General features: G+C 68.3%; 32 protein-coding genes. 10 read left to right on the forward strand and 22 right to left on the reverse strand.

Annotated elements, in window-relative coordinates:
• Positions 1 to 46: 46 nt before the first annotated feature.
• From VGP60_RS15560 to VGP60_RS15575, 4 genes are read right to left on the reverse strand one after another with little or no spacing between them, the layout of a single operon-like run.
• On the reverse strand, positions 47 to 2,122 hold the full coding sequence (locus VGP60_RS15560; protein WP_327548709.1) for an alpha-galactosidase: 2,076 nt from the start codon (positions 2,120 to 2,122) through the stop codon (positions 47 to 49).
• The gene (locus VGP60_RS15565; RefSeq protein WP_327548710.1) at positions 2,119 to 2,958 is read right to left on the reverse strand and encodes a carbohydrate ABC transporter permease; all 840 of its coding nucleotides are present in this window, start codon (positions 2,956 to 2,958) and stop codon (positions 2,119 to 2,121) included. Before VGP60_RS15565 ends, VGP60_RS15560 begins: the two co-directional genes overlap by 4 nt.
• Positions 2,955 to 3,863 (reverse strand): sugar ABC transporter permease, encoded by a 909-nt coding sequence (locus tag VGP60_RS15570; protein WP_327548711.1) that lies wholly within the window; start codon positions 3,861 to 3,863, stop codon positions 2,955 to 2,957. Before VGP60_RS15570 ends, VGP60_RS15565 begins: the two co-directional genes overlap by 4 nt.
• 1 nt (position 3,864) lies before the next feature.
• Entirely contained in the window at positions 3,865 to 5,172 is a 1,308-nt protein-coding gene (locus VGP60_RS15575) for a substrate-binding domain-containing protein (protein ID WP_327548712.1), read from the reverse strand.
• 162 nt (positions 5,173 to 5,334) lie between these two features.
• On the opposite strand from VGP60_RS15575, the gene VGP60_RS15580 reads away from it, so the two are divergent.
• Positions 5,335 to 6,045, forward strand: coding sequence for a FadR/GntR family transcriptional regulator (locus VGP60_RS15580; protein WP_327548713.1), 711 nt, complete (start codon positions 5,335 to 5,337; stop codon positions 6,043 to 6,045).
• A 51-nt stretch (positions 6,046 to 6,096) separates the two neighbouring features.
• Here VGP60_RS15580 and VGP60_RS15585 read toward each other — a convergent pair whose 3' ends face one another.
• From VGP60_RS15585 to VGP60_RS15595, 3 genes are all read right to left on the reverse strand, one after another.
• Complete coding sequence (locus VGP60_RS15585; protein WP_327548714.1) at positions 6,097 to 7,080, reverse strand: ribose-phosphate diphosphokinase; 984 nt, start codon at positions 7,078 to 7,080, stop codon at positions 6,097 to 6,099.
• Between the two features lie 77 nt (positions 7,081 to 7,157).
• Positions 7,158 to 7,604 carry a YdeI/OmpD-associated family protein gene (locus VGP60_RS15590; protein ID WP_327548715.1) on the reverse strand — a complete coding sequence of 149 codons (447 nt, stop codon included), beginning with the start codon at positions 7,602 to 7,604 and terminating at the stop codon, positions 7,158 to 7,160.
• A gap of 130 nt (positions 7,605 to 7,734) precedes the next feature.
• Positions 7,735 to 8,139: an Lsr2 family protein gene (locus tag VGP60_RS15595; RefSeq protein ID WP_327548716.1), complete on the reverse strand. Its 405-nt coding sequence runs from the start codon at positions 8,137 to 8,139 to the stop codon at positions 7,735 to 7,737.
• Between the two features lie 183 nt (positions 8,140 to 8,322).
• Here VGP60_RS15595 and VGP60_RS15600 point away from each other — a divergent pair, with 183 nt between their 5' ends.
• Complete coding sequence (locus VGP60_RS15600) at positions 8,323 to 9,153, forward strand: hypothetical protein (protein WP_327548717.1); 831 nt, start codon at positions 8,323 to 8,325, stop codon at positions 9,151 to 9,153.
• 22 nt (positions 9,154 to 9,175) lie between these two features.
• Here VGP60_RS15600 and VGP60_RS15605 read toward each other — a convergent pair whose 3' ends face one another.
• Genes VGP60_RS15605 through VGP60_RS15630 form a run of 6 tightly spaced genes read right to left on the reverse strand, consistent with a single transcriptional unit; the run spans position 9,176 to position 14,827 of the window.
• Positions 9,176 to 10,276 carry a Gfo/Idh/MocA family oxidoreductase gene (locus VGP60_RS15605; RefSeq protein WP_327548718.1) on the reverse strand — a complete coding sequence of 367 codons (1,101 nt, stop codon included), beginning with the start codon at positions 10,274 to 10,276 and terminating at the stop codon, positions 9,176 to 9,178.
• Positions 10,261 to 10,872 carry a ThuA domain-containing protein gene (locus VGP60_RS15610; RefSeq protein WP_327548719.1) on the reverse strand — a complete coding sequence of 204 codons (612 nt, stop codon included), beginning with the start codon at positions 10,870 to 10,872 and terminating at the stop codon, positions 10,261 to 10,263. Before VGP60_RS15610 ends, VGP60_RS15605 begins: the two co-directional genes overlap by 16 nt.
• Positions 10,869 to 11,705, reverse strand: coding sequence for an NAD(P)-dependent oxidoreductase (locus tag VGP60_RS15615; RefSeq protein WP_327548720.1), 837 nt, complete (start codon positions 11,703 to 11,705; stop codon positions 10,869 to 10,871). The genes VGP60_RS15610 and VGP60_RS15615 overlap by 4 nt, the downstream gene beginning before the upstream one ends.
• 25 nt (positions 11,706 to 11,730) lie before the next feature.
• Positions 11,731 to 12,543 carry a carbohydrate ABC transporter permease gene (locus tag VGP60_RS15620; protein ID WP_327548721.1) on the reverse strand — a complete coding sequence of 271 codons (813 nt, stop codon included), beginning with the start codon at positions 12,541 to 12,543 and terminating at the stop codon, positions 11,731 to 11,733.
• Entirely contained in the window at positions 12,540 to 13,460 is a 921-nt protein-coding gene (locus VGP60_RS15625) for a sugar ABC transporter permease (protein ID WP_327548722.1), read from the reverse strand. The genes VGP60_RS15620 and VGP60_RS15625 overlap by 4 nt, the downstream gene beginning before the upstream one ends.
• Positions 13,451 to 14,827: an ABC transporter substrate-binding protein gene (locus tag VGP60_RS15630; RefSeq protein ID WP_327548723.1), complete on the reverse strand. Its 1,377-nt coding sequence runs from the start codon at positions 14,825 to 14,827 to the stop codon at positions 13,451 to 13,453. The genes VGP60_RS15625 and VGP60_RS15630 overlap by 10 nt, the downstream gene beginning before the upstream one ends.
• Positions 14,828 to 14,992: 165 nt before the next feature.
• On the opposite strand from VGP60_RS15630, the gene VGP60_RS15635 reads away from it, so the two are divergent.
• Positions 14,993 to 16,111, forward strand: a complete 1,119-nt coding sequence (locus tag VGP60_RS15635) for a GntR family transcriptional regulator (protein ID WP_327548724.1) — start codon at positions 14,993 to 14,995, stop codon at positions 16,109 to 16,111.
• The gene (locus tag VGP60_RS15640; protein WP_327548725.1) at positions 16,108 to 17,361 is read left to right on the forward strand and encodes an enolase C-terminal domain-like protein; all 1,254 of its coding nucleotides are present in this window, start codon (positions 16,108 to 16,110) and stop codon (positions 17,359 to 17,361) included. Before VGP60_RS15635 ends, VGP60_RS15640 begins: the two co-directional genes overlap by 4 nt.
• Before the next feature lie 165 nt (positions 17,362 to 17,526).
• Here VGP60_RS15640 and VGP60_RS15645 read toward each other — a convergent pair whose 3' ends face one another.
• Entirely contained in the window at positions 17,527 to 18,186 is a 660-nt protein-coding gene (locus VGP60_RS15645; protein WP_327548726.1) for a DUF4383 domain-containing protein, read from the reverse strand.
• Positions 18,187 to 18,360: 174 nt separating this feature from the next.
• Here VGP60_RS15645 and VGP60_RS15650 point away from each other — a divergent pair, with 174 nt between their 5' ends.
• A complete protein-coding gene (locus VGP60_RS15650; protein WP_327548727.1) occupies positions 18,361 to 19,722 on the forward strand; it encodes a PI-PLC domain-containing protein in 1,362 nt (453 codons plus the stop codon).
• 1 nt (position 19,723) lies between these two features.
• On the opposite strand, the gene VGP60_RS15655 is transcribed toward VGP60_RS15650, so the two are convergent.
• From VGP60_RS15655 to VGP60_RS15680, 6 genes are all read right to left on the reverse strand, one after another.
• Complete coding sequence (locus VGP60_RS15655) at positions 19,724 to 20,884, reverse strand: glycosyltransferase (protein WP_327548728.1); 1,161 nt, start codon at positions 20,882 to 20,884, stop codon at positions 19,724 to 19,726.
• Complete coding sequence (locus VGP60_RS15660) at positions 20,885 to 21,688, reverse strand: alpha/beta hydrolase (protein ID WP_327548729.1); 804 nt, start codon at positions 21,686 to 21,688, stop codon at positions 20,885 to 20,887. It lies immediately after the preceding gene.
• Between the two features lie 3 nt (positions 21,689 to 21,691).
• A complete protein-coding gene (locus VGP60_RS15665; protein ID WP_327548730.1) occupies positions 21,692 to 21,994 on the reverse strand; it encodes an acyl carrier protein in 303 nt (100 codons plus the stop codon).
• Positions 21,991 to 26,331, reverse strand: coding sequence for a beta-ketoacyl synthase N-terminal-like domain-containing protein (locus VGP60_RS15670; RefSeq protein ID WP_327548731.1), 4,341 nt, complete (start codon positions 26,329 to 26,331; stop codon positions 21,991 to 21,993). Before VGP60_RS15670 ends, VGP60_RS15665 begins: the two co-directional genes overlap by 4 nt.
• A 5-nt stretch (positions 26,332 to 26,336) precedes the next feature.
• The gene (locus VGP60_RS15675) at positions 26,337 to 33,272 is read right to left on the reverse strand and encodes an SDR family oxidoreductase (RefSeq protein ID WP_327548739.1); all 6,936 of its coding nucleotides are present in this window, start codon (positions 33,270 to 33,272) and stop codon (positions 26,337 to 26,339) included.
• A 676-nt stretch (positions 33,273 to 33,948) separates the two neighbouring features.
• Positions 33,949 to 34,668: a DJ-1/PfpI family protein gene (locus VGP60_RS15680; RefSeq protein WP_327548732.1), complete on the reverse strand. Its 720-nt coding sequence runs from the start codon at positions 34,666 to 34,668 to the stop codon at positions 33,949 to 33,951.
• A 98-nt stretch (positions 34,669 to 34,766) separates the two neighbouring features.
• Here VGP60_RS15680 and VGP60_RS15685 point away from each other — a divergent pair, with 98 nt between their 5' ends.
• From VGP60_RS15685 to VGP60_RS15700, 4 genes are read left to right on the forward strand one after another with little or no spacing between them, the layout of a single operon-like run.
• Positions 34,767 to 35,744: a GlxA family transcriptional regulator gene (locus tag VGP60_RS15685; protein WP_327548733.1), complete on the forward strand. Its 978-nt coding sequence runs from the start codon at positions 34,767 to 34,769 to the stop codon at positions 35,742 to 35,744.
• 44 nt (positions 35,745 to 35,788) lie between these two features.
• Positions 35,789 to 36,292 carry a SigE family RNA polymerase sigma factor gene (locus VGP60_RS15690; protein WP_327548734.1) on the forward strand — a complete coding sequence of 168 codons (504 nt, stop codon included), beginning with the start codon at positions 35,789 to 35,791 and terminating at the stop codon, positions 36,290 to 36,292.
• Positions 36,289 to 37,251: a hypothetical protein gene (locus VGP60_RS15695; RefSeq protein ID WP_327548735.1), complete on the forward strand. Its 963-nt coding sequence runs from the start codon at positions 36,289 to 36,291 to the stop codon at positions 37,249 to 37,251. The genes VGP60_RS15690 and VGP60_RS15695 overlap by 4 nt, the downstream gene beginning before the upstream one ends.
• Before the next feature lie 50 nt (positions 37,252 to 37,301).
• Entirely contained in the window at positions 37,302 to 38,720 is a 1,419-nt protein-coding gene (locus VGP60_RS15700; RefSeq protein ID WP_327548736.1) for a YibE/F family protein, read from the forward strand.
• Positions 38,721 to 38,817: 97 nt separating this feature from the next.
• Here the strand turns inward: VGP60_RS15700 and VGP60_RS15705 are convergent, their stop codons facing one another.
• Both VGP60_RS15705 and VGP60_RS15710 read right to left on the reverse strand, forming a co-directional pair.
• The gene (locus tag VGP60_RS15705; RefSeq protein WP_327548737.1) at positions 38,818 to 39,483 is read right to left on the reverse strand and encodes a hypothetical protein; all 666 of its coding nucleotides are present in this window, start codon (positions 39,481 to 39,483) and stop codon (positions 38,818 to 38,820) included.
• On the reverse strand, positions 39,483 to 40,079 hold the full coding sequence (locus VGP60_RS15710; RefSeq protein WP_327548740.1) for an MBL fold metallo-hydrolase: 597 nt from the start codon (positions 40,077 to 40,079) through the stop codon (positions 39,483 to 39,485). The genes VGP60_RS15705 and VGP60_RS15710 overlap by 1 nt, the downstream gene beginning before the upstream one ends.
• Positions 40,080 to 40,250: 171 nt before the next feature.
• Between VGP60_RS15710 and VGP60_RS15715 the strand changes: the two genes are divergently transcribed.
• Positions 40,251 to 41,123: a peptidylprolyl isomerase gene (locus VGP60_RS15715; RefSeq protein ID WP_327548738.1), complete on the forward strand. Its 873-nt coding sequence runs from the start codon at positions 40,251 to 40,253 to the stop codon at positions 41,121 to 41,123.
• Positions 41,124 to 41,231 lie beyond the last annotated feature (108 nt).

The raw sequence follows: 41,231 nt of genomic DNA on the forward strand, positions 1-41,231 counted from the left end.
CGTGCGCGACTACCGCCATCTGTCGACAGATGGCGGTAGTCGCGCGCTAGCGCTGCACGTCCAGGACGAAGACCTCGGCGTCGGAATCGCGCGTCCAGTCGACGGGGAGCCCGACATGGGTCAGGTGTGCCGCCGAGTAGACCGCGCGAGTGGAACGATCTACATAGGACACGCCAGGCTCGAGTCCCTGTAACGGAATCCGGGACGAACGACCGGGCACCAGGGGCGCACCGTCGAGCACGCCGGTACTCCACGCCAGTACCACGACAGTGCCGTCCCCGACGTACTCCACCGCGGCCGTCGCCTCGTGAGCGCCCGCGAGCCGGTACGCCTCAGCGGTGTGGATGATGTGCCGAATCCCCTTGTAGACCCCCACCAAATCAGCCGCTTCACTCAGCTGATCGACGTCCCAGCGCGACAGGTCCGCCCCGATCCCGAGTACACCCGCCATCGCCGTCACGAACCGGAACTTCAGCGACCGAGGCCGCGGATCGAACACGCCCGGCGAGTCCGTCACCCAGGAACTGAGCAGATGCGGGGCGTGCGCCAGCAGGAAGCCGTCCTGGATCGCCAGCCGGTCCAGCGGCCCGGTGTTGTCGCTGGGCCACACCAGATCCGTGCGCGCGATGGTCGCGAGATCCGCCCGCCCCCCACCGCCTGAACACGCTTCGACCGTGACGTCAGGATGCTTCGCCCGCAGGAAGTCCAGCAGCCGGTGATAGTTCGCCACATGGGCGCCGTCGAGATCGACCGCGCCGGCGCCCGGCCGTCCCCGCTCGGTCACGGGCCGGTTCATGTCCCATTTGAGATAGCTGATCGGATACTCCGTCAGCAGCCCGTCGAGCATGTCCCGCAGGAACTCGTAGACGTCCTCGCGGCCGAGGTCGAGCAGCAGTTGGTTCCGGATCAACGTCGAGGGCCGCCCGTCGAGGTGGTAGACCCAGTCCGGATGCTCGGCGTACAGCCGGGATTTCGGGCTCACCGACTCCGGTTCCACCCACAGCCCGAAGTCGAGCCCGAGTTTCCGCACCTCGTCGACGAACGCGCCGAAGCCACCCTCGAAAGACGAGTGCTCCGGCGTCCAGTCCCCGAGGCCGCCCGTGTCGTCGTCGCGGCCGATGAACCAGCCGTCGTCGACCACGAACAGTTCGACACCGAGCTCCGCCGCGATCGACGCCAATTCCAGCTGGCGCCGGCTGTCGACGGAGAATTCCGTTGCTTCCCAGGAGTTGTAGAGCACCGGACGCGGCCTCGAAAACCGCTCCCCCGCCAGCAACCGGTCGTAGCCGTGCCACACCCTGGCCAGTCCGTCCAATCCGGACACACTGGACGCCAGCGCCACCTCGGGCGTGGAAATCCGCCCGCCCGGCTCCAGCACCAGCGGACCGGGATGCGGCAGCCGACCGGCCCGGACCCGGGTGATCCCGCTTGGCTCGATCTCGGCGTCGATCCGCCAGGAACCCGACCACGCCAGCGAAACACCCCACGCGGGACCATCCGCGGCAGCGGCGTCCTGCACCGCGAGCCAAGGAACATAGGCATGGCCCGGTACGCCCAGCCTGCTCTCGAGCTCGAGCCGACCAGCCCGCAGCAACACCTCGCGCCGCTGGAACTCCTGCGCCCACTGGCCGGTCAGATACGTCAGCCGGGCACCGGAAAGCCCGGTCGGGACACAGACTCCCGCGGAATCCAGCCGCTCGATCTCCAACGCCGAGCTGCCGCCGTTGGTGAGTTCGACCCATCGCGCCAGCACATCCGTGCCCGGCTCCGCGCGGTAACACAGCACCGCCCGCAGCCCGGTCACCTCGTCGAGGAACGCCAGCCGCAGATCACCGGCGCCGGGGTCCTCGCCGTCGAATTTCCACCAGGACTCCCGAGCTTCACCCGCCGGGCCGACGACGAGGTCGGCACCGCTGAACGGCCGTAGCCCGCGCGGTGCGTACTCCACCGGCGCGGCGTCGGCCGCGGTGATGAAGTGCTCCTTTCCGGTGTTCGCCACCGGAGACGGGCCGTCCTCGACTCCGTGCGGGCCCCACGCCACGAGTTCCAGCCAGCGTTCGCCGGGCCCGAGCGCGACCGTGTACGAGGTCGTCGCCATCTTCACGGTCCACCGTGTCGTCATTTCACCGCGCCGATCGCCAGTCCGGAGATAAAGTGCTTCTGGAACCGCAGGAACACCGCCACGGTCGGGATGGCCGCGATGACCGAGCCCGCCGCGATGATGTTCCAAGTGGACACATACTGCCCCTGCAAACCGAGCAGCGCCGGGGTCACCGGCATGGTGGTCCCGGTGCGCAGCACGGTGATCGCCCACAGCAGATCGTTGAACGTCCAGGTGAACGCCAGCGCGCCGAGCGCGGCCATCGCGGGCCGGGCCAGCGGCAGGATGATGGTCCAGAAGATCCGGACCGGGCCCGCGCCGTCGATGACCGCCGCCTGCTGGATCTCGTCCGGGATCGTGCGCATGAACCCCTGCAGTACGAAGGTGTAGAAGCCGAGCCCGAACCCGACCTGCACGATGACCAGCGCGGGCAGGGTGTCGTAGATGCCAAGCAGCTCGGTCAGTTTCGCGACCGGCACGAGCAGGATCTGGGGCGGCAGCAGGTTTCCCGCCAGCATCAGCAGGATGATCGTGCGACGGCCCGGGATCTCGAACCGGCTCAGCGCGAAGGCCGCGGCAGCGCTCAGCGCCAGCGCGAGCAACACGGTGGGGATGGTGACGAGCATGCTGTTCAGCATCGCCCGCGCTTCCCCGCCTTCGTTCCACGCCTGGCCGAACCCGTCGAGGGTGAACGACTTCGGGAAGCTGCCGAGGCCGTTGCTCGCGATGTCGTCGAACGACCGGACACTCGTCACCAGCACCAGCACGATCGGCAGCAGCCACAACACCGACAGCCCGCCGGCACCGGCGTGGAACAGGAACGTCTTGGCCTTCCTGGCCCGGAAGGAATGACTCACTGGTTGTCCTCCCGGAACACGCGGACGAGATAGGTCACGATGACACCGAAGGCGAGCAGGAAGATGATCACGGCCAGCGCCGAGGCGTATCCGAGCCGCAGTGACTGGAACGCCTCGGCGTACATGTACGTGCTCAGCAGCTCCGACGAGTGGTACGGGCCGCCCTTCGTCATCGCCCACACGACGTCGAACGACCGCAGCGAGTCGATGACGATCACCGACAGGACCACGGAGTTGACGCTGCGCAGCTGCGGCCAGGTGACGAACCGGAACTGCTGCGTCATCGACGCACCGTCCAGTTTGGCCGCTTCGTACAGGGTCGGGTCGATTCCCTTGAGACCGGCCAGATAGAGCACCATCACGTAGCCGATTTGTCGCCACAGCGCGGGAATCAGCACGGCGTAGAGCGCGGTGTTCGAGTCGGCGAGCCAGGAATGCTGCCAGCTCTCGAGCCCGATCGCGCCCAGGAACTTGTTGACCAGGCCGTCCGGCTGGTAAAGCACCTGCCACATCAGGGAAGTGGCGACGAGCGAGAAGACGACCGGGGTGAACAGGGCCGCCCGATAGAAGCCGATTCCCTTGCGCTCACGCTGCAGCAGCATCGCCAGGCCGAGCCCTCCGGCGGCCGAGAGGCCACCGAAGAGCACGAGCCAGATGAGCGTATTGAGCGCCGCGGTCTGGAAGATGGAGTCGGAGAACATCTCGGCGTAGTTGCCGAAACCGGCCCACTCCGGCGCGGACACCCCGTCCCATCTGGTCAGGGACAGGTAGAACCCCTGCAACGCGGGCCAGAAGACCCAGAAGCCTTCGAGAACCAGCGGCACCAGGATGAAGGCGATCAGGACGGGCGGCACCCGGCGCGTGCGGCGCCGCTTCGTCCTGACCGGGACGGAAAGGGTTGTCATATCAGGAAGACCACACCTTTTGGGCGGCGGTCTGCCAGTCGGAAAGGATCGAGGTGAGCTCGTTCGGCTTCTGGATGAACCGGACCAGCGCCGCGTCGGCCGACGGCTGCAGCGCGTCACTGGAGTCGCGGTTGAAGAACTGGGTCAGCTCCTTGGCGTCCTGCAACAGCTTGCGGCCCTTGAGGACCAGCGGGGTGCCGGAGTCCTTCGCGTCGGGATGCGTCGGCAGCACGGTGCCCGAGGAGTTCTTGATGTAGATCTCCTGCGCCTCGGCGGTGGCCACGTACTTCAGCCAGTCCTTGGTTTCGGCGACATGAGCCGTCTTGGCGCTGGCGAAGAACCCGTCCGTCGGGCCCTCTTCGGCGACCGGCACGGCCGGGTCCAGGATCGGGAACTGGAAGAAGTCGAGGTCGTCGAGGACGTCCTTCGGCGCGGCGTCGGCGAAGAACGTGCCGGTCAGGCACATGCCGGTGCGTCCCTGCAGCAACGAGGTCGTCGCGTCCTGGAACGGGATCGCGGTGCCGCGCGGGTCGAAGTACGGCAGCACGGTCTTCCACTGGTCGAAGACCTTGACGACCTTCGGGTCGTCGAAGCGGCCCTTGCCCGCCAGAAGATCCCGGTGGTACTGGGCGCCGTTGATCCGGATGTTGAGATAGTCGAACCAGCTCGACGCGATCCACGGCGTGTTGCCGCCGGCGCCGAGGCCGATCGGCTCGATTCCCTTGCCCTTCAACGTTTCGCACAGCGCGACGAACTCGCTCCAGTTCGACGGCGGCGTGACGCCCCACTTGGTGAAGTTCGATTTGCGGTAGAAGAACCCCCACCAGTAGTAGGTCGTGGGCACGAAGACCTGCTTGCCTTGGCCGTCGCTGCTCAGCCGGCGGAACGTGTCGCTGTAGTTGCCCATCGTCTGCCAGACGTCGCCGACGTCGAGCAGCAGTCCTTTTTGGGCGTACGAGGTCAGGATCGATCCCGGGTACCAGGTGTAGGTGTCCGGCGGGTTGCCCGAGGTCAGGTAGCTCGGGAGCTGGGTGCGGAAGGTCTCCGACGCGACCGTGTTCACCGTCGCCGTGGCGCCGCCGCGGTCGCTGAACGCCTTGGCCAGTGCCTCGATGGCGACCTTCGCCTGCGCCGAGGACAGGTTCGATTGGACGGTCACCGCTCCGGCGGTCTGCGCGACCGGCCCCGAAGTCGCCGAGGTGGCACATCCACCGAGCAGTGCGGCGGAGCCGACGGCGCCGACTCCCACCAGGAACCGGCGTCGGCTCAGGTCTGTGACGCCCCATTGGGTCAGACCGGTTTTGTTCATCGCGATGAACCCCTTATCTGCCAGGCCGGCCGTTCAGGCGCCATCGCCGGACGGTCCAACCTGGGCTGGAGTGATGCCGACAGGCTTGCAACCGCGACCGAGCACTGTCAAGATGTATTCGTAAATTATTATTGAAGAGGGTCCGAACGAGAGAGCCGACCATTGACTCAGCACCGCCCTCGGGGCGTGCACGGCCAGACCGTCGAGGCTTTGGCCAGCCGAATCCTGTCCAACGAGTTCTCCGAGGGCACGATCCTCGACCTGCCCGCCCTGCGTGCCGAACTCGATGTCAGCCTCACCGCGCTGCGGGAAGCGCTGAAGGTGCTCACGGCCAAGGGCATGGTCGACGCGCGGCAGAAACGCGGCACCTACGTGCAGCCGCGGACGTCCTGGAACATGCTCGACGCCGACGTCATGCGCTGGCAGACCACCGCGTCCGACGACCCGAACCTCTTCGAAGAGCTGACCGAGGTCCGCGCGATCGTCGAGCCCGCCGCCGCCAAGAAGGCCGCCGAACGAGCCACCGACGAGGACCTGGCCGCGTTGCGCGACGCGCTACAGCGCATGTCCGAGGCGGGCACCGACGTCGACAAGATGGTCGCCGCCGACCTCGACTTCCACCGACTGCTCCTGGGTGCGACCCATAACGAGTTCCTGCTGCAGATCGGCCGGGTCATCGCGATCGGCCTGGTGGAGCGCGACAAACTGGTGCACCACGCCGATCCGTCCGACGACCCGGTACCCAGCCACCGCGGCGTGTACGACGCCGTCGTGGCGAAGGACCCCGACGCCGCCGAAGCCGCGATGCTCGCGCTGATGGAGAAGTCGAGCGCCGACCTGGCGCTGCTCAAGAAGCGGAACCTGGAGAACTAGGTCGTGTCTGGCAAATCAAGTTCGCGATCGAACAGATTTACCAGACACGACCTAGGCGTCACCCTCGAAGAGACTGGTGACCGACCCGCCTTCGAAGACCTCGCCCATCGCCCGCGCCAGCAGCGGCGCGATGGACAGCACACTCAGCCGGGGAAAGCGCTTGTCTTCGGGGATCGGCAGCGTATTCGTCAGTACGACCTCCCGGATTCCGCTGTGCACCAGGCGTTCCGTGGCGCCGTCCGAGAGCACGCCGTGGGTCGCGGCGGCCACGACGTCGGACGCACCTTCGGCGAGCAGGAGCTTGGTCGCCCCCGCCATCGTGGCGGCGGTGTCGATCATGTCATCGACGATCACGCACAGGCGGCCGCGCACGTCACCGACCACCAGGTTGGTGCCCTCGTGTTCGCCGGACAACGCGTTGCGGCGCTGGATGAACGCGATCGGATGACCACCGAGCAGCTCCGCCCACTTCTCGGCGAGCTTGACCCGGCCCGAATCCGGCGCCACGACGGTGATTTCGGCACCGGCGTACCGCTGCTTGACATGCGCCGCCAGCAAGGGCTGCGCCAGCAGGTGGTCGACCGGTCCGTTGAAAAATCCCTGGGTCTGCGACGTGTGCAGGTCGACCGTCATGATGCGGTCGACCCCGGCGGTGGTGAGCAGATCGGCGATGAGGCGCGCGGAAATCGGCTCACGGCCACTGTGTTTCTTGTCCTGGCGGCCGTACGGGTAGAACGGCAGGACCACCGTGATGCGTTTCGCACTGGCCCGCTTGAGCGCGTCCACCATGATCAGGTGTTCCATCAGCCAGCTGTTGATCGGCGTGGGGTGCGCCTGCAGGACGAAGGCGTCACAACCGCGGACCGAATTATCGAACCGGACGAAGCTCTCGCCGTTGGCGAAAGTGTGCGCCGTCTGCGGGGTGATCGAGGTACCCAGGCCCACGGCGATGTCGTCCGCCAGTTCCGGGTGCGCACCGCCGGCGAAGAACATCAGCCGCTTGGTGGCCGTGCCCGGCCGTCGGAAGGTCGTCATCGGATCGGGCTCATGGCCGGCGCCTCTCTCTTGATCATTTTCCGCCAGTCTACGGACTCACGCGGCGTCACCAGTGTTCAGGAGCGGCCCTCGCGCAGCATCTCGATCGCCTTGCCGATGCGCCGCTGCCGGGTTTCGGCGGCTTTGGCGCCTTCGATGGCGAGCACGTGACGCCGCTGGTGACTGTAGGACAGTCCCTCGAAGACCCGTTTGGCTTCGGCGTCCGCGGCGAGTGCCGCCGCGAAATCGGCGGGCGCGGTCACCACCCGCAGTTCAATGTCGAGCTCGACGTCGACCTCGATCTCGTCGCCCGCGGCGACGCCGGTGTTCTCGCGTTGCTCGGCGCTGACCGGTAGCCAGAATTTGCCGCCCATGGGCGCCACGGTGGAGCGATAGGTATGCCCGTTGATCGTGACATTGACCGCGGGCCGTTTGCCGGAACCGAGTGCTTCCACGATCTCCGCGGGGACCTCGATACCGGTGGCCGTCTTACCACCGAGGATGACCGTCGACCGAAACCTCATGGACGGAATATACGTGCCACCACGGGACCGGCAACTGTCGAAAATTCACCGAAAAAACTGCTACCCGGTTGAATCCATGACAATGCGGGGACGGACCGCAGTCCGCCCCCGCTGTCACATCCGGACGCTCCTACTTGGCAGCGGCCTTCTTGCGCGGGGCGCGCTTACGCGGCGCCGGCTCTTCGACGACTACCGGAGCGCGCTGCGCTTCTTCGTACTGCGCCGCCAATTCCGCCGAGATACGGCCACGGGCGGACACCTCGATGCCCGCACCCCGCGCCCACTCACGGATCGACTTGGCGCGTTCCCTGTCGCCGGTCGGCGCGGACTGGCCGTTGCCGGCGCCCTGCACCTTCCGGCCACCGATCCGGCGAGCCGCCGCGACGTACGACGCGAGCTCGTCACGCAGTTCGGCCGCGTGGGCGTCGGAAAGGTCGATCTCGTACGAAACGCCATCAAGACCGAAGGTCAGGGTCTCGTTCGCGTCCCCACCGTCGAGGTCGTCTTCGAGCTTAATCAAAACCTGCTGCGCCACTAATCCACTCCTTCGATGATCCCTCGACGATTACCTTATGCCCCGAGCAATTGTTGTAGCAAAAGGACCCGGTAAAAAGTTGCCGTGATGTGAACCACGCGTAGTCCACAGTCGACTCCGCTGCGGAAGGATCCGGCCCTAAACCCCGCGCGCCCAGAGGTCACAACAGGAGAAGATAGCCCGGTGAACTGGAAGAATCGGGTGGATCCGTGGCCACAAACGCCCACCGCGATCCGTGATTGCCGCGACGGCGGCCGGGAAGCGACGGGCCGTTTGGTGGCATTGCTCGCGGCGATCGAGACCACGGAAGACGAAAACAGTGGGCTCATGGCGCTCCGGCTCCTCGCCGAGACACCGAAGACCGTCCTCCGCCTGGACGAGCCGATCCGTCGTGGTCGCTGGTCGTCCCCCAATTACTCGCCGACGATCGACAAGATCGGAGAGCGCGTCAAAGCCGGATTCGGGAGTCCGATCGCGGTCGCGGCGGGTATCGAAGAGCTGCTGTCCGTGGCCGACAAGGACGCCGATATCCTCCTGCGCTCCCGCACCGCCGAAGCCGCGGCTCGCGAAGCCGTTTGGACCAAGAGAACCAAGACGTTGCGTCAGCCGGCGAACAGCAAGTATCCCGAAGTACGGGCTTTGGCGGTCACCGGACCCGGTCCGTATCGGGCTCGACGAGGAAGTGGTGTCCTGCTTGGACGACAAGTCGTCGCTGGTAAGCGCGCACGCGCGCGACGCACGGGCGTCGATCCCTTGCGTTACTACCGTAAGGCGGTCACCGCGGAGGCGCCGTCTTACGGCGCGATTGCCGGGCTCGCCGAAATAGTCGGCGAGGCCGACGCGCCTTTACCGCGGAACCTGCTCGCACACCGGTTGCCCCGAATCCGGCTCCGGGCATTACGTGGACTCCGGCTCTTGAACACTGTTCCCATTGCGGAAGTAACGCAATTGTTGCGGAATCCCTCCCCTGCGGTCGTCCGGGAAGCCACGACGGCGCTTTCCCGAAAGCGGTAAATCGGGAGTCACCCGAAGACACTCAGTCGCGTTCCGGCCGGGCGGCGAACGGAACGGCCGCGGGCCGCTCACACCGGCTTTCGACGTCGACAGCGACCCCGGAATCCACCGCCGCCAGCAAGGACTCCATCACGTCCAGGATGTGGAACGCCAATTCGCCGTCGGCACGATGTGGCACACCGCCGGCGATCGCGCGCGCCATGTCCGCGACGCCGTATCCCCGCGACGCGTCCGGAAAGCCGCCGCTTTCCCGCACGTCCGTCCACATTGGCGCGGCCTCGCGGTAAACCTGCGCGGTGCCGCCGAAGCCGTTCGGATCCGGCACGGACAGCGAGCCCTCAGTGCCGTAGACCTCGATCCTCGGCAGTTTCCCCGCCCAGACGTCGAAGCTCATGATCAGCGTCGACAAAGCGCCGTTCACGTGCTGGAGCACGCCGGTGAGATGGGTTTCGACGTTGACCCCGAAGGTGGTTTTCGCCCTGGGCCCGGTACCGATGGTGCGGGTCGGCCTCGGCGTGACGGCCATGCCCTGCACACGGCTCACCGGGCCGAGCAGTGTCACGAGCGTGGTCAGGTAATACGGCCCCATGTCCATCAGCGGCCCGCCACCGGGGCGGTAGTAGAACTCCGGCGACGGATGCCAGCGCTCGTGGCCGGGTGTGACCATGAACGCGGTCGCCGCGAACGGTGTCCCGATGATCCCGGAGTCGAGGCTGGCCCGTGCCGTCTGCACGCCGGTGCCGAGCACGGTGTCCGGCGCGCAGCCGACCCGCACGCCCGCTTCGGCCGCCGCGGTGAGGATCCCGCGGCCTTCGGTTGTGTTCAGCGCCAACGGTTTCTCACCGTAGACGTGCTTGCGGCCCGCGATCGCCGCGTGGGCGACTTCGGCGTGGGCGGCGGGCGTCGTCAGGTTCAGCACCAGGTCGACGTCGGTCGCGGCGCAGAGCTCCGTGGTCGTCGCCGCGCGCACCCCCAGCCGGCGCGCGGCGACGGCCTCGGCGCGCGAGGGGTCGAGGTCGGCGACCGCCACCACCCGCACGTTCTTCAAGCGCGGCAACGTCCTGAGGTACGCGTCGCTGATCGTGCCCATCCCGACGATCCCGACCCTCATCTCGCCGCCCACGCGATCCCCCTGGTGATCATGGCGTCGACCTCCGACACTTCGAGGTCGGCCACGGTATGGCCGATGGTCGTCACGAACACGCGGCCCGTCCCCCACCGCCGCAGCCAGGTCACCGGTTTGTCCCCGGTGACAGCCAATACTTCGACGTCAGGATCGACATGGACGTGGTACAGCTCGGTGGTCACCCGGAACGGCGCCAGCCCGGCGACGACCGGATGCCCGGCCCGGTCCGGCGCCACCCGCACCTCGTACTCGACGAACTCCTTGGGGTGGTGGACGAACTGGCCACCGGTCATGAAGTGGTATGCCGGTTCCGCGCGGAACGCGTCGATGATCCCGCCGTGCCACCCGGCGAACCCGGTGCCCGCGTGGACGGCGCGCGAAAGCCCGGCCAGCTGGTCAGCGGTGATCGTGCCCATGGTCCAGCACTGCACGATCAAGTCGGTTCCGGCGAGTGCCCCGGCGTCGAGATACGCGTCCAGGGATTCCGACGTCGTCACGTCGTGCCCGGCATCTCGCAGGACCGAGACGTAGCGATCGCTGGCTTCCATCGGGCTGTGGCCTTCCCAGCCTCCCCGCACCACCAAGGCTTTCATGCGCGCCACCCGTGTTCCGGGGTGAAATCGAGGAGTTCGCCCGCGCGCCGGATGTCGAAGAGCGTCTCGAATTCGCCGAGCTCACGGTCGATCCGCGTATCCGGGTGGTAGCGCCGCAGGAGTTCCCGGGTCGGCAGCAGGGACACCGTGTCGGGCGCGGCGACGTTGATCACCTGGTGCCCCACCGTCTTCGCCACGAGCGCGGCCCCGACGGCACGCGCCGCGTCACGGGTGTCCAGCCACGCCCAGAGCCCGGCCCGGTCGATACCGGGGTCGGCGTGAATGGGCCCGAAATGGATTCGCTGCCGCTCCCCCGTCCCGAAGAACGGGAATCGCAGGCTGACCACCGAACAGTCCCACCGGCGGCTCGCGGTGTCCGCGACGATTTCGCCGATCTGCTTCGAAAGCCCATAAACGTCCTCGCCGACATACGGATGCTCTTCGGTGACGGGCACCGACACCGGGGAGAGCCCGCGCTTCGACCAGGCCAACCCCACCGCCGAAGCACTGGAGATATTGACGATCCGTCGCACACCGGCCTGACCCGCCGCGTAAAGCACGTTATACACCGAGTCGACGTTGTTGCGGAAAACCTCGTCTTCCGTGCCTCCCAGCGGGGACGGGATCGCCGCCGCGTGCACGACGGCGTCGACTCCCGCCACGAGGATCTCCACCTGTGCGCGGTCGAGCAGCTCACCAGTGACGACGTCGTCGGCGGCCGACGTCTCCGGCCGCGCGCGGTCGTGTGCCCGCACGCTCCAGCCCTCGGCGGCGAGGTGTTCGACGACGTATTTGCCCAGCGTGCCGCCGGCCCCCGTGACCAGGACCTTCACTGATGTCTCCTTCCGGCAGGCGCGGTCATCCTTTGACCGCCCCGACCAATCCGTTGATGAAATAGCGCTGCAGGAGGACGAACAGCACGATGACGGGAATGACGATGATCAGCGACGCCGCCATGATGACGTTGTACTGCGGGGACGTCGTCGCGGTCAGGCTCTGCAGGCCGAGCGGCAGGGTGTAGGTGGCCGGGTCGCTCAGCGAAACCCGCGTGAGCACGTACTCGTTCCACGTCGGCACCGCTGTGAGCAGCGCGATGGTGACCAGCGCGGGTCGGCAGACGGGGAGATATATCGACAAAAACGTCCGGAGCTCGCTGGCGCCGTCACACCGCGCGGACTCCCGCAGCTCCGCGGGAACAGCTCGGAACCCGTTGGTGAGCAACAAGATCGACAGCGGCGCGGTGCCGTTCACGAACGGCAGGATAAGGCCGAAATGCGTCCCGAGCACGCCTAGCTCGCCCTGCAGGATCACCACCGGCAAAAGCACGGTGATCCCGGGGACGAACAGCAGCGCGATGAACCCGGTGTAGATCGCCTTGCGCCCGGGAAACTTCAGCACGGCGAAGGCGTACGAAGCCAGTGAGTAGATCACCAGCACACCGATCGTGGTGCCGCCGGTGACGACGAGACTGTTTCCGAAGTACCGCAGGAAGTCCAGCTCGCCCCAGGTCCGCGCGAAGGTGCCGAAGGTCGGGTTCTCCGGGATCAGGTTGCCGCCGCGCAAGACCTCGGCACTGTCCTTGAACGCGCCGGAAACCATCCACGCGAACGGATAGACACTGATGATCGTGTAGACGCCGAGGATGACGTAGGCGAGCACGCGGGCCTTCATGTGCGGCTCTTCAGTACGCGGACGTTGACCGCCGCGAGAATCAGCGCGACGACGAACAGCAGCCAGCCCAATGCGCTCGCCAAGCCGAGTGTCGGCCGCAGTTCCGAGAAGAACGCGAGGTTGTACGCCTGCAGCCCCAGCACGTTGGTGTGCCCTCCGGGGCCACCGTTCGTCATCACCAGGAACATCTGGAACCCCTGCAGTGCGTCACGCAGGTTCAGCAGGATCACGGCCGCGGTGATCGGGCGGAGCAGCGGCCAGATCACCGCCGTGAGGGTGCGCAGCCCGGTGGCGCCGTCGACCCGTGCCGCGTCGAGTACCGAGGGGTCGATGGACTGCAATCCGGTGAGGTACAACAGGATCGCCACCGGGATCGACGACCACGCCAGCACCGCGATCAGCGTGGGCAACGCTGTCGCCGGGTTGCCGAGAAAGCCTTGCGGCTGCGCCAAAGTACCCAGCCCCAGCGCTTTCAGGATGGCGTTGAGCGAGCCTTCGGGCTGGAGCACATAGGTCCACGCGTAGAACACGGCGATCCCGGTGGTGACGTACGGCAGGAAGAAGACCGTGCGCAACGTCGTCCGCAACGCCGTGATCCGGTTGAGCGCGAGCGCCACCGGCAGCCCGGCGACGACGGCCAGCAGCGGCACCGCGATCATCACCACCGCGGTGTTCGCCGCCGCGTCCAGGACGATCGGCGAAAGCGTCTCGTCCCGGTAGAGCAGATCGCGGTAGTTGCCGAGGCCGACCCAGATCCAGTCCGCGGAGAAACCGTTCCAGCGCGCGAAACTCAGGGCCAGGCCGTAGCCAACGGTGTAGACGCCGAGCACCGCGAAAAGCACCAGCGCGGGCAGGACGAACATGTACCCGGTCAGTGCTTCCCGCAGCTTTCGGCGCCGTTTGTGGCTTACTTCCACGAGGTCGCGATCATCGTGCCGAGTTCCTGGCTCAGCTTCGCCGGCGTGCTCTCCTTCAGCGGCGACATCCGGACGAGCGCCTCACCGGCGAGCTTGTCCTCGTAGGCGGGGCTGAAGAACGTGACGTCCGCGGGATCGTAGGCGCCGGCCGACGCATCACCGAACACGTTCTGCAGCGCGGTGAGGTCCGGGCCGAGCAGTCGTGCGGCGTCGGCTCCGAGGTCGGTACCCGGCAGGTCGAGGGACGCCTGGGCGAACGCGCCCGCCTGTTCGACGCTGGTCAGATGGTCGAGCCACTTGACGGCGTCGTCCTGCTTCTTCGTCTGCGCGGAGACGGCGAGGCCGGTCAGCGCGAGCGGCGCGAGCTTCAGTGGGCCGGCCACGCTGCCTTCCGCGGCCGGCAATCCGAAGGCGAGAACATCACCGGGGTTCATGCCGTTCTGCTGGAACGCGGCGAGGGTGAACGTGCCACCGATGTCGAAGGCGGCTTTGCCCTGCGCGAAGGCGCGGTCGGCGTCGTCGATGCCGAGCGTCTGCGTGCCGGGCGACCAGTACGGTGTCAGCTGGTCATACAGCGCGAGCGCCCGCCGGCCGTCCGCGCTCGCCCACGACTTGGCCGGGTCGTCGCCGAACAGCGCCTGGTACTTTTCCTTGCCCAGCAAGCCGAAGGTGAGCGGCTCGAGCGCCCAGTTGAACCCGGTCGTCGGTGCTTTGAGGCCGAGAGTGAGCCCACCGGTTTGTGGATCCTTCGCTTGGACCGTCTGGAGCCAGGTGATGAACTCGGACCACGTCGTCGGCGGTTTGGCCGGGTCGAGCCCGGCGGCGGTCAGTTTCGCCTTGTTCGCGTAGACGATGCCGAAGGTGCCCGCGGTGAGCGGGACGCTGAAGTACTGACCCGTCTTGATTCCCGCGTCGGGCGCCTTGGGTTTGAGGGAGCGCTGGTAGCGGTCTTCGGCGACCAGACCGGCGTCGGCCGTTCCCTTGACGAACCGGCTCTTCCACTCCGGGGTGACCACTGAGCTCAGGTCGGCGAGGATGCCGGAACCGCCCAGCACGAAGTCCTCACCCGCCGCGTGGACCTCGAGGACGTCGGCGACGTTCTTGCTGGCCGCGGCGCTCTGGATCTTGCTCTTGTAGGCGTCGTCGGGGGTGTAGGCGGTGATGTTGACCGTGATGCCGGTCTTCTCCTTGAAGGAGGCGGCCGCGGCCTGCAACGGTTTGACGTGCGCCTGTTTGAACGTCCACATCTCGAGCGTGCCGCCGGCCCCGGACGAGCTGTCGCTGCCGCACGCGACACCGCCGAGGAACAGGGCAACCACCGCGGCGGCCGCGCCCAGAATCCGCGTACCTGGTTGACGTTTCCCCACTTGTCCTCCTTGACGGTGAGCGTGACGCAGACCATAAAAGCAGCCCGTTTAACATGTCAAGCGATCGTCTTGAGCCACGCTGAGATGGCGTAGCGCAGGGATTCAGGGCCTTAGCATGCTAAGTTGATTTGGTTGTTTGGCCTGATCCGAACCGGGAGGGAAGCCATGACAGGGGACGCCCAGCCTCCCCTCTACCAGCGGGTGAAGCGGGAACTGCTCGCCGCCATCGCCGCGGGTGAGTACTCGCCGGGACGCCCGTTCGTGACCCAGCGGGAGATCTGCGAACGCTTCGGCGTCAGCCACACCACCGCTGTCCGTGCCCTCAACGACCTCGCGACCGAGGGTTATGTCGTGCGCCGCCGCGGTCAAGGGACCTTCGTGGCGGACCACCCGCCGGAGGCGCCCACCACCGACCGGACGGTCGCCTGCATCCTGCAGTACCACGGGCCGCACGTGTCGCAGCTGCTCGCCGGGGTCGAGGCGACTTGCGCCGAGCTGGGGTACCGGCTTTTCCTGAGCCACTGCGAGGGCGACACGGCTCGCGAAGACCAGGCGCTGCTGACGGCGTTGAAACACAACGTCAGCGGGATCATCGTGTACCCGGCCGAGGGCGGTGACCAGGTCGGCGCGTATGCCGAGGTGCGACGGCGTGGGGTGCCGCTGGTGATGGTCGACCGCTACCGGCCGGATCTCGCGACCGACGCCGTCGTCGCGGACAACTTCGCCGCGGGGCAGCTGCTGACCATGGAACTGATCGCGGCCGGGCACCGCGTGATCGGCACGCTGTGGGACGAGACCGACGCGACGAGCGTCCGGGACAGGCTCGCCGGACACGTCCAGGCGTTACGGGAGAACGGAATCCCGGTCCGCCCCGACCTGACCCAGCTGCGGCCGTACCGGTTGCGGCCACCGGAGGAACGCCGCGAAATCCTGTCCCAGCTGCTCGACGGGCCCGAGCCGCCCACGGTTTTCCTGTGCGCCAACGGATACGCGCTCGCGACGGCCGCGCAGGACCTGGTGGCACTCGGTTTGGACATCCCCGGTGACGTCGACCTCGCCGGGATGGACGACGCCGGGCCGTTCGACGTGCTGCCGCTGACCGCGGCCGCGATCGTGTTGCCATCAAGGGAAATGGGGCGTCGCGCGATGCAACTGGTCGACGAACGGGTGACCGGCGGACCGGCGAATCCCGAACTGGTGGTGCTGCCGGTGACCGTGCGGACGCGGGAGTCCGCGCTCGGGCACCTGCGGGTGGTCGGCGCACAACGGGCGGCGGGCGCGTGAACCGCCCGTTGGCCGAGGCCCCGTGGCCCTCGACGTCGGGTACGCGGATCACCGCGGTACGGACGTTTCTCACCGCGCCGCAAGGATCTCCGTATTTGATCGTGCGGGTCGAGACCGATCAGCCAGGGTTGTACGGGCTGGGGTGCGCGAGCGATCCACAACGGACACTCGCCGTGCGGTCGGTGGTGGACGACTACCTCGGGCCGATGCTGCTGGGGCGCGATCCGGCGGATATCGAGGACATCCACCGGCTACTGCTCAACAGCGGGTACTGGCGTGGCGGTTCGATCTCGGGGAACGCGCTGGCCGGAGTGGATGTCGCGCTGTGGGATATCAAAGCGAAATCGGCCGGGCTGCCGCTGTATTCGTTGCTGGGCGGACGGGTTCGTGACGGCGTGCGAGCGTACACGCACGTTGACGGGTCGAGTGTCGCTTCAGTGGTCGAAGGCGTGGAAGCCGCTGCCGCCAAGGGTTTCGGGCACGTGCGGGTTCAGGTCGCCGTGCCGGGCACCGATACTTACGGCGCTCACGGAGCGGACGCCGAGCTGGTGCGCTCACGTAACGGCCGCTGGGACTCGGCCGCCTATGTCGCGCAGGTGCCCGCGGTTCTGCGCGAGGTCCGGTCGAAGGTGCCTCGGAGTATCGAACTGCTCCACGACTCGCACGAGCGGCTGACCGCCGCGCAAGCCCGGCAGTTCCTCCGTGCTCTCGACGGTGTCGAACTCTTCTTCCTCGAGGACGTGCTCGCTCCCGAAGACGCCGACTACTTCCCGCAACTCCGCGCGTCGACGTCGATTCCCCTTGCCATGGGCGAACTCTTCCACGACGTGTCGCAGTTCCTCCCGTTGCTCCGTTCCCGCTCGATCGACTTCGCGCGTATCCGGATCCCCACCCTCGGCGGTCTCACCCCGGTCCGGAAACTCGTCGCCGCCTGCGAACTGTTCGGCGTGCGGATCGCGCCACACGGCCCCGGCGATGTCAGCCCGCTCGGCCATGCCGCGAACCTCGCCGTCGATGTCTCGTCACTCGCCTTCGGCATCCAGGAAGCCGCCACGCTGCGCGACGCGACCCTCGAAGTCTTCCCCGGCACCCCCGTCCCCGTCTCCGGCTCCCTCCACCCGTCCCCCGCCCCTGGCCTCGGCGTCGACTTCGACGAATCCGCCGCCCGCCGCTTCCCCCCGCCCGAGCCCGGCGACCACGACCGCTGGGCCCTCCTCCGCTCCACCGACGCCACCCCCCACCGCCCCTAACCCCCTTCTGTGCACGCGTGTTCGCCGTTCCTGTACGCGTGAGTGCAGTCTGTGCACGCATGCGGGCAATCTGTGTACAGGGTCCGTGCCGATGCCGTTCCGGCTGACGCACTTTCGCGAGAAAGTGCGTCAGTCCGGCGTGAAACACCGGTATACCCGGCCGTCTTAGTTGGCCGGGTGTCGACGCCAGGCGTGCTTCCAGCCGCCCGACTTGCTCGACGAGCCGGCGGCGACAGGAATCTCGTCGGTCCGTGTGCTGTCGTCGCGGGCTTCTTTGTCGTGAATCTTGCGATCACGAACCGAGTCATCGCGAACACTGTCATCGCGAACGCTGCCGTCACGGCTGGTGTCATCGTTCACGACCTCGTCACGCTCGACGAGCGCCACCTTACGAGCCGGCATCACGGCGATGACCAGACCGAGAACCGCCAGACCGAGGTGCAGCCAATTGTCGGCGGAATTGAGGTTCAAGGGATTTCCCGCACCCGAAACCGGATTCGACGAAACCATCCCGGTGATCATCATGCCCCACACGAACATCCCGCCGGTGGCGATCAGCAGTAGCCAGCCGTAGGTACGCGCGAGCCCGGAGCCGATGGACATCAGCACCCCGATCAAGCCGAGCACGACGTTGATGAGGTTGTGCAACGGGTTGATGGCGAAGACCGAAAGGAACCACGGCTCCTGGCCCGCGAAATTGGCGAAGCCGGTCCGTGTGAAGCCGACAATGCCCGCCACCAGGAACGCCAAGCCCACCAGCCCGACCACCATCTGCACTGGCTGCAGGCCTGTCACCCGGATACGGGCCTTTTCCGACCGAACCATGACACTTGTCCTCTCGCTGAACGTGCTGCACAGATGCCCCTGAATACCCATTCGGTTCGACGGCGAAACGCCCGCGATGTCCGGTGGACAGATTCGGCCGATCCCTCCTCCCGGCCCTACCGCGCGCGGTCACCCACGCGGTGTCATGGCGGTCCCCAGGACGAAAGGGTCTTCATGCGCGCGTTCACCGCCGCCAAACTGACGACATTGGCGACACTGACGGCTTCCCTGCTCACCCCGGCCACCGCACTCGCGGCGCCGGCCAACGGCACGTACTACGTCCAGAGCGCCGTAACCGGCCTCAACGCCGCCGGCAGCTCGGGCACGGTCGCCCAGCATCGGCCGAAGGGCAACGAAGATCGCCAGCAGTGGAAGCTGCGATCCGGCGGCTCGGGACAGGTGCTGGAAAGCACCGACCAGGCAGGCAGATGTCTCGGCCGCGCTGGCGGGAACGCGGTCGTCGTCGGGTGTGACAGCGCGGACGCGGTCTGGTCCGTTCAGCCCATCGGCGCCGGCCAGTACACGCTCAAAGACGCTGGCGCGGACCGATTCCTGACCGTGGCGAACAAGCCGTCCGGCGCCAACTACCCGGACGCACTGCTCGCCGGCGGCAACGGCGACCTCGCGCGCTGGTACCTGACGCCGGTCACAGCGCAGACCACCGCTCCCCCGCCGCTGGACCAGCGGCGGCTCGACGAAGTCACCTTCCTGACCGCGCACAACGCCTTCGCGAACGGCGTCGACGGCGGTTTTGCGCCACCGTTCGTCAACTGGGTCCCCAACCAGAGCAAAGGTCTGAACCAGCAGCTCGCCGACGGCGTCCGCGGGTTCATGATGGACATCTACCAGACCCCGGACGGCGCGATCCTCTGCCACACCAGCTGCACGCTGGTCAGCAGGCCGGTCGCGCTGAGCGTCGACCTGCAGCGCATCGTCGACTTCCTCAACGCCAACCCCAGCGAGATCGTCACCGTCTTCCTCGAGGACTACGTCGACCCCGGTGTCCTGCGGAACTCACTCGCGAGCGTCAACGGGCTGACCAACGTCCTGTTCCGCCCGGACCAGGCGGGCGTCCGTGACCGCGGCTGGCCCACGGTTTCAGCGCTGCGCTCGGCCAACGATCGGCTGCTGATCTTCAGCGACCACAGCAGGTCTTCCGACCAGTCTGCCGGCCTGACCCGCGACAGCTTCGGCGTCATGTACCAGCGCGACTGGACCGTGGAGAACTACTGGTCGATGGGCTCGGCCACCGGCACGAGCGACTGGTCCTGCTACAGCCGCTGGTACGGCGCCAACGACAACGTCCCGCTCACCCGCACCGAGCCGAACTTCCGGCCGCTGTTCGTGATGAACCACTTCAGGGACGCACCCGTCGGCGGCACGCCCGGCACGGACAACACCAAGCTGCTCGACCGCGCCCAGCGCTTCTGCCAGCCCGCGGCACGGAAGAAGCCGGGCTACCTGGCCGTGGATCGCTACGACCTGGGTAACCCGGCTTCCGCTGTCAACGCCCTGAATTCCTACCTGTACCCGTAATTCAGGTCCCGGCGTGCACGAGCAACTCCTCCAGCCGGTCCGCGGCCGCCCGGCTGCCACCGGCGTCCTGAAAGGACTGACCGATCCGTCGCGCCGCCGACCGGAAACCCTGTTCTTCGTCCAGCACCGCTTCGATCGCCCCGGCGAGCAGTTTCGGTGTCACCCGGCCGAACCGGACACGCACCCCGGCACCGGCGTCGACCACCTGACCGGCGACGATCGGCTGGTCGTCACGGATCGGGGCGACCACCAGCGGAACGCCGTACCACAGCGATTCGCAAACCGTGTTGTGCCCGGCATGGCAGACGACCGCATCGAGCCGCTTGAGCAACTCCAGTTGCGGGACATGGCCGCGTACCAGGATGTGGTCGCCCAGGTCCTTGCCCAGCAAGCCCGCCGGGTCGACGACGATCGCCTGTAGCGCCAGCCCGGAGAGCGCCTCGACCGCGGTGGCCAGGAACCGGGCACCCGCGTCGAGATTGGCGGTTCCCAAGGAAATCAGCACGGTCGGGGTCGCCGGGTCGATCCACTCCCACGGAAAGTCCGAAGTAGACGGACGAGTACTCAGCGACGGGCCGATGAGCCAAACGTTTGCGTGCGGCAGTTCGCCGGCACCGAACAGCTCGCGAGTGGTGAACGCCAGCACACCGTGCGGCGAGAACCGCGGATCGGCCGCACCACCACCGATCCGCTCACGTAGTTCGCCCAGGAGGCCGTTCAGCCATTCCTCCACCTTGGGCATGCTCGCGAGCGGGTTCGTCAGCTCGGCCGACGTCGTCGCCGAGGTCACCCAGGTCAGCCCGAGATCGTCGGCGACCAGCCCGCCCGCAAGCGCTTGCTGGTCCGCCACGACGACGTCCGGGCCGAATTCTTCGATCGCCGCCCGGACCCCGGGTGCCATCGCGTCGGCGAGCGGGATCAGGAAGCTCTCCCACAGGAACTGCAACGCGGCCGGTCCTTTGAGGTCGGCGGTCCGCCGGACCTCCTGCGCCGGTACCGCGCAACCGAAAACCGTCGCGTCCGCGCCGGCGAGTTGCCGCACCAGCTCGAGATGCCCGGCCCACGCGACGTCGTGGCCACGGGCCGCGAGCTCCGCCGCCATCCCGACGGCCGGGTTGACATGGCCGACCAGCGGCGGCACCACGAAGAGGAATCGGCTCACCTAATGCGCCTTCGCCAGCGCGTGCTCGCGCACCCAATCCACGATCAGCTCGGTGGTCTGCGCGGTCTTCTGCACCAGCACGGAATGCCCCTGGTCGGGGATGACCACGGTACGGCAGGACGCGAGCGACGACTCCAGCCAGGGGACCTGCTCGGAAAGGTCCGACTCGCCGCCGAAGATCGCGAACACCGGGCAGGTCACCGCCGACAGGTCCTGCTCGATCCGCGCGCTGGCCGGGATGTCTTCGGCGATGGTCGTCAGCTGGACGAACTGACCGACCGACTCGAACACGCGCGCCAGGTGCTGCCCGTGCTCCTCGGCGAACCAGGCGAGGGTTTCCCGCTGCGCCAGCTCGGTCTTGGCGCGGTCGAGGACGTACTTCATGTTGCTGGTCCAGGATTCCACCGGCGGCTCGCCCTCGATGCAGGTCACCGTCGCCACCCGCTCGGGATGCGCGGCCGCGTACCCGAAGGCGATGGACGCGCCGAAGGAGTTGCCGACGAGGTGCACGGGCTCGGTCACGTCCAGCTCGCGCAGCAGAGCGTCCAAATCGGACACGAACTGCTCCAGCCGGTAGCCCGAGTCCGGGCGCTCGGTCCGGCCGTGGCCCCGCAGGTCGTACATGATGACGTCGATACCCGCCGCGGAAAACGCGGGCCCGAGGCTGAAGTAGTAGCTGGCGAGGCTGTCGATGAGCAGGCCGTGGATGAACACCACGATCGGTGCCGGGCCGTCTTCCGGCGGCACCTCGGGCTTCATGCGCTGGACGTGCATCTTGAGCCCACCCGCGAGGATCCTGGACATGGTTCAGCCTTTCCGCAGGGAGGCGACAATGTAGCCGACGAGGTCGCCGACGGTGAGCTGGATGATCTCCTCGAGACCCCGCTCGGCGATGAACGCGGCGAAGTTGATCTTGTCACCGTAGTGCTCACGCAGCTGCCCGGAGAGCCCGACGAGGTCGATGCTCTCCAGCTCCAGATCGTCGTGGAACTTCGTGTCCATGGTGATTTCGGCGTCGTCCAGCCCGTACTCGTCGAGCAGCACACGCAGGATGCCGGACACCTCCGTGAGCACGCCGGTCTGGTCGGGGGCCGTGGTCTCGATGCTCATTTTCCCGTCTCCTGCTCGTTTTCGGCCGTCCAGGCCACGATGTACTCCCTGGTCACGAGTCCCGGCGGGTTGCCGATCGCCGCGCACCGCACCAGATGCTCACGGCCGCCCACGCGAACCGTCAGCCGCTCCGCTTCGGCGCCGATCACCTCGAACTTCTCCGGCGCACCACGGAGCCCGGTGCCCAGCAGCTTCGCCACGGCTTCCTTGGCGGTCCAGAACCGCGCGAACCACACCGCGTCGCGTTCACCGGAGGCTTCGGCCTGATCCGCCAGCAACGCGAGCTCGTCGGGACCGCAAGCGGCCGCATAGGTGTCGACAGGATGCTCGACGATCTCTTCGACGTCGATGCCGCAAGGTCCGGGCCGCACGATGGCGACCCCGACTTCGGCGCGGTGCGCGATCGACACCGTCAGCTCCGGCAGGACCCGCCCGTGTGCGCCGGTCAGGAACGGCCGCCCGGATTCGTCGTTGCGCACCTGGATTTCCGCCGGGTAGAGCTCGCCCTCGCCGGACTTCCACAGCCAATGCCGGGCAGCGTCCTTCGCCGCGATCCGGCCCAGCAGCCACTGGCGTTTCCCGCGCGGCGGGCGCCGGTCGTACTGTTCGCGCTCGACGCCGCCGAGTTGGTTGCGCATGATCAGGTCACGGGTGGCGAGGTCGGGCCACTGTTCGTGGACCTGGGTCCAGCCGCCGGGACGCGGTTCCGAAAGCGTGTTGCGACCGGGAAAGCGGTCCACCAGGCGGATCCGCGGATTGCTGTCGAAGCGGCGGTCGCGCCAGCCGCTGAACTCCGCCCACACCCGGCCGCCGGCGACGAGCTGCATGTCGGCTTCCAGGGTCGTGTGGGTCACCGCGGTGATCCGGATCAGGCAGTCCAGCTTCGTGCCGGGCGCGGGATGCGGGCCGAAGAACCTGATCTTGTCCATCTGCACCGGGAAAACCGTGGTGCGCTCCGGAAGCCGGGACATGATCCAGTAACCGAGCACCTGCCCGACGTTGTCCAGCAGCGCGCCAGGGGCGGCCGGGCTGGTGATCACCCCGCGCACATGCGATTCGCCGATCGCGGTCAGCTCGGTGACGCCTTGGAACCGGGGGCCGTGGAACATCCAGCGCTCGGTGTACAGCTCGGCCGCGGTCAAGCCGGGCAGGTGTTCCGTGGCCGCGTCGAACTTCCAGACCGCCGGCGGCTGCGAGGAATAGCCCGGTGCCAGCTCGACGACGGCACGTGAATATTCGCCCAGCGACACGATCACGCGGCCAGGGCCGTCGGGCTTGACCGTGACAGGGACGTCCACGCTGGGAATGGCCGCGATCCACTTCATCAGCCGGACGTCGTGCACCGCGACGGCCCGCTGTCCCGGCGATGCCTGCTCGGCGAAGTCCATCAGGTGGCCGATGACCGTGGTCGCCGGGACCACCGGCCAGCGGTCGGCGTCGTCCGGCCAGCCGGGGCGCTGCTGGAAGAAGCAGTGGTCGAGCAGATACGGCATGGCCTCGGTGGAAACCCGAAGTACTGAAGGGACTTTCGCCGGGCGCTTGCCACGCGCGGCGATCAGCTCCGCCGCGACGTCGGCCGTTTCCTTCATCAACGCGGACAGCTCGGCGGCGATCGGATGCTCCAGTCCATCCAATGTAGACAGATCGGCCGAGCTCGTCTTGAACTTCGAGCTGAGCCGTCGCCGCTCCTCTCCGCCGAGGGAAACGAGCGCTCCACCGAGGTCCAGCCGGACCGGCCGCCGGGCCGGCTTCGTCACTTTGGTCCCCAGCAACGGCGAGACATCGAGTTCCACGCCGTCGGCCCACAACGCCGTGGCGACCCGGTGCAGCTGCCCGAGCCCGTCGCGATGCGGTGAGTGGGCGGAGACGACGAGATGGTCCTCGCCGCTCAGAGTGTCGCCGATCAGCGAGCCGAGCTGTCCGGCCCCGAGCTGGACGAACCCGCGGAACCCGGCCCGGTGCATGGCTTCGATCATCGGGCGGAACCGCACCGGCTCCAGGAGATGCCGGACGAACAACGTCCGCACGTCGTCAGGTCCGGCCGGGTACTCGCTCGCGGTGGTGGCCGACCAGACGGGCAGCTTCGGCGGGTGCAGCGCGTAGGCCTCCGCCGCCGCGCGGATCGGTCCGAGGTACGGCTCCAGCATCGGGGTGTGGAACCCGGACTGGAACGGCAGCACTTGCGAGATCACGGCTTCGGCCCGGAACCGCTGGACGAACCCGTCGACGGCGGCGGCCGGTCCGCAGATCATCGACTGGTTGGGCGCGTTGTCATGGGAGAGCACGACTTCGTGCTGGCCTTCGAGAACGGCCAGCACTCGCGCGGACGGAGCGCCGACGACGGCGAACGCCAGACCCGGCACCCGCAACGAGTCCGGGTCGAAGGAACTCAGGAACGCGTCGACCTCGTGCTCGGCGTGGATGCCACCGCACGCCATCGCGGTCCACTCCCCGACGCTGTGCCCGGCGACCGCGTCCGGCTTCACGGCGAGCTTGCGCAAGGCGGCGTCGAGTAGCCTGCCGAGCTGGAACACCCCGGTGCCGTGCCGCCCGATGTCACCGACCTTCGCGTCCGATGTGGACCATGGCAGGCCGAACCGCTGTGCGATGTCCTCGGCCTTGGGCTCGAATTCGGCTTCGAGACCTGGGAAGACGAACGCGAGTTTGCCGCCGCCCGCTCCCAGCAGCGGGGTCGGCGCGTACCAGATGTCGTTGCGGCCGCGCCAGCCCCGGCCTTTGGCGACGGCTTTTCGCGCCAGTGCCAGTCGTTTTGCCGTCGGGTCGACAATGCCGAGCCTCGTCGGTCCGCCGTGTTCAGCGCACAAGGCGAGGACCGTCGAGTCGTCGTTGTCGAGCAACTCGCCCATTGCCACGGAATCGGCCGCGGTCAGCCGCAGCACCCGCTCCGGTTCCCACACGGACACGACCGGCTTGCTCGCGGACTGTTCCAGCACCACATGCGCGTTGATGCCGCCAAAGCCGAACGCGTTCACCGCGGCGCGGCGAACCGGTTGTCCGGCAAAGGTTTCCCACGGACGGGCGGTGCCCAGGGTGTCGAACCGTGTCTTCGCGAGCGCCGGGTTCGGGTCGTCGCAGTGCAGGGTCGGCAGTAGCACCCCGTGGTAGACCGCGAGCGCGGCCTTGACCAGTCCGGCGACTCCGGCGGCGGGCATGGTGTGCCCGATCATCGACTTCACCGAACCGATCACCGCGCGGTGTCCGTCCGGAGTGGACCCGAAGACCTCGGTGATGGTGGCCAATTCCGCGGTGTCCCCGGCCGGGGTCGCGGTGCCGTGCGCTTCCAGCAACCCGATCGAACCTTCTTCGGCCGGGTCGAGCCCGGCCGCCTGCCAAGCCTGACGCACCGCACGGACCTGGCCGCCGGTGTCCGGGTTCAGCAGGCTGGCGGTGCGGCCGTCACTGGCGACCCCGGTTCCGGTGATCACCGCGTACACCCGGTCGCCGTCGCGATCGGCGTCGGCCAAGCGCTTGAGCACGACCACGCCGGTGCCCTCGCCGATGAGCACGCCGTCGGCGTCGCGGTGGAACGGGCGGATGCGCTCGGACGGCGACAGCGCGCCGAGCTGGTTGAAGACGCTCCACAACGTGATGTCGTGGCAGTGGTGGACTCCCCCGGCGAGCACGACGTCACACCGGCCGGTGGCGAGCTCACGAACCGCATGATCGACGGCGACCAAAGAGGACGCGCACGCGGCGTCCACTGTGTACGCCGGGCCGCGGAGGTCGAGCCGGTTGGAGAGCCTCGAGGCCGCGAGGTTCGGCACCAGGCCGATCGCCGATTCCGGCGCCTCCGGCCCGAGTTGATCGGTGAAGGCCTGGCGGACTTCTTCCAGCCTGCCCGCGTCGAGTTCCGGCATCAGCTCGCCGAGGGTGCGGACCAGTTGGCTCGCGGTGCGGACTCGCTGATCGAGCCGGACCAGGCCAGGCGTGAGGTAACCACCACGGCCGAGGATCACGCCGATCCGCTGGCGGTCTGCCGGGAGCCGGTCGTCACCGCCGGCGTCCGTAATCGCTTGCGCGGCCACGCGCAGCGCGATCAGCTGGTCCGGTTCGGTACCGGGCACCGAGTTCGGCATGATTCCGAACCCGGTGACGTCCACTTCGGCCAGCGTGTCGACAAAACCACCGCGTTTGCAGTTGATCCGGTCCGCGCGCTTCTCACCGGTGCCGGTCGGCTGGTAATACTCGGCGTCCCAGCGCCCGGCCGGGACGTCGGTGATCGCGTCGACGCCTTCGACCAGGTTGTGCCAGTACGTGTCGAGATCCGGTGCGCCGGGGAAGAGCACCGACATCCCGACGATCGCGACCGGGGTCATCGCGCTCACCACCCCGACGCGCTGTAGACCACGGCGGCGTCGGACTCGGTGCCCCAGGCGAGTTCCCGCAGCAGGCTCATCGTGCCCTCTTCGGGATCGATGAGTTCGATCCCGCGCTTGGCGTAGGAGCGCATGAGCTCGGGCGTCACCATGCCGTTGTTGACGCCGGTCGGTGCCCACGGTCCCCAGTGGACGGTCAGCCCACGGCGGCCGTCCACTTCGGACCACCGGCGGCCGAGCTGCTCAAGGGCGTCGTTGGCGCTCGCGTAGTCGATCTGGCCTCGGTTGCCGAGCGCGGCGGCGATACTGCCGAAGAGCACCGCGAACTTCGGCCCGGCGGGCAGGTCGTCCGTGGCGTCGAGCAACGCCTGCGCGCCGTCGACCTTGGTGGTGTAGACGTGGGCGAACGATTCGACGGACTTTTCGGCGATCAGCTTGTCCTCGATCACCCCGGCCGCGTAGACCACACCGTCAAGCCGGCCGTGCTCGGCGTGGATCTCCTTCACCGCATGATGCACGGCTTCGCTGTCGAGCATGTCGACGGAGTGGTAGCGGACCTGGCTGCCCAGTTCGCCGAGTCGACTGATGGTGGCGCGCACCTCGCGGGCCGACTCGATCTTGCCGATGGCGCGTTCGATTTCGGCGGGGACCCGCATGCCCCCGGCGATCAACGCGGACCGGAGTTCGCCGGCGCTGGTCGCGGCCGCGATGGCCGGTTCCTCGTCGCCGACCGGCAATGCCGTGCGGCCGAGCAGTTCGATCCGGCAACGGCTCGCCGCGGCGAGTGCGATGGCGAACCGGGCGGTGATGCCCTTCGCGCCGCCGACCAGCAGGACCACGGAGTCGCGGTCAAGGCCGATCGCCGCCGCTTCCGCCGCGCCGTCACCGGCCGGACCCGCGCCTGTGCTGCCGAGCAAGCCGAGGCTGGTCTCCTCCAGCCGCAGCCCATGCCGCTCGGTGCCGGCCCGGAGCACAACAGGCTCCCGGTCCACACTGGACAGCTCGGAGATGAGCGCGTCAGCGATGTCATCGAGGGCGACAGCGCGATCTTGTTCGACGACTCTGGCGATGGTCTCGGGGTACTCACGTGACACCGTGCGGAAGAAGCCGCGCAGCCCGTCCGCCGGGCCCGCCGCGATCAGCCAGCGCGGGGCGGCGGCGAGAACGGCTTGGTAGACCGGGAAGACGTCCGGCAGCACCGGCTTGTCGGCACCGAGGTGGAACACACCGTCGATGTGGCCGACGGCCGGGATCTCCGTAAACGGGACCGTGGTGGTTTCCGCGCCGAGCGCGCCGAGTTTCGCGGCCATGATCGGCGCGAGGTCGCCGCCACCGATGAGCAGGAAGCGGCGTCCGGTGAGGTCGGGGACCTCGGCCTTGGCAAGCTCCCATTTGTGGTGGACCAAGCGTTTCGGGGCGACGATGACCGGCTGGTCCTCGGCCGGTGCCGCTTCGAGTGCGGGAACCTCGGCGACACCGTTGAGGCCGCCGAAGATCAACGCAGTGATCCCCGCCGCGGTCCTTGCCTGCGACAGCTCCTCGACATCGCCGCCTGCCGGGAGGGAAAGCCGCGTGGCCAATTCACCGGCGATCTCCGCCCGCTTGATCGAATCGACGCTGAGATCCGCTTCCAGATCGAGATCCGGCTCGATCATGTCCACCGGATACCCGGTCCGCTCACCGATCACCACGAGCACCGCCGCCAGGATCGACGCCTCGGTCAACACCGGAGCGGCGACCACGACGACCGGCTCGGGAGCGGTGAACGAAACCCGGCTGACCACCAGCGCGGTGATCCCCGCGGCGGTCCGTGCCTGCGACAGCTCCTCGATGTCCCCGCCCAGGGGCAGGTTCAGCCGGGTCGCCAGCTCACCGGCGATCTCCGCCCGCTTGATCGAATCGACGCTGAGATCCGCTTCCAGATCGAGATCCGGCTCGATCATGTCCACCGGATACCCGGTCCGCTCACCGATCACCTCCAGCACCGCGGCCAAGACAGCAGACTCACTCAGCGCCGGAAGTACCGGCTCGGCCGGGGCTTCGACGGCGGCCACGGGAACCGGCGCGAGGATGGTGGGTGCTGGCTGAGAAATCACCGGCTGCGAGACATAGGTGACCGGGGTTTCCCTCGGCACGGAACCGAGATAGCCGAGCATCACATCACGCTGCGCGGCGATCATTTCCCGGCTGGTGCGCAGGAATTCGGCGACCATGGCGTCCGCGCCGGAGGTTTCGTTCGACATCGTGGGCTCCAACACGCTGGGGGCCGGGACACGGACTGCGGGGCGCAGCGCCCCGGCAGGGATGGCACCTTCGGCCGTGCGGACGAGGTGCCCGTCGACGGTCCAGCCCGCGCGCGGGGACCTGGTCGCACGCGCGGCGTCGACAGCGTCGCGGCCGTGGAACAGCCAGCCGGTGCGGAGATCGACTCCCGCGACGGCCAGCTCCGCCAGTGCCGCCAGGAAGCCGGACAACCCGCTGCGGCGCTTCGCCTCCAGCGCGACGGTCCGGTGTGGACGGTCACCGAGGATGGCGGCCACGAGCTTGGTCAGCACCGAACCCGGTCCGGCCTCGACGAATACCCGCGCACCGGCGGCGTACATGGACTCGATCTGCTCGACGAACCCGACCGGCGAGCCGATCTGGGCGGCGAGTTCGGCCCGGATCCGGGCGGGCTCGACCGGGTAGGCCTTGCCGGTGCGGTTAGACCACACCGGCACCTCGGGCTCGAAGACCTCCACCCCGGTCAATGTTTCGGCGAACGCGATTCCGGCGTCGGCGACCAGCGGACTGTGGAACGCGCACGCGACGGGGATCCGTTTGGCCCCCATCCCGGCGGAACGCAGCAGTCCGACGGCCGTGTCCACGCCCTCGGTCGTTCCCGAGATCACGGTTTGCTGGGGAGAGTTCAGGTTCGCGGCGACCACGGAGCCGTCGAGCCCGGCCCTGATCAGCGCCTCGGCGACGCTGGATGCGTCCGCCGACACCGCCGCCATCGTCCCCGGATCACCGGTTCCCGTCGCGGCGAGGATCGCTTCGGCCCGGGCATTGCTGCACATGAGCAAGGTCTCGGGGCTCAAGGCACCGGACGCGGTGAGCGCGACCAGTTCGCCATAGCTGTGCCCGGCCATCATCGACGGCCGGACCCCGGCACGGCTGAGCAACCGGTGCGCGGCAAGCCCGACGATCCCCAGCGCGGGCTGGGCCACGCGGGTGTCGGTGATCCGGGCCAGCTGCGCGGCGCGGCCGGCCTCGTCGAACGCCGTCGGCGGGTACAACGCGGCGACGGTTTCGGCGTCACCGAGTCGCAGATAGCGCTGGAGTTCGGGAAAAGTCACGAAAAGTTCGGCGAACATCCCCGGGCGCTGGCTTCCCTGCCCGGGGAACAACAACGCCACCTCGCCCGCGTCCACTTCGGACTCGGCGAAGAAGATCCCCGCCGCGCGTTCCCCCGCGACGGCCCGGCGCAGCAGGTCCGCGAGTTCGTCCACATCGGACGCGAGCACCGCGATCTCGGCCCGGTCACCATGTCCGAGGTCGTAGCGGCGCGACGCGCTGAGCGCGAAGTCCCGCAGCCGCCACGGCTGCTTCTTGCCAGGATCCGCGGTGACCAGCGCGAGCAGCTCCTCGGCGTGTTTCACCGTGCGGAAGGCGAACAGCTCCACCGGCCACTCGTCGAGCGTCTGCACCGGTGGCGGACCGCCGTCGTACGCGCTGAGCACGACATGGAAGTTGGTGCCACCGAAGCCGAACGCGCTGACCCCGGCTACCCGTTCCGACGCCGAAGCCGACCAAGGCTTGGCGGAGCTGTTGAAGGCGAACGGGCTGCTTTCGGCGTCCCACGCGGAGTTCGGCTTGCTGACGTGCAGCGTCGGTGGCTTGATCCCGGTGTGCAGCGCGAGCGCGGTCTTGATCAGCCCGGCGAGCCCGGCCGCGCATTTGGTGTGACCGATCTGCGACTTCACCGAGCCGACGGCGCAACTGCCCGCCTCGGCACCGGCTTCCACGAACACCTTGGTCAGCGTGGCCAGTTCCGTGCGGTCGCCGACGACCGTGCCCGTGCCGTGCGCTTCCACCAGCCCGACGTCGGCGGGCGAGACACCGGCGTTGCGGTACGCCCGCTCAAGCGCGCTGCGCTGACCTTCGGGGCGAGGCGCGGTCAGGCCGAGCGACCGGCCGTCGCTGGCGCTGCCGACCCCCTTGATCACCGCGTAGACCCGGTCGCCGTCGCGCTCGGCGTCGGCCAGCCGCTTGAGCGCGACACAGGCGACACCTTCACCCAGCGCGATGCCGTCGGCGGAGCTGTCGAAGGTGGCGGACCGGCCCGTCGGCGAAAGCGCGTGCACCGAAGCGAAGAGCAGGTAGTCGTTGATGCCGTTGTGCAGATCGGCGCCGCCGCAGAGGACGAGGTCGCTCGTGCCGGACACCAGTTCCTTGCAGGCGACGTCGACGGCGGTCAGCGAAGACGCGCACGCGGCGTCGACGGTGTAGTTCGCACCGCCGAGGTCGAGCCGGTTCGCGACCCGCCCGGCGATGACGTTGGCGAGCATGCCGGGGAACGAGTCCTCGGTGAGCTTCGGGAGCTGACTGTCCAAACCGGACGGAACCTCGCCGAAGTACGCGGGCAGGACCGTGCGCAACGTCGTCGCGTTGGACAGGTCGCTCCCTGCCTCCGCGCCGAAGACGACCGACGTCCGGGAGCGGTCGAAGTCCCGGGTGCCGTACCCGGCGTCGACCAGCGCGCGGTGCGCGGCCTCCAATGCGAGGAGCTGCACCGGCTCGATACTCGCCAGCGACGACGGCGGAATGCCGTAGCGCAGCGGGTCGAAGGGGATCTCGGGCAGGAAACCACCCCAGCGGGACGGCGTCCGGTCGCCGTCGCCGTCGGGCGCGTAGTAGACGGACTGGTCCCAGCGCTGCGCGGGGACCTCGGTCACGGAGTCCACTCCGGACAGGACGTTCGCCCAGAACGTACCGAGATCGGGGGCCTGCGGGAACATGCACGCCATGCCGACGACGGCGATGTCCAGCGGGTCCGGTCCGATGCGCTCGGGTTCGACGGTCAGGCCGAGGTCTTGGCGCAGCTGAGCGGTGCGCCCGCCGAGGAACTCGGCCGCGCCGGCGGCGACGGAGGTGTGCAGCTCGGCGATCGTGGTGACCGCGGACCGCAGCACCGCGACTTCCCCGGCCATGAACATGCCCTCGGCGAGCTGGCGCGGTTCGCCGACCGGGCGGAGTTCGTCGCCGACCCGCTCGATTCCCTTGCTGGCCAGCCGGAGACGGCCGACGTTGAGCTGTTCGAGCTGCTCCCAAGCCTCGCGGCTGGGCACTTCACGCGCCCGCAGATCCTGTTTGATCGCCGCGTATTCGTCGGTGAACGGGCTGCGGACACACCGGGTCGCGTGCCCGGGCGCGGTTTCCAGGAGGTCGGTGCGCTCGGCGGCGAGGACCTGCTGCTGGAACAGCGGGAGGACCGCGCCCGCGTTGACGGCTTCCTCGGTGAAGAGGTACGCGGTGCCCATCAGGACTCCGACAGCGGCACCCCTGGCGGTCAGCGGAGTCGCCATCGCCATGACCATGGCGGCCGAGCGCTCGTCGTGGACGCCGCCGGCGAAGAACACCTGGAGCTGCCCGGCGACGGTTTTGTCCTTTGTGGATCCAAGGAACTCGTCGAGCACGCCGAGTTGCGCTTCCCACAACGGGAAACTGTTGCGAGGGCCGACATGTCCGCCGCATTCGGAGCCCTCGAAGATGAACTTGCGTGCCCCGGCTTCGAGGAACTGCTTGAGCAAGCCCGGCGACGGCACGTGCAGGAACGTCGAGATCCCGGCCTCTTCGAGAGCGGCGGCCTGCGCGGGGCGGCCTCCGGCGATGATGGCGTGGGACGGCCGGATCTCCCGGATCACGTCGAGCTGCGCCGTCTTGATCTCGTCGTCGGCGAAGCCGAGCACCCCGACGCCCCACGGTGCGTCACCGAGCGCGTCGCGGGTCTGTTCGAGCATCGCGCGAGTCTGTGCCGGGCCGGACAGGGCGAGCGCGATGAACGGCAGCGCGCCGGCTTCGGCCACGGCCGCGGCGAAGCCGGCTTGGTCGCTCACCCGGGTCATCGGCCCCTGCGCCACCGGCAGCCGAGTGCCGAAAGCCTTACCTGCCAACGAGTTGTCGCGATCGGTTTCCGCGACGGCCTCGAGCACCGCATCCCGTACGCCACGCACCGCGGCACCGACGGTGCCCCAGTAACGCTGGAACCGGGCGGCGAGAAAGCCGTCCTGCCCGAGTGGCAAGGCCGGACCGGTGACGCCGCGCCGCGACAGCACACGCCGCCCGTCGACGATCGCCGTCTCGGAACCGTCCAGACCGGCGATGGCCGCGGTGATGTCCACCGGCAGGCCGGTTTCGGCGAGCAGCGCGAGTTGGGTGTCGAGGACGACGCCGGTAGCGCCACCGGCGACAGCGGCGGCGGCCGTGTGCGGCCCGATCCCGCCGCAGGCCCAGACCGGCAGGTCGAACTTGTCGTCGGCGAGCAACTGCTGCAACAACACGAAAGTGCTGAGATCACCGATTCGGCCGCCGGCCTCGTGGCCGCGGGCGATCAGCCCGTGGGCGCCCGAACGGGCCGCGAGCCGGGCTTCCTCGCGGTCGACGACCTCCACCAGCACGCGGCGCCCGGCGAAGTCGCCAGGAGAGAGACCGGCGGCCGCGGGAAGGATCACCGTGTGTGCCCCAGTGGGCAGAACGGCCCCGGTGAACGGCGAATCCTCGGCGAGACTCACCCCGAACGCCGTGGTCAGCCACTCGTCGGCGAGCGCGAGCTCTTCACGGGCGGCCCGGTCCCCCGCCGTCAGATCCAGTACGCCGAGGGCTCCGGCACGGGCCGCGGCGACCACGAATCGTGCCGAGGGCAGCGCGAACGGGCTCACGGCGATGACGAGATCCGTCATCGCCGCGGCGATGGACGCGGCCTTATCGGGGCTCGCGGCGACGGCGGCATCTTTGTCAAGATTTGCCACACTCATGAGAACTCCCACGGACCCGAGCGAGTGAACGGTGACGGGGAGTACTTAAGCGTGGCCACGACCGTCACGTCAATGAGTTCAGAGTGTGAAATGAACAGGTCGCCGAAAATCACTAACCTTTGCGCAGATCGGCACCCATGCCGTCGACAGAAGTTAGCGGCACCGACACATGTTTGACATGATCGGACCAATCACGATCCGGCTACGACACAGCCTTCGCGACACAAGCGAAGCGAACAAGCGCCTTGCGAAAGAATCGCCGAAATATTCGCGAATGGCAACCCCGTCCAGCATCTGGACGCGGGATCTCGGCCGCATGCCTGCGATAACCACCGGAAGGGTGGCCACCGGATATCCCCGGTGGCCACCCTTCCGGCTTATCGTCAGAGATTTCACAAGCCGGTGAAAACGGAACTCCGGCGAGTACTTACCACCGAGGGCCACTCGTGCGCGCCCACGAAATGTTTCCATCATGCTAAAGACGCCGGAAACGTGTCCCCGCGCATTCTCCCCGCACACCCGGAACCTGAGCGAGCAGGTAGATCGGCACTCAGACTTCACGTGACCGTCACAGGTTCGTCATTTACCAACCGATGGTCGACTATCCCGTGTGGACGGTGTGCTTCCGCAGCCGTTCCCGCAGGTCAGGGTCACCCGCGAGGCCCTCGGTCAACCAGGTCTGGACCACTGGAGCCATCAGCCCGCGAGGTGCCGCGGCCCAGTCGAGCGGCCCGAGCGGCGGCTCCGGGTCGTATTCGATGGCGAACTGGATGGCCCTGGCGACGTCGTCGCCCGCCAGCCTGGTGACCAGGTGCAGCGCCATGTCGATCCCGGCCGCCACCCCGGCCGCGGTGATCACCTGCCCGTCCTCCACCCAGCGCTCGTCGACCGGTGTCGCGCCGAACGCGCGGAGTCCCTCTCGGAAGGTCCAGTGCGTGTTGGCGCGCTTCCCTTCGAGCAGTCCCGCGGCGCCGAGAAGCAGCGCACCCGTGCAGACCGACGTCATCCACCGGGCGGTCTTGGCTGTCTGGCGCAGGTAGCCGAGGAGGGTTTCGTCGGTGAGGGCGCGCAACGTCGGCGCCGCGCCGCCGGGCACGACCACCGCGTACGGCTCGGGCACTTCGGCGAAGGTCCGCGACGCCGTGATGGTCAGCGGGGTGTCCGTCTCCAGCGGCTCGACCCGCTCCGCGACGACCACCGCCTCGAACCCCTGCCCTAAGCCGGCCAGCGAGCTGATCACCTGCAGCGGTCCGGCGAGGTCGAGCAGGGTAAGTCCCGGATAGAGCACGAAAGCGATCGTTTTCTTCTTTTCGTCAGCCATGCCCGAAACAATGGCCACCACGGGCGGCAGAGGTGTGAACGATGTCCGGAATCCTGCGAACCGTGTCCGGCGGCCGGCCAAGATGCTAGCGTCGCGCCATGCGGCGTTCCCCCAGACGAGTGGTGATCATCGGTTACCCCGACGCGGAACTGCTCGACATCGCCTGCCCGTCCGACGTGCTGGACGCCGCGAACCAGCTCGGCGCGCGGCCGCCGTACGAAATCCGCCTCGCCAGCGTCGACGGCAAGCCCATCCGCTGCATGTCCGGCCTCACCCTGGTCGCGCAGCAGCGGATCGACCAGGTCGAGGGCGATCTCGATACGGTCATCGTGAGCGGCGGCGGCGGGTACGAGGAAGCCGCGGCGGACGTCCGGCTGATCACCCATCTGCGGCGGCTCGCCGAAACCAGCCGCCGGGTGGCTTCGGTCTGCACCGGCGCCACCGTGCTGGCGGCCGCCGGGCTGCTCAACGGCCGCCGCGCGACCACACACTGGCGCTACGCCGCCCGGATGGCGCGACACTATCCGGCCGTCACGGTGGACCCGGTGCCGCTGTTCGTCAAGCACGGCAACGTCTACACCTCGGCCGGGGTGACGAGCGCATTGGACCTGGCACTGGCTTTCGTCGAAGAGGACCACGGCGCGACGATGGCCCGCGAAGTCGCCCGCTCACTCGTGACCTACCTGCAGCGGCCCGGAAACCAGGCCCAGGTCAGCATGTTCCTCTCCGGCCCGCCGCCCGAGCACCGGATGGTCCGCGAGCTGACGTCGTACATCTCCGAGAGTCTCGACGGCGATCTCGGCACCCCCGCGCTGGCCGGCCGCGCCGGCGTCGGCACCCGGCAGCTCACCCGGCTTTTCGACGCGCACCTGCACACCACGCCGAGCCGCTACGTCCGCACGGTCCGCACCGAAGCCGCCGCGCACCTGTTGTCCACGACGGAACTCCCGCTCGTCGCGATCGCCCGCCGGTGCGGTTTCGGCTCCACCGAAACCCTGCGTCAGTCCTTTCTGGACCACTACGACACGCCGCCGTCGTCCTACCGCCGGGTGCACCTGCGGCAGGCAATCACTTAAAGAACACTGCAACAGAACGATTGGGTGCCGGAGTCATAAGAGCCGTGGACATCGACGAATTCTCCCGCGAGCAGTTACCGGGCCTGGTCCGGTTCGCCGCCGTGCTGACCGGTGACACGCATCTCGCGCAGGATCTGGTCCAGGACGCGCTGATGCGTGCCCACCTCAAGTGGCCGCTGGTCTCCACCGCGGCCAGACCAGACCTGTACCTGCGCCGGATGGTGATCAACGGCCACCTGACCTGGCGGAGACGCTGGTACCAGCGGACGATGCGGTCCGCCGCGGACATCGGCGACCTGCGCGGACCCACCGCCCCGGACCCGGCGATCGGGATCGCCGACCGCGACCAGCTGGGTGAGCTGCTCGGCAGGCTCACCGGGCCGCAGCAGGCCGCGATCGTGCTGCGGTTCTACGAGGACCGCGACGACACCGAGATAGCCGAAGCGATGGGCTGCGCGGTGGGGACCGTGCGGAGCCACATCTCCCGGGGGCTCAGTGCCCTGCGCATCCGGCTCGACCACGAACTGACGGAGGTTTCCGAGTCATGACCGACCTCGAGCTGCTGCGGGAAGCGCTGCGCGAGCGCGAGTCCTCCGCCCCCGACCCCACCATCGTGCTCGCCAAGACCAAGGTCCGGCTCCGGCGACGCCGTAACCTGCGCCGCGCGGCCGGGCTGACCGGCGCCGTGGCGCTGACCGCGGCCGCGCTCATCGGGATCGTGGCCATCCCGTCCGCACCGGTGCCCGGCCCGGTCGCGGAGCCCGCGACGACGTCGAAACTCACCCAGCTCAAGGGCGGCCTGCTGCCCTTCACCATCGGCGAGGTCCCGGCGGGCTACCACCTCACCACCTGGGCGAACGAAGGTGACGGCCAGTCCGTCCAGTACCTCGGCCAGGCCGACTACAAGGTGCTGACGGTCGGAATCCGGTACACCGATCCCGCCGGCGGCTCGGGCACGGCCACCACCGTCGGCGGGAAACCGGCGAAGCTGCGGACGATCGCGGCGGACCCCGCCGAGCTCGAACTGAGCTGGGAAATCGGTCCCGGCCAGTGGCTCCGGGTGAAGGGCACCAAGGACGCCGTCGGTGAGCAGGCCCTGCGCCAGGTCGCGGAGTCGGTGACGGCCACGCCGAGCACCGTCGCGCCCGTGCTCGAAGTCGAAATCCCGGACGGCCTGTCCGAAGAGTCGTCGATGGGGGAAAGGCTGCTCGGGCAGTTCTTCTATCTCTGCCCCGGCGGTGCGGGCGAGCATTCCGGACAGGCGTGCGCGACCGTCCGGCTGAGGAGCGGGACCGCGCAACGGGAATTCGGCGTCGGCGGCCCGAACGGCGAGGACCTCAAGATCCCGTTGACCGAACAGGAGGCCGGCGGCGTGACCCTGTTGAAGAGCTCCGACGGCCGGATCGTCGTCCGCCAGCTGGACAGCACCCATTGGATCTCGGTGGATTCGACCCAAATCGATCCCGTTGTCCTGCAACGGCTGGCGACGACGGCGAAACTCGGCTGAAAGCCGTACCCCGGGGGACGGCCGCGCGGCCGCCTGTGCAGGATTGACACGTGGACCGTGACGACAATTCCGACGACGAGACCGGCCCGATCCGCCGGGTGACCGAGCGTCCGTCCACCCCGCGTCCACGACGTGAGGGTCAGCCGAAAAGCCGCCGCGCGCCCGAAACCCCCGCACGCCGGGCGAAACCGGCACCCCGCGAACGCCCGGCGCCCGCCGCGGAAGCCCATGGCCACGGGCACGGCCACAACCACGGCCCGGCGAGCCCCGCGTCACACCGGGTCCGGCTGCTCCTGATGTGGCTGCTGATCCCGGTCGCGCTGGCCACCGTCGTCGGCTCGCTGGTGCTCTATCCGTGGGGCAAACCGGCCGTGACGAGCACGACGGCCCAGGGCCAGCCGGTCCACGGCACGATCACCGCCACCGTGTCCGGGCCCTGCCTGGCCGAAGGACAGGTCCAGGTCGGCGGCGACCCGGTTCCCGGCGAGAAGCCCTGTCTGACCGTCGACGTCACCATGACCGACGGCCCCGCCTCCGGTCAGCCGCTGCGGCTCACCGTGCCGATCGAGCCCAGCACCCCGCGGTTCGTCGCCAAGGACAAGATCGTGCTGTCCTACAACGGCTCGAACCCCCAGGACCCGAGCTCGTTCCAGATCGTGGACTTCCAGCGCGGTCTCCCCCTGACGCTGCTGGCCGCGCTCTTCGCGATCGCCGTCATCGTCCTCGGCCGCTGGCAAGGCCTGGCCGCGCTCATCGCCCTGGGCCTCAGTTTCCTGGTCATCGCGCTGTTCATCCTTCCCGCGATCCTGGCCGGGGAAAACCCGCTCCTGGTCGCCATCGCCGGTGCGGGCCTGATCATGTTCATCGCGCTCTACTTGACGCACGGACTGTCCGCTCGAACATCCGTGGCGGTGCTCGGAACCTTGCTGAGCCTCGCCCTGATCGGCGTCCTCTCGGCCCTGTTCTCCGCCGCCGCGTCATTGACCGGCCTCGACGACAGCACCTCGAACCTCATCGGCTCACTGGGCCACGGAATCGACGCCCGAGGGCTGCTACTGGCCGGTGTCGTCATCGGTGCGCTGGGTGTACTCGACGACGTCACCGTCACCCAAACCAGTTCCGTCTGGGAATTGCGCCGCGCCAACCCGTCCCTGAGCTGGCGCGAACTGTACAACTCCGGAATGCGCATCGGGCGGGACCACGTCGGCTCCGCGGTCAACACGCTGGTAATGGCCTATGCCGGCGCGGCCCTGCCCGTGCTGCTGTATTCGTCGATCTCCGGCGTCGGCCTGGGCTCGATCCTCAGCTCCGAAGACCTGGCCCAGGAAATCATCCGGACCCTCGCGGGCAGCGTGGGAATCGTCGCCGCCGTCCCCGTCACCACTCTCCTGGCCGCCCTCATCGCCAGCCGAGAACCCGCCGTAACCCCCATCAACACCGACGGCACCATCAGCGGCACCCTGGAATAAACAGACGGGACCACCACTCTCGTGAGTGGCAACAAGGGTTAGAACACTCGTAGCCACTCACGAGCCACCCACCCAGCCGTGCTTTCTCACCAAAGCGCTAGTCCTCCAGCGTAGCCACAAATCGGCTCACGGCTTCCATGGTGAATCGCTGAGCGAGCTTTCCCGAAGGCGCCGCCGAAGCCAGCCGGTACAACGGCCGATCAGCCGCCCCATCCCCCCGCGCCTCGGACTTCAACTGCGCCACCAGCAACTCCGCGAACACCAGCCCGTTCGCCTCGACGTTGTTCATGATCGCGTTGGCCAGCCGCCGCAGCTGCAGCACACCCAGCTCACGCCCACCCGTGCCCGAATAAACAGCCAGGTCGATCTTCACGGCCTTACCCCGCTGCCCGGCATTGAGCAGCAGCCCCACCGTCCGAGTCCCACGGACGTCGGTCACCAGCAGGTCGACGCGCGACGCCGTCACCAGATCGATCCGCCGGGTGCGCCAGGTCCGCACCACCACCGTGGTGCCCTCGAGCCACAACCGCCGCCGGACGTTGAACCCCACCACGTACAGCAGGGGCAGGGCCACGACCACGGCGACGACCAGTCCCACGATGCGGCCGCCGATCAATCCGGCGATCCCGCCGAACGCGGCGGCGAAGATCAACGCCCCCACCACTCCGGAGCAGCCTCTCCGGCGGCGCGAAACCGGGTCGTCCTGGTAGAGCGGCAGCCTTTCCGGCTCGGTGGGTTCGGAAGGCTTGGCAGGTTCAGTCATCACACGCCCAGTAGGAAGGGATTGGCGGAACGCTCGCGCCCGATGGTGGTGCTCGCACCGTGTCCCGGCAGCACCACGACCTCGTCGGAAAGCGTCATCACCTTGGTGAGCAAGGAATGGGTGAGTTCGCCCGCGTTGCCGCCGGGCCGGTCCGTGCGGCCGACCGAGCCCGCGAACAACGTGTCACCGGTGAGCACGAGCCGCCCGCCTTCGGGGGTCTCCAACCGGAACTGCACCGAGCCCGCGGTGTGCCCGGGAACGGATTCGACGGTGATGCTCAACCCGGCGAGCTCCAGGACCCCCTCGGACAGCGGGTCGACCCGGACCCGGTCCTCGAGAAGCCCGGTGTCCGCGGGATGGAGCCGCAGCGGCAGTCCGTGTTCGTCGCCCACCGCGGCCGCCGATCCCACGTGGTCGAAGTGACCGTGGGTGGCGAGCATCCCGATCGGGAGGAGACCGTGCTCACGGACCGCATCGCCGATCCTCCCGGCCGCGTCCTGACCCGGGTCCACGATGACGCATTCCGCGCCGGGGCCGGGCGCCAGCAGGTAGCAGTTGGCTTGGAAGGCGCCGGCCGGAAACCCGACGACGAGCACGGAATCCACCTCCACGATTGCCGGGCGAGGCACGTGCCCGCTCCCCCATCGGCCGTTTCGGCCGCAATTCGGTCAGCCTAGCCGCCCCTGTACAGAGTCCTCACAGGCTGTGCCAATACACTGCCGCTACCCAGGCGTGTGACACCTATGTGGAAAATCGGGAGGACGCGGGTGGCGACCAACCAGCAACGCCGTGAGGCCGCAAAACGCAAGTTGGACCGGCAGATCGAACGCAGCAAGCAACGTGCGCGGCGGCAGCGGCGTAACGCGTGGATCGTGGCGGGCGGCGTACTCGTGGTCGCGGCAGGGATCGTCGTAACCGTGGTGCTCTCGTCGGGTGGCGACAGCAACGACGTCGCGTCGGCGGACCCCTCGGCCACGCCGACCCCGCAGCCTCCCGCGGAGATCCAGATCCCGACCGAGCGCGCGCCGATGCCCGCGCGGCCGCAGGCACTGCCGAACCCGGCCACCTGCGAGTACCCCGCCACCCCGGACAGGCCGGCTTCCAAGCCGGTCACCGCACCGGCGGGCGGCCAGATCGCGTCGACCGGCACCGTGAACGTGACGTTGAAGAGCACCGCGGGCGACATCCCGGTGACCCTCGACAGGGCACTCGCCCCGTGCACGGTGAACGCGTTCGTCGAGCTCTCCAAGCAGGGCTTCTTCACCGACACCGAATGCCACCGGCTCGGCACCGAGGGGCTGCAGATGCTCCAGTGCGGTGACCCGACGGCCAGCGGCACCGGTGGCCCTGGCTTCTCGTTCAAGGACGAGATCTTCCCGGAGCTGAAGTACGGGCGGGGCATGCTGGCGATGGCCAACTCCGGCGCGGACACCAACGGCAGCCAGTTCTTCATGGTCTACGGCGCCGCTCCGCTGGACCCGAACTACACGGTCTTCGGCAGTATCTCCGACGACGGCTTGAAGGTGCTGGACAAGGTCGCGCGCGACGGGATCGACCCCGCAGCCGCGGCACAGAGCCAGGACGGCACCGGCAAGCCGAAGACGCCGGTGAAGTTCACCGCGGTCACGGTCGCGAACTGATCGAGCTCAACGGCATTCCGCCGACACCGGCGGAACTGCTGCCCGCGATGTCCTCCTATGGACATTTAACGGCCATGCAGGTGCGTGGAGGTCGAGTCCGCGGACTCG

It is taken from the genome of Amycolatopsis sp., from assembly GCF_036008905.1.
Classification (GTDB): Bacteria; Actinomycetota; Actinomycetes; order Mycobacteriales; family Pseudonocardiaceae; genus Amycolatopsis.

What these genes read in the sequence shown, in the direction of transcription:
- VGP60_RS15560 (WP_327548709.1), bottom strand. Translation starts at nt 2,122, where the DNA reads ATGACGACACGGTGGACCGTGAAGATGGCGACGACCTCGTACACGGTC.
- VGP60_RS15570 (WP_327548711.1), bottom strand. Translation starts at nt 3,863, where the DNA reads ATGACAACCCTTTCCGTCCCGGTCAGGACGAAGCGGCGCCGCACGCGC.
- VGP60_RS15575 (WP_327548712.1), bottom strand. Translation starts at nt 5,172, where the DNA reads ATGAACAAAACCGGTCTGACCCAATGGGGCGTCACAGACCTGAGCCGA.
- VGP60_RS15585 (WP_327548714.1), bottom strand. Translation starts at nt 7,080, where the DNA reads ATGACGACCTTCCGACGGCCGGGCACGGCCACCAAGCGGCTGATGTTC.
- VGP60_RS15590 (WP_327548715.1), bottom strand. Translation starts at nt 7,604, where the DNA reads ATGAGGTTTCGGTCGACGGTCATCCTCGGTGGTAAGACGGCCACCGGT.
- VGP60_RS15610 (WP_327548719.1), bottom strand. Translation starts at nt 10,872, where the DNA reads ATGAAAGCCTTGGTGGTGCGGGGAGGCTGGGAAGGCCACAGCCCGATG.
- VGP60_RS15620 (WP_327548721.1), bottom strand. Translation starts at nt 12,543, where the DNA reads ATGAAGGCCCGCGTGCTCGCCTACGTCATCCTCGGCGTCTACACGATC.
- VGP60_RS15635 (WP_327548724.1), top strand. Translation starts at nt 14,993, where the DNA reads ATGACAGGGGACGCCCAGCCTCCCCTCTACCAGCGGGTGAAGCGGGAA.
- VGP60_RS15645 (WP_327548726.1), bottom strand. Translation starts at nt 18,186, where the DNA reads ATGGTTCGGTCGGAAAAGGCCCGTATCCGGGTGACAGGCCTGCAGCCA.
- VGP60_RS15650 (WP_327548727.1), top strand. Translation starts at nt 18,361, where the DNA reads ATGCGCGCGTTCACCGCCGCCAAACTGACGACATTGGCGACACTGACG.
- VGP60_RS15660 (WP_327548729.1), bottom strand. Translation starts at nt 21,688, where the DNA reads ATGTCCAGGATCCTCGCGGGTGGGCTCAAGATGCACGTCCAGCGCATG.
- VGP60_RS15665 (WP_327548730.1), bottom strand. Translation starts at nt 21,994, where the DNA reads ATGAGCATCGAGACCACGGCCCCCGACCAGACCGGCGTGCTCACGGAG.
- VGP60_RS15670 (WP_327548731.1), bottom strand. Translation starts at nt 26,331, where the DNA reads ATGACCCCGGTCGCGATCGTCGGGATGTCGGTGCTCTTCCCCGGCGCA.
- VGP60_RS15675 (WP_327548739.1), bottom strand. Translation starts at nt 33,272, where the DNA reads ATGACGGATCTCGTCATCGCCGTGAGCCCGTTCGCGCTGCCCTCGGCA.
- VGP60_RS15680 (WP_327548732.1), bottom strand. Translation starts at nt 34,668, where the DNA reads ATGGCTGACGAAAAGAAGAAAACGATCGCTTTCGTGCTCTATCCGGGA.
- VGP60_RS15685 (WP_327548733.1), top strand. Translation starts at nt 34,767, where the DNA reads ATGCGGCGTTCCCCCAGACGAGTGGTGATCATCGGTTACCCCGACGCG.
- VGP60_RS15695 (WP_327548735.1), top strand. Translation starts at nt 36,289, where the DNA reads ATGACCGACCTCGAGCTGCTGCGGGAAGCGCTGCGCGAGCGCGAGTCC.
- VGP60_RS15705 (WP_327548737.1), bottom strand. Translation starts at nt 39,483, where the DNA reads ATGACTGAACCTGCCAAGCCTTCCGAACCCACCGAGCCGGAAAGGCTG.